The 57,671-nt window shown below is 51.0% G+C and carries 57 protein-coding genes (1 of these 57 running past the window's edge); 28 read left to right on the top strand and 29 right to left on the bottom strand.

The features are described 5' to 3' along the window. The 10 genes from yajC to HUU10_10210 form a co-directional block, all read left to right on the top strand. Positions 1-39, top strand: the 3' portion of a protein-coding gene (yajC, locus tag HUU10_10255; protein ID NUQ81981.1) for a preprotein translocase subunit YajC. It extends 309 nt beyond the left edge of the window; 39 of the gene's 348 nt are visible here — the last part of the coding sequence; its start codon lies off the left edge, out of view; it ends in the stop codon at positions 37-39. Further along, positions 39-1,310 (top strand): bifunctional 3,4-dihydroxy-2-butanone-4-phosphate synthase/GTP cyclohydrolase II, encoded by a 1,272-nt coding sequence (locus tag HUU10_10250; GenBank protein NUQ81980.1) that lies wholly within the window; start codon positions 39-41, stop codon positions 1,308-1,310. The genes yajC and HUU10_10250 overlap by 1 nt, the downstream gene beginning before the upstream one ends. After that, a complete protein-coding gene (locus HUU10_10245) occupies positions 1,303-2,562 on the top strand; it encodes a TldD/PmbA family protein (GenBank protein ID NUQ81979.1) in 1,260 nt (419 codons plus the stop codon). Before HUU10_10250 ends, HUU10_10245 begins: the two co-directional genes overlap by 8 nt. A gap of 182 nt (positions 2,563-2,744) precedes the next feature. Continuing rightward, positions 2,745-3,194 carry a ribose 5-phosphate isomerase B gene (rpiB, locus tag HUU10_10240; GenBank protein NUQ81978.1) on the top strand — a complete coding sequence of 150 codons (450 nt, stop codon included), beginning with the start codon at positions 2,745-2,747 and terminating at the stop codon, positions 3,192-3,194. Then, entirely contained in the window at positions 3,191-3,892 is a 702-nt protein-coding gene (locus HUU10_10235) for a hypothetical protein (protein NUQ81977.1), read from the top strand. The genes rpiB and HUU10_10235 overlap by 4 nt, the downstream gene beginning before the upstream one ends. A 92-nt stretch (positions 3,893-3,984) precedes the next feature. Then, positions 3,985-4,314 carry a hypothetical protein gene (locus tag HUU10_10230; protein ID NUQ81976.1) on the top strand — a complete coding sequence of 110 codons (330 nt, stop codon included), beginning with the start codon at positions 3,985-3,987 and terminating at the stop codon, positions 4,312-4,314. Continuing rightward, positions 4,311-5,450, top strand: coding sequence for a cysteine desulfurase (locus HUU10_10225; protein NUQ81975.1), 1,140 nt, complete (start codon positions 4,311-4,313; stop codon positions 5,448-5,450). Before HUU10_10230 ends, HUU10_10225 begins: the two co-directional genes overlap by 4 nt. Before the next feature lie 87 nt (positions 5,451-5,537). Continuing rightward, positions 5,538-5,864, top strand: a complete 327-nt coding sequence (erpA, locus tag HUU10_10220) for an iron-sulfur cluster insertion protein ErpA (GenBank protein NUQ81974.1) — start codon at positions 5,538-5,540, stop codon at positions 5,862-5,864. Continuing rightward, complete coding sequence (locus tag HUU10_10215; GenBank protein ID NUQ81973.1) at positions 5,842-6,189, top strand: hypothetical protein; 348 nt, start codon at positions 5,842-5,844, stop codon at positions 6,187-6,189. Before erpA ends, HUU10_10215 begins: the two co-directional genes overlap by 23 nt. Then, positions 6,189-6,500, top strand: a complete 312-nt coding sequence (locus HUU10_10210; GenBank protein NUQ81972.1) for a DUF2480 family protein — start codon at positions 6,189-6,191, stop codon at positions 6,498-6,500. The genes HUU10_10215 and HUU10_10210 overlap by 1 nt, the downstream gene beginning before the upstream one ends. Before the next feature lie 185 nt (positions 6,501-6,685). Here the strand turns inward: HUU10_10210 and HUU10_10205 are convergent, their stop codons facing one another. From HUU10_10205 to trpB, 3 genes are read right to left on the bottom strand one after another with little or no spacing between them, the layout of a single operon-like run. Next, entirely contained in the window at positions 6,686-7,093 is a 408-nt protein-coding gene (locus tag HUU10_10205; protein ID NUQ81971.1) for a YraN family protein, read from the bottom strand. After that, complete coding sequence (locus HUU10_10200) at positions 7,017-7,697, bottom strand: ribonuclease HII (protein ID NUQ81970.1); 681 nt, start codon at positions 7,695-7,697, stop codon at positions 7,017-7,019. Before HUU10_10200 ends, HUU10_10205 begins: the two co-directional genes overlap by 77 nt. 9 nt (positions 7,698-7,706) lie before the next feature. Next, entirely contained in the window at positions 7,707-8,909 is a 1,203-nt protein-coding gene (gene trpB, locus HUU10_10195; protein ID NUQ81969.1) for a tryptophan synthase subunit beta, read from the bottom strand. A 236-nt stretch (positions 8,910-9,145) separates the two neighbouring features. On the opposite strand from trpB, the gene HUU10_10190 reads away from it, so the two are divergent. Genes HUU10_10190 through HUU10_10180 form a run of 3 tightly spaced genes read left to right on the top strand, consistent with a single transcriptional unit; the run spans position 9,146 to position 11,986 of the window. Further along, positions 9,146-10,279, top strand: coding sequence for a Re/Si-specific NAD(P)(+) transhydrogenase subunit alpha (locus HUU10_10190; GenBank protein ID NUQ81968.1), 1,134 nt, complete (start codon positions 9,146-9,148; stop codon positions 10,277-10,279). A gap of 7 nt (positions 10,280-10,286) precedes the next feature. After that, positions 10,287-10,571 (top strand): NAD(P) transhydrogenase subunit alpha, encoded by a 285-nt coding sequence (locus tag HUU10_10185; GenBank protein NUQ81967.1) that lies wholly within the window; start codon positions 10,287-10,289, stop codon positions 10,569-10,571. Positions 10,572-10,579: 8 nt separating this feature from the next. After that, the gene (locus tag HUU10_10180) at positions 10,580-11,986 is read left to right on the top strand and encodes an NAD(P)(+) transhydrogenase (Re/Si-specific) subunit beta (GenBank protein NUQ81966.1); all 1,407 of its coding nucleotides are present in this window, start codon (positions 10,580-10,582) and stop codon (positions 11,984-11,986) included. On the opposite strand, the gene HUU10_10175 is transcribed toward HUU10_10180, so the two are convergent. Together HUU10_10175 and trpC are read right to left on the bottom strand one after the other, a co-directional pair. Continuing rightward, on the bottom strand, positions 11,983-12,591 hold the full coding sequence (locus HUU10_10175) for a phosphoribosylanthranilate isomerase (GenBank protein ID NUQ81965.1): 609 nt from the start codon (positions 12,589-12,591) through the stop codon (positions 11,983-11,985). The two genes, HUU10_10180 and HUU10_10175, sit on opposite strands and share 4 nt — an antisense overlap. Next, a complete protein-coding gene (gene trpC, locus HUU10_10170) occupies positions 12,578-13,354 on the bottom strand; it encodes an indole-3-glycerol phosphate synthase TrpC (protein NUQ81964.1) in 777 nt (258 codons plus the stop codon). The genes HUU10_10175 and trpC overlap by 14 nt, the downstream gene beginning before the upstream one ends. A 69-nt stretch (positions 13,355-13,423) precedes the next feature. Here trpC and HUU10_10165 point away from each other — a divergent pair, with 69 nt between their 5' ends. Further along, positions 13,424-14,197, top strand: a complete 774-nt coding sequence (locus tag HUU10_10165) for an ABC transporter permease (protein NUQ81963.1) — start codon at positions 13,424-13,426, stop codon at positions 14,195-14,197. On the opposite strand, the gene HUU10_10160 is transcribed toward HUU10_10165, so the two are convergent. After that, complete coding sequence (locus HUU10_10160; protein NUQ81962.1) at positions 14,170-15,225, bottom strand: quinone-dependent dihydroorotate dehydrogenase; 1,056 nt, start codon at positions 15,223-15,225, stop codon at positions 14,170-14,172. The two genes, HUU10_10165 and HUU10_10160, sit on opposite strands and share 28 nt — an antisense overlap. A 250-nt stretch (positions 15,226-15,475) precedes the next feature. Between HUU10_10160 and HUU10_10155 the strand changes: the two genes are divergently transcribed. Next, positions 15,476-16,834 carry a hypothetical protein gene (locus HUU10_10155; GenBank protein NUQ81961.1) on the top strand — a complete coding sequence of 453 codons (1,359 nt, stop codon included), beginning with the start codon at positions 15,476-15,478 and terminating at the stop codon, positions 16,832-16,834. A gap of 54 nt (positions 16,835-16,888) precedes the next feature. On the opposite strand, the gene galE is transcribed toward HUU10_10155, so the two are convergent. The 4 genes from galE to HUU10_10135 are packed head-to-tail and all read right to left on the bottom strand — an operon-like array spanning position 16,889 to position 19,892. After that, on the bottom strand, positions 16,889-17,911 hold the full coding sequence (galE, locus tag HUU10_10150; protein ID NUQ81960.1) for a UDP-glucose 4-epimerase GalE: 1,023 nt from the start codon (positions 17,909-17,911) through the stop codon (positions 16,889-16,891). 51 nt (positions 17,912-17,962) lie between these two features. After that, positions 17,963-18,742 carry a DUF4405 domain-containing protein gene (locus HUU10_10145; protein NUQ81959.1) on the bottom strand — a complete coding sequence of 260 codons (780 nt, stop codon included), beginning with the start codon at positions 18,740-18,742 and terminating at the stop codon, positions 17,963-17,965. 58 nt (positions 18,743-18,800) lie between these two features. Beyond that, complete coding sequence (locus HUU10_10140) at positions 18,801-19,007, bottom strand: Arc family DNA binding domain-containing protein (GenBank protein NUQ81958.1); 207 nt, start codon at positions 19,005-19,007, stop codon at positions 18,801-18,803. Positions 19,008-19,019: 12 nt separating this feature from the next. Next, positions 19,020-19,892: an SPFH domain-containing protein gene (locus HUU10_10135; GenBank protein NUQ81957.1), complete on the bottom strand. Its 873-nt coding sequence runs from the start codon at positions 19,890-19,892 to the stop codon at positions 19,020-19,022. Between the two features lie 145 nt (positions 19,893-20,037). Between HUU10_10135 and murA the strand changes: the two genes are divergently transcribed. From murA to HUU10_10120, 3 genes are read left to right on the top strand one after another with little or no spacing between them, the layout of a single operon-like run. Further along, complete coding sequence (gene murA / locus HUU10_10130; GenBank protein ID NUQ81956.1) at positions 20,038-21,333, top strand: UDP-N-acetylglucosamine 1-carboxyvinyltransferase; 1,296 nt, start codon at positions 20,038-20,040, stop codon at positions 21,331-21,333. Then, positions 21,330-21,674, top strand: a complete 345-nt coding sequence (locus HUU10_10125; GenBank protein NUQ81955.1) for a cation transporter — start codon at positions 21,330-21,332, stop codon at positions 21,672-21,674. Before murA ends, HUU10_10125 begins: the two co-directional genes overlap by 4 nt. Next, entirely contained in the window at positions 21,646-22,551 is a 906-nt protein-coding gene (locus HUU10_10120; GenBank protein ID NUQ81954.1) for a DUF1573 domain-containing protein, read from the top strand. Before HUU10_10125 ends, HUU10_10120 begins: the two co-directional genes overlap by 29 nt. 78 nt (positions 22,552-22,629) lie before the next feature. On the opposite strand, the gene HUU10_10115 is transcribed toward HUU10_10120, so the two are convergent. Continuing rightward, a complete protein-coding gene (locus HUU10_10115; GenBank protein ID NUQ81953.1) occupies positions 22,630-23,127 on the bottom strand; it encodes a hypothetical protein in 498 nt (165 codons plus the stop codon). Between the two features lie 264 nt (positions 23,128-23,391). On the opposite strand from HUU10_10115, the gene HUU10_10110 reads away from it, so the two are divergent. From HUU10_10110 to HUU10_10100, 3 genes are read left to right on the top strand one after another with little or no spacing between them, the layout of a single operon-like run. After that, positions 23,392-24,252 carry an SDR family oxidoreductase gene (locus tag HUU10_10110; protein NUQ81952.1) on the top strand — a complete coding sequence of 287 codons (861 nt, stop codon included), beginning with the start codon at positions 23,392-23,394 and terminating at the stop codon, positions 24,250-24,252. After that, the gene (locus HUU10_10105; GenBank protein NUQ81951.1) at positions 24,249-26,288 is read left to right on the top strand and encodes a hypothetical protein; all 2,040 of its coding nucleotides are present in this window, start codon (positions 24,249-24,251) and stop codon (positions 26,286-26,288) included. Before HUU10_10110 ends, HUU10_10105 begins: the two co-directional genes overlap by 4 nt. Continuing rightward, entirely contained in the window at positions 26,255-29,884 is a 3,630-nt protein-coding gene (locus HUU10_10100; protein NUQ81950.1) for a lamin tail domain-containing protein, read from the top strand. The genes HUU10_10105 and HUU10_10100 overlap by 34 nt, the downstream gene beginning before the upstream one ends. Before the next feature lie 6 nt (positions 29,885-29,890). Here the strand turns inward: HUU10_10100 and HUU10_10095 are convergent, their stop codons facing one another. From HUU10_10095 to HUU10_10010, 18 genes are all read right to left on the bottom strand, one after another. After that, positions 29,891-30,805 carry a sugar kinase gene (locus tag HUU10_10095; protein NUQ81949.1) on the bottom strand — a complete coding sequence of 305 codons (915 nt, stop codon included), beginning with the start codon at positions 30,803-30,805 and terminating at the stop codon, positions 29,891-29,893. An 18-nt stretch (positions 30,806-30,823) separates the two neighbouring features. After that, positions 30,824-31,456 (bottom strand): DedA family protein, encoded by a 633-nt coding sequence (locus tag HUU10_10090; GenBank protein ID NUQ81948.1) that lies wholly within the window; start codon positions 31,454-31,456, stop codon positions 30,824-30,826. 12 nt (positions 31,457-31,468) lie between these two features. Beyond that, on the bottom strand, positions 31,469-32,116 hold the full coding sequence (locus HUU10_10085; GenBank protein NUQ81947.1) for a protein-L-isoaspartate(D-aspartate) O-methyltransferase: 648 nt from the start codon (positions 32,114-32,116) through the stop codon (positions 31,469-31,471). Then, the gene (locus tag HUU10_10080) at positions 32,091-32,792 is read right to left on the bottom strand and encodes a glycosyltransferase family 2 protein (protein NUQ81946.1); all 702 of its coding nucleotides are present in this window, start codon (positions 32,790-32,792) and stop codon (positions 32,091-32,093) included. Before HUU10_10080 ends, HUU10_10085 begins: the two co-directional genes overlap by 26 nt. After that, the gene (folP, locus tag HUU10_10075) at positions 32,792-33,571 is read right to left on the bottom strand and encodes a dihydropteroate synthase (GenBank protein ID NUQ81945.1); all 780 of its coding nucleotides are present in this window, start codon (positions 33,569-33,571) and stop codon (positions 32,792-32,794) included. Before folP ends, HUU10_10080 begins: the two co-directional genes overlap by 1 nt. Before the next feature lie 61 nt (positions 33,572-33,632). Continuing rightward, a complete protein-coding gene (locus HUU10_10070) occupies positions 33,633-35,288 on the bottom strand; it encodes a hypothetical protein (protein ID NUQ81944.1) in 1,656 nt (551 codons plus the stop codon). A 77-nt stretch (positions 35,289-35,365) separates the two neighbouring features. Next, the gene (locus tag HUU10_10065) at positions 35,366-36,058 is read right to left on the bottom strand and encodes a hypothetical protein (GenBank protein ID NUQ81943.1); all 693 of its coding nucleotides are present in this window, start codon (positions 36,056-36,058) and stop codon (positions 35,366-35,368) included. An 8-nt stretch (positions 36,059-36,066) separates the two neighbouring features. Beyond that, positions 36,067-38,043: a hypothetical protein gene (locus HUU10_10060; GenBank protein ID NUQ81942.1), complete on the bottom strand. Its 1,977-nt coding sequence runs from the start codon at positions 38,041-38,043 to the stop codon at positions 36,067-36,069. Next, entirely contained in the window at positions 38,040-39,500 is a 1,461-nt protein-coding gene (locus HUU10_10055; GenBank protein ID NUQ81941.1) for a sigma-54-dependent Fis family transcriptional regulator, read from the bottom strand. The genes HUU10_10060 and HUU10_10055 overlap by 4 nt, the downstream gene beginning before the upstream one ends. A 740-nt stretch (positions 39,501-40,240) precedes the next feature. Beyond that, positions 40,241-41,092, bottom strand: coding sequence for a hypothetical protein (locus HUU10_10050; protein NUQ81940.1), 852 nt, complete (start codon positions 41,090-41,092; stop codon positions 40,241-40,243). A 71-nt stretch (positions 41,093-41,163) separates the two neighbouring features. Beyond that, on the bottom strand, positions 41,164-41,982 hold the full coding sequence (locus HUU10_10045; protein NUQ81939.1) for a hypothetical protein: 819 nt from the start codon (positions 41,980-41,982) through the stop codon (positions 41,164-41,166). A gap of 176 nt (positions 41,983-42,158) precedes the next feature. Further along, positions 42,159-42,326: a hypothetical protein gene (locus HUU10_10040; GenBank protein ID NUQ81938.1), complete on the bottom strand. Its 168-nt coding sequence runs from the start codon at positions 42,324-42,326 to the stop codon at positions 42,159-42,161. Next, a complete protein-coding gene (locus HUU10_10035; protein NUQ81937.1) occupies positions 42,323-42,991 on the bottom strand; it encodes a deoxynucleoside kinase in 669 nt (222 codons plus the stop codon). Before HUU10_10035 ends, HUU10_10040 begins: the two co-directional genes overlap by 4 nt. Further along, positions 42,988-43,485, bottom strand: coding sequence for a 2-amino-4-hydroxy-6-hydroxymethyldihydropteridine diphosphokinase (gene folK / locus HUU10_10030; protein ID NUQ81936.1), 498 nt, complete (start codon positions 43,483-43,485; stop codon positions 42,988-42,990). The genes HUU10_10035 and folK overlap by 4 nt, the downstream gene beginning before the upstream one ends. Further along, on the bottom strand, positions 43,482-43,847 hold the full coding sequence (folB, locus tag HUU10_10025) for a dihydroneopterin aldolase (GenBank protein ID NUQ81935.1): 366 nt from the start codon (positions 43,845-43,847) through the stop codon (positions 43,482-43,484). The genes folK and folB overlap by 4 nt, the downstream gene beginning before the upstream one ends. Beyond that, positions 43,844-44,368, bottom strand: a complete 525-nt coding sequence (locus HUU10_10020; GenBank protein NUQ81934.1) for a hypothetical protein — start codon at positions 44,366-44,368, stop codon at positions 43,844-43,846. Before HUU10_10020 ends, folB begins: the two co-directional genes overlap by 4 nt. 19 nt (positions 44,369-44,387) lie before the next feature. Next, positions 44,388-46,205, bottom strand: coding sequence for a DNA mismatch repair endonuclease MutL (mutL, locus tag HUU10_10015; protein NUQ81933.1), 1,818 nt, complete (start codon positions 46,203-46,205; stop codon positions 44,388-44,390). Positions 46,206-46,207: 2 nt separating this feature from the next. Then, entirely contained in the window at positions 46,208-46,408 is a 201-nt protein-coding gene (locus HUU10_10010) for a hypothetical protein (GenBank protein NUQ81932.1), read from the bottom strand. 170 nt (positions 46,409-46,578) lie between these two features. On the opposite strand from HUU10_10010, the gene mnmA reads away from it, so the two are divergent. The 7 genes from mnmA to HUU10_09975 form a co-directional block, all read left to right on the top strand. Further along, positions 46,579-47,691: a tRNA 2-thiouridine(34) synthase MnmA gene (gene mnmA, locus HUU10_10005; GenBank protein ID NUQ81931.1), complete on the top strand. Its 1,113-nt coding sequence runs from the start codon at positions 46,579-46,581 to the stop codon at positions 47,689-47,691. Next, the gene (locus HUU10_10000) at positions 47,688-47,894 is read left to right on the top strand and encodes a hypothetical protein (GenBank protein ID NUQ81930.1); all 207 of its coding nucleotides are present in this window, start codon (positions 47,688-47,690) and stop codon (positions 47,892-47,894) included. The genes mnmA and HUU10_10000 overlap by 4 nt, the downstream gene beginning before the upstream one ends. Before the next feature lie 369 nt (positions 47,895-48,263). Further along, positions 48,264-49,295 carry a LacI family DNA-binding transcriptional regulator gene (locus HUU10_09995; GenBank protein ID NUQ81929.1) on the top strand — a complete coding sequence of 344 codons (1,032 nt, stop codon included), beginning with the start codon at positions 48,264-48,266 and terminating at the stop codon, positions 49,293-49,295. Between the two features lie 30 nt (positions 49,296-49,325). Then, complete coding sequence (locus tag HUU10_09990; protein NUQ81928.1) at positions 49,326-52,121, top strand: TonB-dependent receptor; 2,796 nt, start codon at positions 49,326-49,328, stop codon at positions 52,119-52,121. Positions 52,122-52,139: 18 nt separating this feature from the next. Continuing rightward, complete coding sequence (locus tag HUU10_09985; protein ID NUQ81927.1) at positions 52,140-56,084, top strand: hypothetical protein; 3,945 nt, start codon at positions 52,140-52,142, stop codon at positions 56,082-56,084. 20 nt (positions 56,085-56,104) lie between these two features. Next, positions 56,105-57,115, top strand: coding sequence for a PorV/PorQ family protein (locus HUU10_09980; GenBank protein ID NUQ81926.1), 1,011 nt, complete (start codon positions 56,105-56,107; stop codon positions 57,113-57,115). Between the two features lie 358 nt (positions 57,116-57,473). Continuing rightward, positions 57,474-57,671: hypothetical protein (locus tag HUU10_09975; protein ID NUQ81925.1), on the top strand; the 198-nt coding region annotated here is incomplete at its 3' end.

Here is a 57,671-nt window from a genome sequence, read left to right as displayed (position 1 = left end):
AGTATTACCCGTCCGACCGGTTCAGCCGACAGTAAGTAATGCGTCTGACTTTCGATTCCATCGAATCGGCTATTGAGGATATCCGGGCCGGAAAAGTCATCGTCGTCGTTGATGATGAAGACCGGGAGAATGAAGGTGATTTCGTGGCAGCTGCTCAGTTTGCCACCCCGGATATGATCAATTTCATGGCCACTCACGGGCGGGGGCTGATTTGTGCCCCCATCACCCGCGAACGGGCTGCCGAATTGAATCTGGAATTGATGGTTCCCAAAAATGACAGCCGGTATGGGACTCCCTTTACCGTTTCTATCGATTACCGGCATGACGGCGTCACCACTGGTATTTCAGCACCGGACCGGTCTAAAACCATTCAGGCCATCGCCAATTCGGCAATAAAAGCCGACGATTTTACCAGACCAGGTCATATTTTCCCCCTGATCGCCGCAGAAGGTGGCGTTATCCGGCGTGCAGGTCACACCGAAGCCGGGGTTGATCTGGCCCGTCTTGCCGGATTAACACCTGCCGGTATTATCTGCGAAATCATGAACCCGGATGGAACCATGGCGCGGTTACCCGATCTGATGCAGGTCGCCGATCGGTTTGGATTGAAAATCGTCACGATTAAGGATCTGATTTCCTTCCGTCTTCAACGCACCAAATTGATACACCGGGCTGCCGAAGTAAAACTGCCAACCCGGTATGGTGAGTTTACCATTGCGGCGTATGAAAGTCTTGTGGATGGTAAAACCCATGTGGCCATGTCAATGGGGGATGTGGGCAATGGAGAACCGGTTCTGGTCAGGGTTCATTCTGAATGTCTTACCGGCGATGTGTTCGGCTCCTCCCGCTGCGATTGCGGCGATCAGCTCGATGCCGCTATGCGGAAGGTCGCTGAGGATGGACGTGGCGTCATTCTGTATATGCGGCAGGAAGGCCGTGGCATCGGACTCATTAATAAACTGAAAGCTTATGTGCTCCAGGATCAGGGACGTGACACGGTTGAAGCCAATCTGGAACTCGGGTTTAAACCCGATCTGCGCGATTATGGAATCGGTGCTCAGATTTTGCTTGATCTGGGAGTAAAATCCATGCGTCTGATGACGAACAACCCGAAAAAGATTGTCGGACTGAACGGATATGGACTCGACGTTACCGAGCGGGTTCCGCTGGAAATTTCACCCAATCTGGTGAATGAAAAATACCTGCGGACCAAGCGGGATAAAATGGCCCACGCCATTCTCGGTTCTCAACTGGCCGATAGTCACGATACATCCGTCTTTCAATCCCTCCTGAACGAACCCGATGAATGAGTATCCTGATCGGTTCCCGCTGCCGCCCGGTAATGACTGGTGGTCGGGTCTGATCAGAACTTCGAAGCGTACCGACCTTCGCATAGAACAGGAAACCTGGCTTCCGCCCCAGAGCCACACAACCCAATCGGCCGGTCTCCGTCTTGCCACACAGCAAGTCATTCCATGGCAGGTTGAACCAGAATCATTTCCCTTTATACCCGATCCATTTACTCAGGACCGCCTGGCCATGCTCGAAGAAGGCCTGTTCCGTGCGGCATCTGTATTGAGGACAGTGGCCGGCTACCGGTTATTTCATCTGACGGTTGAACAGGAAACCAGCCTGGTTTTTCTGCCTGACCAACCGGTAAAAAGAAAACAAACAGAGCTTTGGCGATTGCAGCTGGCTCTGGAAAACCGACCCAACCAGCTTCCCCCGCTGTGGAAACGATGGGGTGGGTATCGGGAACCTGCTCCTGGTGAGTTTGTAAAACTGGCAGTTTCCATGGTAAACGATCCGCTTTCCCGCCTTGGCTGGTCTCAGGTACCCACAGGTGACTGGCCGGTGATTCTGGGACCCGGCTGGCCCGGTCTGCTTTTTCACGAAGCGGTGGGACATGCACTCGAGGCAGATAATCTGATTCAGGGACGTTCCTGGCTTCGGCCTGATTCGCTTGGTTCGGCGATTGCAAATCCACTGTTAACCCTTTCTGACGACGGAACCCTTCCGGGTGGAAGGGGAACCGAAACGGTGGATGATGAAGGATCTCCCGTAACTCATACAGTATTGATTGAGAAGGGAATACTCAACGGATTTCTGACAAACCGCGACTCGGCCCGTCAGCTTGGATTGCCTCTGACCGGAAATGCACGATGTGAGAGAGGGGAGAATCCACCATTGGTCCGGATGCGGAATCTGATCATGAAAGCCGGCCAGGATAACCCGGAGGAAATGATCAGAAGTCTGAAAACCGGTCTTTTCATCACTGACTTAGAGGACGGTAAATGTGATCCGGGAACCGGTCACTTTTCTTTTCCTGCAGGCACTGCATGGCTGATCAGAAACGGAAAGATAACAGGTCGGGCAAAAGGGGCTGTTCTGACCGGAACGGGTCCTGAAACGCTGAAACGGATTGATGCAATCGGTCCGGATGGTTATCTTGACAGCTCGGCCGGATGGTGCATCCGGTCGGGTCAGGTGCGTCCGGTATCGATTGGTCAGCCGTCGGTACTGATTTCATCGCTGACAGTAACTTCTGAAGGTGGTCAATGAATAAAAAACGACTGGTTACCGGAAAAATGATCCTGGATGCCTCCAAAGCAGGAAAGGATTTTGAATTGCTCCCGGGCGATCTGATTACCGCTCTGGCCAGAGATCTGGCAAAGGAGAAGCACGTTCGCCTGGTTCAGGGCTCCGGTCAGAAAACGATACCTGAGACCAGGTCGGTTTCCGTTGTGAAGATTGCCATTGCGTCCGATCATGGAGGGTACGACCTGAAAAAGGATCTGATCCCGTTTCTGACTTCACTCGGATATCAGGTGTCGGATGAAGGTCCCTTTTCCACCGAGGCGGTGGATTATCCCGATTTTGCCTATGCCGTCGGAAGGCGTATACAGGACCGGACTTCTGAAATAGGAATCATGATTGATGGGGCCGGATTGGGGTCTGCCATGGCACTCAATAAAATGAAGGGAATTCTGGCTGCACCCTGTCATAATGAATTCACCGCCCGGAACGCCCGTCAGCACAATCACGCCAATGTTCTGACACTCGGATCGCGGGATATCGGACTTGAAACAGCAAAAAGCGTGGTCAAAGCCTTTCTGACGGCTGTTCCAGAACCCGGTCGTCATGAAGCGCGCGTGGAGAAAATCCGTCAGATCGAGGAGCGCTTTTTCCGGTGACTTTTCCGGTCGGTTATCTTCCTTCCGTTCTGCTGCTTTCCCCCGCTGATGCGCGGGCACTGGGAATCACAGCGATTACCAGTGAACAAATCGTACCCGGAGGTTGGGAAATCAGCCACGAACGGGTCCGGTTAACGGTTCGTGGTCAGACCCGGGAAATCCCCGTTGTTTCAGGGAATCTGCTGGTCACCGTTTTCCTCGATTGTGAAAGTGGTGATCCAGTCAGAAAGGGGAGAATCGATCTGCGGATTCAGGAATCTCCCATGACAATAAAAGGTCCGGCCGGTGAAATTTCCGGGGAATGGCCCATAAGAAACCCGGGTCCCGCTGTCTGGCTTCCCACACAGGAATCCTTTCCTGATGATCAGCCCGAGGTTGTATTGGAGGAGGGAACCATCCGGCTGTCGCTTGGTTCTCTTCCGGTGATTACCGGACCGGTTCATGAACCGGTTGTGTTAATTCCCGGTTCCCCCGTTTCATGGCTTCCGGCATTAAACCGTGCGACACTGCGGTGGAAAAAGCCGGAAATGCAATCAGATGGGCTTCTTGTAAAGGGAACCTGGATTACCGAAGGGATGATCAGGCAGGCTCGCTGGTCTGGAAAACCGATTAATCTGCTTCCGGGACAAAAACTGACACCCGCTGCTGCAGATCTTGTCCGATCATTGGGTTTGGAGATCAGGAAACTGTCTTCCTGAATTTGTGACCCCCTTCAACCCTTGATTTCTCATCCGTTTATATCTTTGACAGTGAAGGGCGAGTGGTCTCTTCAGGAGAAAAGGAGGATGTCATGGGACAATTCGTTGTGAACAAAACAAAGAGCAAAGTCGAAACCCGGAACAACACACTTCACCGGCGTTTGACACAGCAGCTGATGGAAAAAGGCGTGGACAGGGATCTCGCCATCAAGCATTCGAGCATTACCATCAGCATGGCTGCAGAATCCTTTGACCGTCATGGCAAAAGTGTTCCTCAGGTGGTTGAAAATACATTCAAAATGTTTCTTGAGGACTTACAGGATAAAAAACGCGGCCCTTATATTGATGTATACAACCGCCGGCATCGGTGGGAACCTCTTCCTCCCGGTATGATGAACCGTCGGAAAGTTATTTTCGGTTGATTCCGGTTTACCTCGATTATCTTTCCACCACACCACTGGCAGCCGAGGCCCTGGCTGCCATGTACCCTTATCTGACTGATCATTTTGCAAACCCTTCCAGCCGGATTTACCGTCAGGGATTGGAAGCCGGGGCAGCAGTTACCAAAGCAAGGCAGCAGGTAGCTTCACTGACCGGCGCTGATGCGTCCAGGGTGATTTTTACATCAGGCTCCACCGAATCGGCCAACTGGCTCATCAAGGGATTGGTTATGGCCGGTGATAAAGGTCCATGGCTCGTAAATCCGACCGAACACCGGGCTGTGCTGGAACCCATACTGGAGCTTGAAAAGGGCGGATTTCCGATTCACTGGATGCCGGTCCGGTCCGATGGATGTGTTGATGAAACAGTCTTTTCTGACACTGCTTTTCTTTCCTGCTCGTTGGTGGTTCTCATGACAGCCAACAATGAAACAGGCGTGATACAACCAGTGGAAAAAACAGCCGGGCTTTGTCGTCAGGCCGGTATTCCCCTTTTATCCGATGCGGCACAGGCGGCCGGTAAAATTCCACTGGATGCTTTGCAGACAATGCATGGTTACCTTTTCTTTTCCGCTCATAAATTCTACGGACCCAAAGGGGCCGGTGCAGTCATTCTTCCTTCACAGAAATCGGTCAGGCTGCCAAAAACCCTTCTCTCGGGTGGTGGCCAGGAGAGTGGTTACCGGTCGGGTACACTGAATGTTCCTGCCATTGCCGGATTCGGTGCAGCCGCACAATTGGCTTTATCCCAGATGAATCACGATGCAGACCGGCTGGGTGCTTTGCGGGATGGTTTCGAGAAAACCCTGGTTTCTCACATTCCCGATTTGCTGATCAATGGTTCAGGAACACGCCGCCTTCCGCATGTTTCCAGTTTTTCGGTCCCCGGAATACGTCCCCGAAAGCTTCTCACTTCTCTGAAAGGAATCGCGGTTTCAGCAGGATCGGCCTGTGCAACGGGTCAGCTTCAGCCCTCTCATGTTCTGATGGCAATGAAAGTACCTGACTCCCATATCCACAATACCATTCGCCTCTCCCTGGGACGTCCGACCACACCCTCCGATGTGGATCATGCTCTGGATATCCTGGTCAGCACCATCAGTAAATTGCGGTCCTGAACACCATCATATCCCCCTGACGGGAATTTTTCTTTTCATTCTTGACTTTTATGTATAAATTAGAGAAAGATTAGAGACGGAGACAATATGATCAGTGTGTCGGAAAAGGCAGCCAGGCAGGTTGCTACCATCATGAGCGAAAAAAATGTGCCTACCGACTATCACCTAAGAGTATCGGTGGTTGGCGGCGGATGTTCGGGCCTTTCCTACAATCTTGCTTTTGATAATGAGTTTAAAGAAGGTGATGAGAAAATCACCGAAAATGGTGTTGAACTGGTGGTGGATGGAAAGTCCCTGTTGTACCTCGCCGGAACGGTTCTGGATTATACCGATGGTCTGAATGGCCGGGGGTTTGTGTTTAACAATCCGAATGCGGCCCGGACTTGTGGCTGTGGCGAATCCTTCTCGGTCTGATACCATGACTCACCGGATCCGGGTCCGGGATGATCAGCATCTCTGGCTGCTGGAAAAAAACATTCCGGTTTTTGACATTCTTGAATGGTTTCCGGCTGGAACGGTGGACGATGCAAAATCGGGAACCGGTGAGCCGGTCTTATTCGAAACCAGTCTGGGTTGGTCGTTCCGGTCGGTCATTGAAAAAAGCGGATTTTTTATTTCGGAACGGTCATCCTCCAGACCAGGAACAACCAGATTTATCAGGGAATCGGGCCTGAAGCCCGGACAGACCCTGGTAATTCAGAAAACCGGACCACAGACCTTTTTATTATCAACAGAATAATGGATTTAATACAACCAAAAGAATCACCGCTCATCACGGTGGATATGCAGGACTTTATTGAAGGTGGCATTCTGCGCGAAAAGGCCTTCCGCCAGAAATTGCGCGAGCACGATTGGGAGCAATACCGGAATCAGAAGGTGTTGGTTAAGGGTTGTGGAGCGATTCCGGTACCCACGTGGTCGTATATGCTGATTTCGGCTTACCTGGTGCCTGTGGTTTCCCAGTTGATGTTTGGTGAAGGTTGTTCTGCCATTCCGATATACCGGCGCAGGGATGTCCCGGTTGGAATGGACGCCGACAACCAGCCGTAAGGAATTCTTCCGCTGAAGGTGATTCGTTGACTGCTTTCTGATCACTGATCACTTGTATTCTCTCGTCACGCGTCACTCGTCACTGGAAAAACTCTTGTCCCCTCGATAATATCTTCCCTTCGGTCAGATCACTCGGGGTCCGGGTTTTTCGAGAACCACAGGGTCCGGGTTTTTCCAATCACTACTCACAACCACTGGGTGATATTTTCGAAAGCTTCCACATCGGGATTGTCGAGATTTCCCGTCAGGCTCAGCACATCCATCCGGATATCCCGTCCTTTCCATTGCGGGTTTCTGATTAAATATCCCTCTGCTGCAAAAAACAGGTTCTGAATTTTCTTGCGGTTGACCTGCTGGAAGGGATGACCAAGGTGTGTGGAAGCCCGGTATTTGACCTCGGTGAAAACCAGCATGCCTTTATACTCGGTGATAATGTCAATTTCAGTGTGTCCGAATTGAAAATTCCGGTCGAGAATGCGATGTCCCTGTTTTTCGAGCCAGCCGGCTGCGAATTGTTCAGCTCTGGTCCCGGTGGTCCGGGTGGCTGGGGATCCGGAATGATCTCCGGTGATGGGGGGTAAGTCCGTGCTCATAAATAGCCCTGATATGGTTCGCTGTGGCGTAACCTGCATTGGATTGAAAGTGATACCCGGGAAACTGGTCGTGAAGGGTTTGCATATACCCATCTCGGGCCGTTTTAGCTAAAATTGAGGCTGCGGAAATTGAAAGGCAAACTGAATCGCCCGAAACCACAGGAGAAGAACCGGTTACACCGGCAATTTTGAGTTTTCCATCCACCAGAATGCTTTTTGGTCGGATGGTAAGCTGATCAAGTGCCCGTCTCATCGCCAGAAAGGTGGCCTGCAGAATATTAAACCGGTCGATTTCTTCGACTGATGCCCACCCGATGGCCCAGGAACGTGCATGATCCATCACCCATTGCTTCAACTGATCCCGTTCTCCGGCAGGTACCTTTTTGCTATCCCGCAAGGACCAATTGAGGTCATCCGGATTCAGGATCACCGCCGCAGCGGTAACCGGACCAGCCAGCGGACCTCTTCCGGCTTCATCAACTCCTGCAACCGGACCGAGACACAACTCATTCAGTTCCCATTCCTTCTGAAACCGGTCATCGGTGAAAGGGTAATTAACAAGAGCAGAAGGAAACAGAGAGGGAATTTTTTGTAGTGTCTTCACATCCGTCTGTCAGAGTTTAAGCTCGCGCATGTAGGTTCCCAGATCCTTATCGCCGCGGCCAGAGAGATTCACCACAATGTTGGAATCTGGTTTAAAGGCAGACGGATTGTCGAGCATCCACGCCAGGGCGTGTGCCGATTCCAGCGCAGGAATGATGCCTTCCCGGCGTGAAAGCTGCACAACTGCATCCAGGGCCTGCTGATCCGTTGCTGACACATAGGTAACCAATCCGCGATCTTTTAAGTAAGCATGTTCGGGTCCGACTCCCGGGTAATCGAGTCCGGCAGAAATGGAATGAGCGATCTGAACCTGACCGTCTTCATTCTGAAGCAGATAGGTCATGGCACCATGAATCACTCCGGGAATGCCTTTGGTCAGGGTGGCTGCATGGGCGTCGGTATTAAGTCCGTGTCCAGCCGCTTCGACTCCGATCAGTTTCACCCGGTCGGTGTAAGGAATCATCGGATGAAAAATTCCCATGGCGTTGCTTCCACCTCCCACGCAGGCGAGCACGTAGTCGGGTAACGAGCCGAATTGTTCAAAACTCTGGGAAAGAGTTTCTTTTCCGATCACTGATTGAAAATCCCGTACAATCATGGGGAAGGGATGCATTCCCACCACTGATCCGATAATGTAAAAAGTGTCATCCGGATTGGTCACCCAGTCGCGGATGGCTTCGTTGGTTGCATCCTTCAGGGTCTTGGATCCGCTGGAAACCGGAACAACCGTTGCCCCCAATAATTTCATACGGTACACGTTTGGAGCCTGACGCTCAATGTCTTCTTCACCCATGTAGACAATACAGGTCAGCCCATACAGTGCACAAACGGTGGCGGTGGCCACACCATGCTGTCCAGCACCGGTTTCAGCAATGATCCGCTTTTTGCCCATCCGGTTGGCCAGAAGAACCTGACCGACCGTGTTATTGATCTTGTGGGCACCGGTATGATTCAGATCCTCACGCTTCAGCCATACACGGCGGTTTTCGCCCATGAGGCTGCCAAGTCTTTTGGCTTCATAAAGCGGGGAAGGCCGTCCCACATAATCTTTGAGCAGGCTACGGAATTCGGCCCAGAAATTCTGATCCTCCCGGGCTTTCAGGTATTCCTGTTCAATTTCCATTGCAACAGGAATCAGGGTTTCAGGGATGAATCGGCCGCCATACGGACCGAAATGGCCGGTGGCATCGGGTATGTTGTGGTATGAAATCATGCTGACTTTCTAATAACCGGTTTCCGGAAATCCGGTCGGCCGGGTGACCAAATCTATTAAATCAATATCAGGGAATAAATTTACAAAATTCCGGTGACACGGTCGACTTTCGGAAAAAACTTGTATCACCATGGACCAAATTATCCGCATTTAAACCCTGCATGAGAAACACCGGTTCCGGTTTGCCGTTTTTTTTTGCTAAGTTTGTGCCGCCAAAGTTAAACTGGGGATTAAAAATGGTTATCGGAATTCCGAAAGAAACAGCAGCCGGTGAAAACCGGGTTGCCATGGTTCCCGAAGTGGCCGTCAAACTGATCAAAGCCGGCCATTCCATCCGTCTGGAAGCTGGTGCCGGTATGGCAGCTCACTTTCCGGATACAGAATATGAAAAAGCAGGTGTCACGCTGGTCAAATCTGCCGATGAGATTTATGGCGGATCCGATCTGGTTCTGAAAGTGCAGCGCCTTTCCGATGCGGAAGCAGCAAAAGTAAAGGCCGGGACTCTGGTCATTGCGCTTGGCTTTGCCATGGTCTGGCCTGCCCAAGCCAGGGTGGCTGCTGATAAAAAATTCAGTCTGCTCTGCATGGATATGATTCCGCGGACCACAAAGGCACAGCGCATGGATGCGCTCAGCTCACAGGCCAATCTGGCCGGCTACAAAGCTGTCCTCCTCGCCGCCAATGAATATGGCCGCATTTTCCCATTGCTGATGACAGCAGCCGGAACCATTACCCCGGCAAAAGTAGTGATCATGGGTGCCGGTGTGGCAGGTCTGCAGGCACTCGGGACCGCCAAACGGCTGGGTGCCGTTGTCGAGGTTTCTGATGTGCGACTGGCCGTGAAGGAAGAAGTTCAGTCACTTGGCGGACGGTTTATCGAAGTGGAAGGGATGGCCGACCTGCAGGATGAGCGCGGATATGCAAAAGAAGCATCACCTGAGTTTCTCGCCCGTCAGAAAGAAGTGATCTCACGGCATGTCAGTCATGCCGATATTGTCATTACCACTGCGCTGATTCCAGGTAAAAAAGCACCGGTACTGGTGACTGAATCCATGGTTCAGTCCATGAAACCCGGTAGTGTGGTGCTGGATATGGCTGTCGAATTCGGCGGCAACGTCGAAGGATCCGAGGCTGGTAAGATTGTGGTTAAACACGGTGTTAAAATCATCGGTTTTTCCAATCTTCCTGCTTTACTTCCCACCCAGTCGAGCGACCTGTACTCTAAGAACATTCTGGCCTTGTTGCAGCATATCACTACAAAAACCGGTGAGCTCAACCTGGATCTGAATGATGAAATTGTCAAAGGTGCACTGGTTGCTCATGACGGTCAGGTCATCAACGAACGAATCAATTCACTGTTAACCGCCTGAGGAATAAATGGAAACCTCTACCTTTCTGATGCTCATTTATGTCTTTGTTCTGGCCTCATTTGTGGGCTTTGAACTGATCAATAAAGTTCCGCCAACCCTTCACACTCCACTGATGTCCGGTTCGAACGCCATTTCGGGGATTACCATCGTTGGTGCTCTGGTCGCTGCCGGACAGGGTGACAGTTTTCTGAGCTCAATTTTGGGTTTTATAGCGGTCATTTTTGCCACCATCAACGTGGTGGGTGGCTATCTGGTCACCGACCGGATGCTTAAAATGTTTAAGAAGAAATGAGGTAAATCATGGAACTGATCCGCACTGTAGTTATTCCCGTTGTTTACCTCGTTGCTTCATTCCTGTTTATCATGGGAATCAAGTGGCTGAGTTCACCCGCCACTGCCCGGAAGGGGAATCTGTATTCCGCTCTGGGTATGTTTCTGGCCATTGTGGTCACCTTGTTCGACCAGCATATCCTCGAATTTCACTGGATCATGATTGGCTTGCTGATCGGGTCGCTGATCGGGGTGATTCTGGCTCTTAAAGTCGAAATGACGGCCATGCCTCAAATGGTTGGATTGCTGAATGGATTCGGTGGAGGTGCCTCTGCTCTGGTGGGAATGGCCGAGTACTACACCCATCTTCATCATGGATTTCCAGCCGATCCGATCAAACTGACCGTGGCCATCGGATTAAGTCTTCTGATCGGAGCAGTCACTTTTACCGGTTCGTTGATTGCTTTCGGTAAACTGCAGGGGCTCGTCACCGGAAAAGTGGTCAAGTTCCCATTTCAGAATCCGCTGAATGTGCTGCTGGTTCTTGCTGTCATCACCCTGATCGTGATGGGCATAATTGATCCGGTTAATCAATGGTTATATATCGGATTGGTGGGAATTTCGCTCTTATTGGGTGTCCTGTTGGTATTGCCCATCGGCGGAGCCGATATGCCTGTGGCCATTTCGCTGCTCAACTCCTATTCGGGACTGGCGGGGGCTGCCACCGGATTTGTCATTGACAACAACATGCTCATCATTGCCGGTGCGCTGGTGGGGGCTTCCGGAATTATCCTGACTCAGATCATGTGCAAGGCCATGAACCGCTCACTGATGAATGTATTGCTGGGTGGGTGGGCCAATGCCGGTTCAGCCGCTGCGGATACCGCTTCCGGAAAAGACCTGGTGGTGAAATCGATCGACTCAGAAGAACTGGCCATGCTCTTTTCGGGTGCATCCCGGGTCATTATTGTTCCCGGATACGGTATGGCTGTTGCACAAGCTCAGCACGCTGTGAAGGAACTGATGGATCTGCTTCAGAAAAATGGAACCGATGTCCGGTTTGCCATTCACCCGGTTGCAGGACGGATGCCCGGCCACATGAACATTCTTCTGGCAGAATCCAATGTGCCGTATGAAAGACTCTATGCGCTGGAAGATATCAATGATGATTTCAGAAACACCGATATCACCCTGGTGATCGGTGCCAATGATGTGGTCAATCCGGCAGCAAGAAGCAATGCATCTTCACCGATTTTCGGAATGCCGATCCTGAATGTGGATTATTCAAAAACCGTGATTGTGGTAAAACGTTCCATGAACACCGGATATGCGGGTATTGAGAACGAATTGTTCTACATGGATAACACGCTCATGTATTTTGGCGATGCAAAAGATGCCATCGGCCGCCTGAACAATGAATTGAAAGGAAAGGCCTAATAACGGCCTGCAATTTCGAAGACCTTCCTTAAACGCTCCGGGTCTTTCAGGCCCGGAGCCGTTTCTATCCCGCTGTTAATATCCAGAAAATCGATACCTGGCTGGTCCAGAAGAACTGCCATGGTTTCCGGGCGGATTCCACCTGCGATGATGCGGGGTTTGGGCAGCGACAGCTTTTTCAGTAAATCAGGATTGATGGCGACACCGGTTCCGCCGCGCTGAGTCCCGTTTCCCGAATCGATCAGATAATACTCGATTTTTTCCTGAACCGGGAATTCATCCGACAAGGCCTCTTCAATGGTAAGGGCTTTCCAGACAGGAACCGGCATCTGTCCGATGAGATCAGCAGTTTCCCGGCCATGCAACTGAATACGGTCCAGCCGGCAGGTTTTCACTGCCTGTATAATGAGGTCCGCCGGCTGATCCTGAAAAACACCGACCTTCAACGCCCGGCATGAAAGCGAAGAAATCCACTCACGGTTTCCGGGGGGATTAAACCGTTTGCTGACCGGGGTCAGGATGAAGCCAAGAGCGTATGCGCCCAAAGACTCTGAAAGCAAGGCATCTTCCGGGCGGGTAAGACCACAGATTTTAATCCTGACCAAGTAATTCCCTCAGTTTCTGCTGCGGATGGCCGCTGGTGACCAGACTTTCCCCGATCAGGGCTGCATGAAAACCAGCGTCTTCCATTCTGAGCATATCCTTACGTGTGAAAATGCCACTTTCTGTGACTTTGATCAGTTCAGCAGGAATCAGTGGTGCCATGTCGAGGGCCGTCTGCAAATCGACGTGGAAGGAATGAAGATTCCGGTTATTCACACCAATAATCGGATTGTCGAGATGAAGTACCCGCTTAAGCTCATCAACCGTGTGAACCTCGACCAGAACATCCAGCCTCAGGTTGGTGGCGATTTTGTAAAGGGAATGAAGTGCCGGGTCATCCAGAATAGCAGCAATCAGAAGAATGGCACTTGCTCCGGCCTGGTAGGCCTGCTCAATCTGGACCGGATCAATGATAAAGTCCTTACGGATTGCTGGTGCCAGTCCCAGCTGGGCGACATCATGTAAATGAGTCAAATGTCCCTTGAAATACGTTTCATCAGTCAGCACAGAAAAAGCCGCGGCCCCGCCAGCCTGATATGCTTTTGCCAGTTCTGCCGGATGAAAATCCTCAATTAATATCCCGCGGCTTGGGGAAGCCTTTTTGATTTCTGCTATGATCTGGATTCCGGACCTGCTGATGGCAGAACGAAAGGTCGGAACCGGATGAGCCGGACGGGTGAATGAAACCGGCTGATGACGGGCCACGATCACTTCTGTTTTTTTGGTCTCAACAATGGTATCTAATATGGTCTGTAATCGTGCCAATGGGGATTCTCCATGTTGATTGGGTGTCTGTCTGATTAACGAAAATAATTTTGTAAATTGCCCATTACAATGAAATCCATCGTCCTTGTCCCGTTGTATCAGCGCATCATCCGGTTTTTTCATGAATTCGGTTCGATGGCAACCCTTTCTGCCAGCATCTTCCTGCATCTTCCAAGGGTGCTCAGAGATCGCCGGTTACTGATTCAGCAGATGCATCATATCGGGGTTGGATCTCTCCCACTGGTCCTGGTGATTGGCCTGTCGACCGGAGCCATTTCTGCCTGGCAGGCAGCCTACCAGTTTAAAGGACTCATTTCCAATTTTCTGATCGGATCGGCTACCAGCCGTGCCATATTTCTGGAACTGGGACCGGTTTTAACCGGGATCATCATTGCCGGTCGGGTTGGAGCCAGTATTGCCGCAGAACTGGGTACCATGAAAGTGACCGAACAATTGGATGCTCTGCGGGTCATGTCCATTCCTCCTGAGCGTTTTCTGGCCTTGCCCAGAGTATTGGCATCGGTGATCATGATGCCTGTTCTGGTCATTTTTGCAAACTCGATCGCCCTGTTTGGATCGTTTGCAGTATCAAACGGATTTCTGGGGATCAGCGTGGAGGTTTTCTTTTATTCCGTTCAGAAGTTCTTTATACTCAGCGACCTGATTTATGGCATCAGCAAGTCGGTGGTGTTTGGATTTACAACCGCTATCATCGGGTGCCACATCGGATTTTCAACCGAAGGTGGTGCCGAAGGCGTTGGTAAATCAACCATCAAGGCGTTTGTTGTTTCTGCCGCTTCGATTCTGGTGGCCGATTATGTGCTCTGGAGTTTGTTTTTCTGATCGGTTCCCCGAACCAGCCGGCCGATTAACTGCGGTCCTTCATATATCATCCCGGTATACACCTGAACCAGTGAGGCGCCGGCTTCCAGTTTCTCCGCAGCATCTTCAACCGAGAAAATTCCGCCCGATCCGATGATGGGAACCGATCCGATCTGGCTGGCAAACTGACGAATGAGGGTTGTTGACCGCTCGCGAACCGGTGCTCCACTCAATCCGCCGGTCTGACTGACAAGTCTGGAAGAAGAACGCAGACCCTCCCTGGAAAGAGTGGTGTTTGATACCACCAATCCATCGACCTGGTCCCCGACCACCCACTGACAAATGGAACCAACCTGCCAGTCATTCAGATCCGGAGCGACCTTCAGCAGAATGGGTTTTTTGATGGACTGGCTGGCACGAAACGACCACAATTCATCAAAAATGGGGCGGAGAGAATCCAGTTCCTGCAACTGTCGCAGATTGGGGGTGTTGGGCGATGAGACATTCACAACAAAAAAGTCGCACAGGTCATAGAACCGTGCCAGCACATACCGGTAAGCATCAGGAGCTTCGTTGTTTGGTACCCATTTGTTTTTTCCAAGATTCATTCCAAGCGGAATTGGAGGTTTGCCTTCCCGTCTCAGCATGGATTCCAACCGGTGAGCAACCGAATCAGCTCCCTCATTATTAAACCCCATCCGGTTAATAATCGCATGGTCGGCTGGCAGTCTGAACACGCGGGGTTGGGGATTCCCGGGCTGAGGGTAACGGGTGACACCTCCCAACTCGGCATGACCAAAGCCCAACATCCACCAGATCCAGGGAGCCATTCCATTTTTATCATAACCGGCCGCAAGGCCAATCCGGTTTGGGAATTTTAGATTCCACAAGGTCACGGGATCAGTATCGGGACGCAGCCAGTTTCCAATTGGTTTCACCAGCCAGTCATGGGGCTGCAATGAGGAAGCCAGATGGACCGATACCTCGTGCATGGTTTCCGGCGGAAAGGAAAAGAGAAAGGGTCTGATGATTGAGCGATACACTGACACGGGGATCCTTATTCAATTTTGCTCAAAGGTCGTCAGACAGTCATTGGGATTCAACCAATGAAATGGGATGCCCGACCAGCATAAAAGTGCCCATTTTGGCGTTGTCAAGCGGCTTGGGAGTTAATTTATTTTAAAAAAGTCAAAATAGTGAATCTTATCCGGACCATTTCCGAAAAACGGTTCAGGAAAACACATAGGATTGGCCAATTCGGGTGGGTTCCATGGTACAACTGACGAAAGGACGGTCATCATGAAACTCTCTCTGCTTGCGGGCTCCGTGCTTGCACTACTACTGACGGCATCTGTTTCAGACGCCATGGTTTCCAACGGAAAACCAAAAAACCTTACTGCGCTGTCCACCGGAACGACCCATTCATCGGGTTCGATTTCCTGGCTGACCACCGAATCTGTTCCTGAAGAAGAACTTGAAATGTGGGTTCAGGCCCAGGCTGAACATCCCGAATTCAAAATGACAGGCGGAAGCCGGCAACTGTCTGCTTTTCTGGCCTCAGGTCTAAATTCTGATCCTGATCAGAATCTGAAGTCATTGAATAAGTACTTCGCCCAGATTGATCTGATTCAATCCGAAAAAGACATTGCCACAGCAGTTGGCATTCTTCACCGGATCGGAATTCCAGTGGTGTTCAGTATGACCCCAGCCGGCGATGATCACAATGCCATTGTTCTCAATCCGTTGCCCACACCTGCCTCTGAAAAACTATCACCTGCTGCGTATCTCGACTACCTCGACGAACTGAGTGGGATGACGATGGGTACTCTGATTATTACTCCAGAGGTTGCAAAGCAGATTGCGGCCATTGATGCCGCCATTCTTTCTGCCAGAAACGGAGAAATCAACGGACAGACGGTGGTTCCTGACCCATTCTTTAACTGGAACCAGTTCTGGACTCAGCTCCAGTTCGATCCATCCAGGTTTACCAGTGAAGCCCCGGCCAGTTTGTATAATCTGACCAACCGGATCAATTCCATTGCTGATCTTGATACATGGAAGGTCTATCTGAAATGGCGCCTCCTGGAAGCCATGGCGCCGGCCATCGGCGGCAATGTGGCGATGATCCATTACCAATATCTGGCACCGGGTGAGCGGACCCCAGCCCGCTGGCGGCAGGTGCTTGATGTGGCTGGTGAACTGTCGGGTGAAGGTATGTCGGGACATCTTTTTCCCAGACTGATCAGCAAGGAAGACAAATCACAGATCGTTTACCGGATTGAACTGGCCAAGGGCGAAGTGAAAAACCAGATTGCCCTCAGAACCGATCTGGATGAGTCCGAAAAAAACCGTCTGATCACCACACTGGATAATCTGACCATCCGCGTGGGGTCTCTTCCCGGAACCATTGCAGAAACCGATCTGTCGGCCAATGGCAACGATTGGATGAATAACATTCTACGGGCAGGTTCCTGCAAAACCAAACATTTGCTTTGCACAACCCATAGCCCTGATCAGGTACAATACGATGCCTTCCGCAATGAAGGGACTTTGTCCCGCGAACTCGTCGGTGACTTTCTGGCAACCGGATCTTATGATTCTTTTGAGCAGACTTTAACAGGAATGATTGGCGGCTGGATCGGATACGAGATCCTCTGAAAGTGATTCCATGAGATGGTGGTGGGGCTGTCTGGTGAACAGGCAGCCCTTTTTTTATTCTCTGAAACCGTTTGGATTCTGTTCCTGCCATCGCCAGGAATCGGCACACATTTCATCAAGGGACCTGGCGGCCTGCCATCCCAGTTCGATTCTGGCTTTTTCCGGATTGGCATAACAAGCCGGAACATCTCCCGGACGTCGTGAAACAATGCGGTAGGGGACTGGTTTTCCGCTGGCCTTTTCGAACGCCCGTATCACTTCCAGAACCGAATAACCTTCCCCTGTGCCCAGATTGTAAGTGACCAGACCGGGTGATGAAGACAGCTTATCAACCATCTTTACGTGCCCGATCGCCAGATCCACCACATGAATGTAATCCCGGATTCCGGTTCCATCGCGGGTGGGATAGTCGCCACCAAATACCTGGAGTTCCTGTCTGCGTCCGATGGCGACCTGTGTGACAAAGGGCATCAGATTGTTTGGAATTCCAGACGGATCCTCACCTATCAAACCACTTGGGTGGGCACCTACCGGATTGAAGTAGCGAAGCAAACCGATATTCCAGTCAGGATCAGAGGCATACAGGTCACGAAGAATATCCTCGGCCATCAGTTTGGTCCGTCCGTACGGATTGGTGACCGACAGCGGAAAGTCCTCGGTGATGGGAACCGTGGATGGATTTCCGTAAACAGTGGCTGAAGAACTGAAAACCAGGTTTTTTACACCTGCTTCCTTCATACCAGTCAACAGGTTCAGCGTGCCGGTCAGATTGTTGTTGAAATACATGAGCGGATTGGCTACCGATTCTCCCACTGCCTTGAAGGCAGCAAAATGAATGACTGCCTCAACGGGGACCATGGAGAACAGTTTTTTTACTTCTACGGGATCGGTCAGATCCATTTCAGAAAAACCGAATGAATGTCCGGAAATCTGTCTGATCCGATCCAGACAAACAGGATGACTATTTGAAAAATTGTCGGCGATGTGGACCTGATAGCCGGCTTTCAGCAATTCTACGACCGTGTGGCTGCCAATGTAACCGGCCCCGCCGGTGACCAGGATGTGACGAAGGGTCATGAGCTCTCTCAGAAATGGTGGTACTGTAAAGTTAACCGCCCGACAGACCGATCAGAAATCGTGGCGACGGCGATTTTTCCCTCCACCATAAGGCTCACCCATCAGGTCTTTGGCCAATTGACCGGGACGGATTCCCACCTGATCAGCCAATTCCCGCAGAGTGTCCGATTCCCGTGCTTTGATTCCCCGCCGGTTCAGTTCCTCAATGGCCGATTCAAGGTTGATGGATTCCGATTTGCAGAACTGTCTGAGGGTCATTTCTCCCCAGCCGCCACCAGTCCCGGATCCCTGTGAAACCGTTTGGTCTGGGCGTGGAGAGGGAACGATTTGCCGGGGCTCGCCAGCCGCCTTTTCCTGGTGTCCATAACGGTGATCGGTTGAATCGGAAATCACGGTATCGGTTGTGTCACTGCCGGTAACAGGCGTCTGGTGTCGGAAACTGTCGCGGGTTTCCTGCAGCCAGCCAGCGGGTCCCCAGTAGGAAACTGCCATCCAGCAGCAGATCAGAATCAACAGAAGCGCTGCCAGCAATTCACGCCAATGGGTCCGGGTCATCTGGTACTGATCGTAGCAGTAGTTTTTCAGTGCTCTCCAGTTCAGAACCGTATGAATCAGACTGGCGAGAATAAACAAAACCGATAACCAGTTGTGCAGACTCTGCCACTGAGATTTGGTTAACCAGAGAAACTCCCAGTTAACCGTCCGGACAATCCGGTTAGATGGGGAAATAAATAGGACCAGTCCGGTCAGAACCAGAATCAGGAATCCGGTAAAAAGAGTCTGGCTGATAAAGGGACGTAATTGCCAGTTGGAGTGAGGGTAAGTGTTCATGGATGGCTCCGTTTTTTTCTTTAGAGCCACCCATGAAATAAAAAGTTAAAAACGTCTTTTATGGTTCTGCTTCTTTTGTCGGTTCCGGAGGGGAAGGCGGATGTGTTTTCCGGTGCCCTTTCCATTGCCTGACTGATTCCCGGAGAAGGTATTCAATCTGTCCGTTCAGGCTTCTGAGTTCATCAGAAGCCATCCGGTTCAGGTCTTCCCACAGCCGGGGATCAATCCGAAGGACCAGTGATTTTTTCTCGGATTTTTCCGACATAGCCAGTCCGGATCAGTACAATGAACCTGTATTCACTACCGGAGTGGTTGCGCGTTCACTGCACAGAACCACCAGCAGGTTGCTGACCATACTGGCTTTCCGTTCTTCATCCAACTCCACAATACCATCTGCCCGCAGCTTCTGTAAGGCCATCTGAACCATCCCAACGGCCCCATCAACAATTTTCTGACGGGCCGCAATAATAGCCTCAGCCTGTTGGCGCTGAAGCATGGCTCCGGCAATTTCCGGGGAATAAGCCAGGTGGTTGATCCGAGACTCAAGAATCTCGACACCGGCCGATTGAACCCGTTCCTGTATTTCATGCTGCAGCCGGTCACACACCTCGTCAATACTCGACCGAAGACTTTGCTCCTCGCCTTCATAATTGTCGTAATTATATGAAGTGGCCACATGCCTGATGGCTGACTCGGCCTGAACGTGAACAAATTCAAGGTAATTGTCCACATCAAAAATGGCCTGAGCTGTTTCACGGATCCGCCAGACCACCACCGCAGAAATTTCGATTGGATTCCCCTTCTTGTCGTTCACCTTAAGCTTCTGACTGTCGAAGTTTCTGGCTCTGAGTGACAATTTCTTGCGTTCAAAAAGCGGATTGGTCCACCGCAGACCGGTATCGCGGGTGGTACCGGCATAGCTTCCGAAAAAGACGAGAACGGCAGCCTCATTGGGTTCGAGGGTAAACAGGCCGGCAAAGCAAACCAGCGTGATGATTGCAGCCAGAATCAGGATTCCCAAAAGCCAGGGATTGGGAGAACCCGCCTGGATTAATTGTACGATCAGAACGCCTTCTGCAACCAGAAGGGCAATCAGGATTGCCAGAATGGTCCATCCGTTGGCAGTCCGGTTCAGTTTTTCAGTGGTCATGGTTTTCTCCTTTGAAGTGATACTAAATTGATATCACCGTGATACGAATGTCATGAATCGGAGGTTTCATGTCAAGAAGAAGAAACAGAAAAAGGTCCGATTTGAATTCATGTCCGAAAATGAAGACATTCGGGCAGAGGTCTATATGGATAAATTTGTCATTGAAGGAGGAAAAAACCTCCGCGGAACCATTGCAGCATCGGGTTCGAAAAATGCATCACTTCCTCTGATGGCCGCCTCATTGCTGGCCAGAGGAACATTCACCATTCATCACACTCCCGATCTTCAGGATGTTCACACCCTTTCTAACTTGCTTCGGATTATCGGGTGCCGTGTTCAGTTTACCCGTGAAACCCAGGATCTGCTCATCAACACCGAGCATGTTCATCATTACGAGGCTCCGTACGAGTTGGTGAAAAAAATGCGGGCCAGTATCTACGTGCTCGGTCCGCTGCTTGCCAGGTATGGTTATGCACGGGTGAGTTTACCGGGAGGATGTGCCTGGGGTCCACGGCCGGTGGATCTGCATATTGAAGGAATGAAACAACTGGGTGCCGAGGTTGATCTTGATGGTGGTTACATCATCGCGAAAAAAGATCGACTGGTGGGAAATCGCATCAAATTCCCGATCAGCTCGGTGGGTGCCACCGGAAATGTCCTGATGGCAGCGGTGCTGGCAAAAGGCGAATCTCTGATTGAAAATGCAGCCATTGAACCAGAAATCGTGGCACTTGAAGAATTTCTGGTTGCCATGGGAGCAAAAATTCAGGGCGTAGGCACACGCACCCTGACCGTTCAGGGAGTGGATTCATTGTATCCGACCCATTTTAATAACATTCCTGACCGTATCGAAATCGGTACTTTCATGGTTGCGGCCGGACTGACCCGGGGAGATGTGACCATTACCAATGTTATCCCCGATCATATCCGGTCTGTTGCTGATCATCTGGAACAATCCGGATGCAGGATTGAATGGGGAACCTCACAGGTACGCGTGACGGGTGGCGAACAGATTCGTCCTGTCAATGTCATTACAGATGTCTTTCCCGGATTTCCGACCGATATGCAGGCGCAGTGGATTGCCTATATGACGCAGGCCAATGGCCCGAGTACGCTGGTCGATCAGATCTACTTTGACCGGTGGAAACACGTTCCCGAACTGGAGCGGCTGAATGCCCGTCTGAAAACCGATGGAAATGCATGCAAGATCGAAGCGCCTGCTGTGCTGAAAGGCGCGACCGTCATGTCCACCGACCTTCGTGCTTCCGCAACCCTTATTCTGGCTGGTTTGGTTGCAAAGGGAACCACCGAGGTTCTTCGGGTGTACCATCTGGACCGGGGATATGAGTCACTTGAAAAGAAACTGGCCGCGCTGGGTGCCGGCATCCGGCGTGAGCACTATGAAGAGTTTTCAAAATCTGATGTTCAGGAGGAATCATGAAACGCTGGCAAATATGGCCGGGCTTACTTGTTTTATTGTTGTTCACCGGTCTGGCCTGCAGCAAATCTGATACTGCAGGTTCCGATTTACTGGTAGATGAAATTTCCACACCAGGTGTTCAGTGCAGCATGTGCGAGGCAACCATCAGCGCTGCGTTGAAAAAGATCGATGGGGTCAAAAAGGTGGATGTGGATCTGAAAAAGAAAATGGTGCTGGTGGCACATACAGAAGGGGTCACCCGAGAAATGATTCTGAACGTTGTCTCTGCCAGCGGTTATGATGCTGATCATGTGAAGAAGGATGAAAAAAGCTATGAAAATCTCCCTGAATGTTGTAAGTAAGGCTTTACTGGCCGGTCTTCTGGCAGTTGCTCCCTCCATTGCATCAGGGCAGTATAAAGTCGAGCCTTCCGAAGTGGTCGATCTTGGAGAAATCGAAGAGGGTAAGGTGGTCACGGTCGATTTTAAAATTACCAATCAGTCTGCAGCCACCCACACGGTCGGTCCGGTTAAAACAAGTTGCGGTTGTACCACGGCTGAGCCTTCACTGAAGGAAATCAAACCTGGTGAGACCACAGTGGTAACGGCCAGTTATGATTCCAAAAACCGTCCTGGTCCGTTCAACCGCGAGATAACTGTATTTATGAATGGATCCGGGTCGAAACCGGTTACTGTTTTCATGAAGGGTGAAGTAGTCTCTCCGTCAGGCCCCCGGCTAGTTCTTGATGCCAACCGGATCAATCTGGGTGTTCAGGCCTTCCGACAGCGGGTGACCGTATCGGTCCCGATCAGAAACAAGGGAACCGAACCATTGGTGGTGCAAACGGCCGAACTCGACAAGAAAAACATCCTGAAAGAACCCCTCTCTGTTCCGCCTGGCTCATCCTATACATTGGCCGTTGACGTCCCCTCGCCTGAAACAGAGGGTATGTACTCGGGCGTTCTTACCCTGACAAGTAACGATCCTTCACGCCGGCGTGCAGTGATATCGGTTCTCGGCTGGTACGAACAGCGTCAGGGAGTGGTGGTGGTCCCCGAACGGGAAGTGAACGATCAGGTCATTGTGCGGGTGACCAGTTATATCAGCAAACCGGTTATGATCAGTGAACTGATGCCTGCCGGCAGCTATCAGATTCTGGCGGGTAAAGAAGTGCTGCAGCAGGGAGAAGGCGCGCTTCTTCAGGTTAAAAAGGGAACCGAGGTCCGGTACCGGCTATAAAAAGAAAAAGTCCGGCTCAAACGAACCGGACTTTTTCTGTGGAAGGGTCACCCAGCTTAAAACCGGATGAAGATTACATCACTTGATCTCACTTGCTTTGACAATGTATCCCTCACGACGGCCCAGCCATTTGCTGACCTCGTAACTGAAGGAAAGAATATCGGCTGACCGGGCATACCGCTTGTTCATGGTATCACGGACGACCAAAGGAATAATGGCATAGACGGTATCACCGTAACTGTACTCAGCCTCGAAATTGTGGGGACGAAGCATATCACGCGAAAGAGCCAATGTCCAGCCATCCACGGTTGAGCCCGAGGCTGTGGTAAATGGCGTGTCATCGGTCTGTCCCTCGACGGGATTGTAAGAAGTAAACGTCACTGTATCCATGGAGCCCCGCAATTTTAACCGGTTGGCTTCAAGACTTTGACGCGTGAGAATCAGAGAATCCTGCAGGGCACTGATCCGTTCACGATATTGACTGGTTGATTGGAAATGACCAAAACCGAAGGAAGATACCATCAGAGCGCCAAACAGCAGAACCACGGTCGAGCGCTGAATCGTTTTTCTCGGCATGTGTCTCTCAGATTAGTTGAACATACGACGACCGTACCACTTACAAATGCCGTGCCAAATGGAAGCGCTTTTATTAAGATATGTTTATCTGGATGCCAAATTGAGGCATCCGGGAGGGCTCACGTGGACCCGGGTTCTGTTTTTTGTGTAACTGGTCACGCCGGAGGTCAATTATCACCTTCCTTTCATCGCCGGGGTGTATACTATTCTGGACGCAAAGCCGCCTGACAAGGGAAAAACAGGAAAAACGGCAGGAGAAAGCAGATGTTTCAGCCTACTTTATTAGACAACCGGGTTATCCTGATTACCGGGGGCGGCACCGGACTTGGACTCAGCATGGCCCGGGCCATGGCGGGCTATGGGGCCAGAATCGTGATTTCAAGCCGCAAAAGAGAGGTTCTGGAGGCTTCTGCTGAAGCATTGGCCTCGGAAGGACTCAACATCGGATTCCGGGTTTGTGATGTCAGAAATTCTGACCAGGTGGCAGAAATGATCGCGTCGGTTGTAGAGGAATATGGACAACTGGATGGATTGATCAATAACGCGGCGGGTAATTTTATCTCACCAACTCAGCTTTTATCCCCGAAAGGGTTCGATGTGGTGGTTGATATTGTACTCAGAGGAACGTTCTATTGCACCCATGCCGCTGGCCGGTACTGGCTCGAAAACCGGCTACCGGGTGTCGTTTTAAATATTTCGACCACTTATGCCGATTCCGGGAGTGGATTTGTGGTTCCCTCTGCCTGTGCAAAAGCAGGTGTCAATGCCCTGACCCGGTCTCTGGCAGCGGAATGGGGTGGCAACGGAATCAGGGTAAACGCCATTGCCCCCGGCCCCATCCCGACAAAAGGCGCGTTTTCCCGGCTGCTTCCCGATGAATCTTGGGAACAGGTGATGAAGAACCGCATTCCGGGCGGAACATTTGGTACCCATGAAGACCTGACCAATCTGGCTGTCTTTCTCATGTCCCCGCTCAGCCGTTTTATCAACGGAGAGGTGATCCGGTTAGATGGCGGAGAACAATTAAACGGGGCCGGTCAGTTTAATCCGCTCCGGGCCATCCCCGAAGACCAATGGCCCGAACTGGCCAGAAAAATGCGCCAGGGAGGCGGCTCGCGATCATGACCGACAAGTGGCTGGAACTCTCTCCTGACTGGTTCTCATGGTATCTTTTGGTCCTGACCATTGTTTCCTGCTGGCTGTCCATCTGGTCCTACCGCAGGGTAAGGCCGGAATTGCCTCCTTCCTTCCGCCTCCTGCTCATTTCACTCAGGTCAGTGGTTCTGATTCTTATTGGATCGCTGGCGGTTCACCCGGTGATCCGAAGTTCCGTTTCAATGAATGCCTATCCATCGGTGACGGTCTGGATTGACCAGAGCCGCAGTATGAACAACTGGTGGACCGATGCCACTCGCACTGATGTGATTTCACGCATTCAGGACCTTGCCAGTGATTCGGTGAATCTGTCCGTCCGTTTTTTTGGTTCATCGGTTTCAGAGTTACCTGATACGACTGCATCCATGACCTCGCAGACCCGGTTCAGTCCGGTTGTAAAATCGGCAGGGAACGGATTGAATCTGGTGGTCACCGATGGTCGGTTTGATGACCAGGAGTGGTTTTTTACCGAACCGGTGGGGCACTGGGATGCCTGGATGGTGGGAGACACCACCCAGCCAGCTGGATTTATGCTTCAGCCTCTGTCGCGTGAACAGATGACCGGATTTACCGGCGATACCCTACGCCTGCCATTGAATGTAACCTGGCGTTCGGTTCCTTCCGATTCAGTCAGGGTGATGTGGACAGGTGGAGCCACAGGAGCCAGTGATTGGATCGTATCTGAATCGGGGGCAGGCAATCAGCTGATCCGGATTCCGGTGGTCAGTCAGAACCCCGGAACCGTTGTGGTTCAGGTCAGGCTGGAAGGCTCTTCCGCCATCAGAAGTCAAGGTGAGACCATCCGCATCCGGATCAGAGAACGTTACCGTGATGTCTGGATACTGGCGCATGAACCACAGCCGTTCATCGGGTTTATTCACCGTCAGGCCCTTGCAGCCGGCGCAAAAAATGCCGGTATTTTTTATGATACCAGGGAGTTAACTCCTTCACGGTTTTCCTCTGCACCACCAGCCGGATTTACCGGTTTGATCATTGCAGTCAACTATCCTTCCGTTGAAACCAGGACTATCTCAGGATTCAGGTCCCTGACCGAAAAAAATCCGGTCTTGCTCGTCTCCTCGGTTCCTCTAATTTCTGGTGCGTTACCCGACTGGGTTCCTCCTTTCAGAATTATCCCCGAACCCTTTAACAGGAAACCCTGGATGCCAGCACCGGTTGAAGGACGAACCGGACTCCTGTCGGGTTGGACTCCCGAAGAAATTGGCCGGATGCCACCACATCAGACGGCTCTGATGGCCGTTCCGGGGGTTCGTGGTGAGTCGGCACAACTCAATATTGCAGGAACCATTCTGGATTTTCCGGTGGCATGGTCGGGTACCGGGCTTCCCAAACGTGCATGGGTTGCTGCCGGGGCCTGGGATGATTGGGACCGGCTGGAAGCACTGAATGGGAGATCTCCTTCCGGTATGGCATCCGGGTTCCGTTTGCTCATTCGCGATTTGCTGACTCCGGCCGATGAAGATCCTTTCTCTGTTTCCTTCCAGCCTTCGGGAAGCGGTACCGATCTGAAGGCCACCGTGGTTCTGAATCCGGATCGGATTTCCTGGCCAGCGGATTCTCTGGTTGCCTGGCTAACACCAGGTGATCTGCCCGAGGTGCGATTGCAGCCCGAGACAAAAACCTCCTTTGGCGCTTTGTTCCGGCCACCGGGCTCGGGATTTTTTAACTGGAAAGCAAGGCTGGTTCAACCGGATGGCCGGACAGAGATCATGACAGGCACTTACCAGCCTGGAAAATTGGACTCTGAAACCTCTGTAGACTATGCATCCACAGAACCTTTCAGAACGTGGGCTTCTGGCACCGGCGGTCAGACTTACACGGGGTTACCCGATCTACAAACAATTAAAGAACGATTAAATTCCCTGGCAAAACCAGAAATCCGTTCACGTGTGTTGGATAGCTGGGATCAGGTCGGTATTTTTCTGCTGATCCTGATTCTATTGACAACCGAATGGATAATCCGAAAACGGCTGGGAGCCTTGTAGGCCGCTGGCTCTTTTTTATTTGTCTGGCATCCGGCAGTTCTCTGCAGGCCCAACCGGTCATTACCGAGGTCATGTTCCGTCCATTGGATGCTGACAGCGAATATGCAGAGTTTTTCAATCCGGGTGCCGATTCTCTCGATCCGGCCGCAATCCGGTTCCGGGACGGATACAGCACAACGTCCCTGATTCATGTGGCGGGCCCACCAAAAATTCCTCCCCGTTCACATGCGCTTCTGATTGATAAGGATTATTTCCTGGCCGGAAATCCTCGTCATTATGAACAGGTGATTCCGCCCGGGACACCGGTTTTCAAAACCAGTAATGCCAGTATCGGCAATGGTCTGGGCAATACCTCTGACTTCCTTTGCATTCTCTCGGCCTCAACGGGCGATACACTTTCATCGATCAGTTGGCAAGTAACGGTTCCGGCGGGATTTTCCATTGAGCGGCGGCATCCTGCAGGCCCTCCGGGACAGTTTTTCCCGGGAGCAAACTGGATTCAATCCGTCCTGACTCATGGTACCCCAGGGCAGCCGTATGCAGGAGACATCCCGGTTCTCACCGATGCCTCACTGGTTTCGGTCCATCAGTCAGGCGATACAGCGGGCCATGTCATCCTCACAAACATCGGAATCCTCCCAGCCACACCAGTGACCATTTCACTTTCAGATCCATCAGGTGAGCTGCTTTTTATTTCAAACCCGTTCACCGTCCCTGCTGGCGGAGAGAGTCATCAACCGTTTTCAATCCGGCGCCTGCCCCAGGGATTATACCCGATTGTTGCACGGATCAGTGGAGATACCGGCGATAAAAACAATGACTCACTCCTGATAAACTGGAAGGTGGAAGCCACCGCCGCACGGGATATCCGGATGGACTCCGTTTCGTTTGACGGATGGGTACAGGTTGGTCGTCCGGTTAATGTGAAGGTCACCCTGAAAAGTGCCGGGTGGTTGCCGACCGGTGCCGGAACGGTTCGTTTCAAACCCGGAAATGAATTCCTGGCTCCCCTTGGTGTCGAAAATATCGGGCCGGGTCAGAGCCAGACAATCACATTCCGTTGGATACCTGCTCAGTCCGGACCGATTCAATACTCTGCTGAGTGGGAAGGGTCGGATGATGTACCCGAAAACAACCGGTCAGAAGGGTGGGTCACCGTTGAAAAGGCCTGGCCTCTGAACGACCTGCGGTTGACTGAAGTGATGGCCAATCCGGATGGATCCGACTACGGAAATGAATTTATCGAACTCACGAATCTGCATCCGACAGATAGTTTGCCTGTCAGCATCATCACTTTCCGGAATGGATCAGCCACCTTTCAGATCGAACCGGTTTCCCAACCAGGTAAAAGACTTGGGCCCGGACAAACGCTGGTAGTATTCTGTGAAAGCTGGTTCAGCCTTCCCGATCGGCTGTACACAGATCTGGAAGGAAAAACAGGTTGTGTGATTGCAAAATCGGAGCCTGCCTTTTCCTTGACCAACCGGAATGGTTCATTGGAGGTTTTTGCCGATTCGGTCGCCTCGGATTCCTTTACCTGGGGACGGGATGCCGGCGATGGACGGTCCTGGGAACGGGTGGCGGTCCCTCAGGCGCATGTGAACCGTTTCTGGCAACCTTCGCCCGACCTGAATGGGAATCCGGGAAAGTGGGCACCGCCGCCGTTACAGAAAATCAGCAGCCGGTGGATCAGGAGACTGTCAGCCACGGTGGGAGTAAACGGGTTTTCTGTTACAGGGAAGATCCAATTCACCGGTTCGGATACCCTCAGGCACACCACCCTGGAAGGGAAACTGGTTTACCGGAATCTGTCTGGTTCACGGCCCGTGGAAGTGTATATCTCTGATCTTAACCAGCTCATTTGTTTTGGTGATTCCGTCGAAACCGGTTTTTCGGATATCAATGCCTCTCCGGGCTCTTACCAATTTATCATGTCGATTCAGACAACCGGTGTAACCGTTGCCAGAGATACTGTGGATGTAACCCTTCCCTTCACCCCGGGAACCCTGAAAATGACCGAAATATCGTCGGGAGCAACGGGTGTTCCGTCCTTTGTGGAATTGGTTAATGACTCGGAGTACCCGGTCTATCCCGATGAGATTAAGATCGGGTGGAAGACCGGGCCCCGCTCATCCGTGTCTCCATCCAACTCCCCGATATGGCCGGGTGGAAGGTGCATTCTGTTGAAAAAGGATGAACCGGTTCCATCGGGCGCAACCGGAAAAGTGATCTGGTGTGCCTCTTTCCCGGACCTTCTTTCCGGATCGGGAACCCTGACACTGACCAGTCCGCAAGGTTCTGTGATCGATTCGGTCTTTCTGCCGCCCGGATGGCTTCAGCCCGGATATAGTTATGAACGGGTCGATTCTTTGGGACTGGTGGACTGGCGAACGTCCCGCTGGCCCGGGGGATCACCGGCACAACCCAACACCTGGCCGGTCCGGTTTCTGGATGTGGCTTTGGCGGGAATGGAAAAGGCTGATGCATTTCCCGATGAACCCTTGAATCTGTCCCTGACGATCAGGAATACAGGCCTTGCCCCCGCAGAAAGACTTCAGGTGAGAGGCTGGTTCCTCTCTGATGCCGGTACAGTCGATTCGCTTGGGATTTGGAATGCTCTGGAATACCTCAATCCGGGTGATTCGGTGGTGGTTCCCTTTTCACTCCGGGCAGACCAGTCGGGTCGTTGCCGGTTTGTAGCTGACTTTCCGCCCGATGAACGTCCATCATCCAATGTAATTGAAATTCCGGTTCATTTTCATGAGGGGATTGGCGTGGTGGTGAATGAATTTCTTTCTGATCCGGGCAAAGGGTCCGATGGCAGAGTGGGTCCGGACTGGATTGAATTGCTGAATACAGGAAGTCGCCCGGTCGCCCTCAAAGCGTGGGCTGTTCGCGATGGGGCCGGGAATCAGGTGTGGCTTGACGAAGAGTTGAACCTCCTTCCCGGTGAGTACCTGGTTGTGGCAGATGACAGCACCTTTTTTTCACGCTGGAAAACCGATACTCTGACCAGTCGGGTGGTGATTCTGTCTGATCGGCTGGATCTGAATGCCGGAGAAGATTCAATTCTGATTAAGGATGAATGGGGATACCGGATTGAGTCGGTGGGTTACCGCCCGGATTGGCACCATCCCGATCTAGAATCCACGACCGGGATATCGTTGGAGCGTAGACGATCGGATCTGCCAGCGGAAATGGCAGGAAACTGGAATAGTTCGGGAGATCAGTCCGGAGGAACACCCGGCAGAAAAAATTCAGTGGCGGCCGATATGCAAAAGCCGGGATCCGGGCGGTTAACCGCCACCCCCAATCCCTTTTTTCCCGATGAAGGTGAAGCATGTGAGATCAGCTGGCGGTTACCGGCTGGTATCTATACTGCTGATTTGCGGGTTTTTGATATCATCGGCAGGGAACTGGATCCGGTCATGCCGGTTGGTCCGGTGGCCGAGAACGGGGTGGTCTTCTGGATGGGCAGGCATCAGGGCCGGCGGGTACCGGCCGGCCCTTACATCATCCTTCAGTCATTCAGAAACCAGCTGACCGGTGAGCAGACCACCAGAAAACTGGTGGTGGTGGTTGGTTGCCGTTTGTAAGCCGGTTTAATCCGGATCGAACCGGCAGAGATTGTTGAACTGGCGGTACCGGTGATTGATATCCTGCATGGTCAGATCCTGCAACCGCTCCAGGCTGAATTTTTCAACCGAGAAAGATGCCAGCGTTGAACCATAAACCACCGCGCGGCGAAGGTTGGCATTGTCCAGTTTTCCCTGTTTGGCAATGTAACCAGCAAAGCCTCCCATAAAGGTATCACCGGCGCCGGTCGGGTCGAAAATATCTTCAAGCGGAAAGGCGGGTGCACTGAAAACTTCATCCTGCGTAAACAGCAGGGCTCCGTGTTCACCCTTTTTGATAATAAGCGTGTGTGGGCCCATGGCCATGATTTTCCGGGCGGCTCTGATCAGGTTATACTCCCCGGCCAGTTCACGCGCTTCGGAATCGTTAATGCTGAGCAGATCGACCCGGGCCAGTGTTTTTACTAGCTCATCATAAGCCCCGGTGATCCAGAAATTCATGGTATCAGCAATGACCAGCTTTGGGTTAATCACCTGATCGAGAACCTGTCTTTGCAGGATGGGGTGTATATTACCCAGACAAACAATATCGGCCTGACGGGCTGCTTCAGGAATAATCGGATTGAAAGATTCAAACACATTCAGCTGAGTGTCGAGTGTATCGCGGGTATTCAGGTCAAAATGATACCGGCCGTGCCAGCGGAAGGTTTTTCCTTCCTCGATGATCTGCAATCCGTTCAGATTGATTCCCCGGTCTTTGAGAAAATCTATATGAACTTTTGGGAAGTCACCGCCAACCACACCAACCAGATGGATATCCTGATAAAAAAACGAGGCAGCAGCGGTGATAAAGGTTGCCGATCCGCCCAGGGCGTCATCAGCTTTTCCAAACGGTGTTTCAATGGTATCGAGGGCAACTGACCCGACGACAAGCAGACTCACAGACGATCCTTTCCAGACTTATAAAAGTTTCAGAGCAGCAAAACCAAGAATCAGCAGGGCTGTTCCGGCTAACAGAATTTTATCGAAGTAATTATCAATAAATGATTTGATTTTCGGTCCGATAAAGTAGATGAACGTGGCGACCAGGTAAAACCGGCCTGCGCGTCCGATGACCGATGCAAATACAAAGGCCGGCAGGGCCATCCCGAAGAATCCCGCCGCAATGGTAAACACCTTGTAGGGAATTGGGGTGAATCCGGCAATAATCACTGCCCAGACCCCATATTCAAGGAAATAATTTCGTGCAGTTTCCAGCATGACATCACCCGGTTTTCCGGCAATCCACCCGATGAATTCCATGATGTAAATTCCGATCAGGTCATAGGCCCACAGCCCGATGAAGTAACCAGCCACGCCACCCAGTACGGAGAAAACTGTGGAAATAAAGGCGAACATATACGATTTCTTCGGTTGCAAAACCGCAAGAGGAATCATGAGAAAATCGGGGGGAATCGGAAAGAAACTGCTTTCGATAAACGAGATAAAGGCAAGCCACCAGCGACTGTGAGCATGATTGGCCTTTTCTTCGACCCAATGTTTCAGGCGGTAGGACCAGCCGGTAAATGAGGACGCAATGGCTTTAATTGGCATACGCTTTTCCAGTCAGGATTTCCAGCCGTGAACACCGATCAGCGGCACAAATTTGAACCCTTCGATGGTGTCGGTGTGGGTTCGGTTGTCATCGAGCAGCCTGATTACTTTCAGGTTCTGAATCCGTTCATCACCGACCGGAATGACCAGCCGTCCGCCGGGTTTCAGTTGCTTAATCAGTGAATCAGGTACAACAGGAGCCCCGGCCGTCACCACAATGCCATTATACGGGGCATAGTTTGACCATCCAAGAGTCCCGTCGGCACACCTGAACACCACACGGTATCCAAGGGTTTCAAGCAGGGTTCTGGCCTGGTTCATCAGTTCCAGATGACGTTCGATGGTAAAGACCTGACACCCCATGGTTGCAAGAATGGCTGCCTGGTAACCCGACCCCGTCCCGATTTCAAGAATACGGTCTCCGGGCTGAACGCCCAGTGCCTGTGTCATCACGGCCACTGTGTAAGGCTGTGAAATGGTCTGATTCAGTCCGATGGGGAGGGCCACGTCTTCATAGGCCCGGTGAATCAGTGCTGACTGAACAAACCGGTGTCTGTGAACAGAGGCGATGGCCGCCAGCACACGGTCGTCTGAAATCCCCTTTTTTCTGAGGATGTCTGCCAGTTCCTGTCGTTCACGATTGAAGGCGTGGTCGGCCATTCCGTTCCCAGCTAAAAGACAAAAGCCACAAAGTTACAAATTTCCGGATGGTCTCCCAAGGACGAATGTGGCTATGGCTGGAATTGTAAATGGTTGAAACGGGAATCCAGTCAACTTTACAACCATTCAGGAGGGCTTTCATGATCATTTCCGTTTCGAACAGATAACCGGTGTCATTCCAGTTGAAGCGGGGAAGTGATTCCAGGCGGAAGGCACGGAATCCACACTGAACATCCGGAACAGGATGGCGGCATCGAAGGGCTGTCAGAAAGGAACTGAGCCGGTTGCTCAAACGCCTCTGAACAGGCATGGGCGGGTCGAAACGACGTTTTCCGACAATCAGATCGGTGTCGGGGTACCGGTTCAAATGGGCGATGAAAAGGGGTAAATCATCCGGGTCATGCTGCAGGTCGGCATCCATGCAAAGGACCCATCCTCCCCTGATGTGCTTCAGTCCGGTCTGGATGGCAGCCCCTTTCCCCTCATTTTTCTCCTTACTCAGAAGCAGACAGTTCGGGGGGAATAATAGTTGGCCGGTGCCGTCGTTGCTGCCATCATCCACAATGATCACGGAAATATCCGGGGCCACTTTTCCGATTTTTTCCATCAGATCGGGCAAATACGAGGCAGCCTGAAAGGCTGGAATCAGGATGGTCATCGGCTGGTTGACAGGCATCAGGACACCTTTTCCATGAAGGAAAGCAGTTTCAGCATATCAACAGTTTCGGCCACATCATGGACACGGAGCAGCCGGGCACCGCCCAGACAGGCCTGAAACTCAAGAATTTTAGAGCCAATCACCCGTTCACCGGCCGGTTTGCCGGTTACCAGGCCAATCATACTTTTTCTGGAAAGTCCGACAACAAGCGGCTGACCGGAATGGCACAGGCGAGGCAGGTTTTTTAAGAGTTGATAGTTGTGTTCCAGCGTTTTTCCGAAACCGAAACCGGGATCCCTGAAAACGGCAGGGACACCTGCTTCAAGCGCCAACCGGCACTGCGTGTTCAGAAAACCAGCCACCTCGGCTACCACATCCTGATACACCGGGTTGGCCTGCATGGTTTTTGGGGTTCCCTGTATGTGCATGACAATGTAACCAGCACCCGAGCGGGCCACCACTTGGATCATTCCCGGATCAAAAGTACCACCCGATATGTCATTGATCACGGCAGCGCCTTGCTCCAGACAACGGGCTGCCACTGCTGATTTGGTGGTATCAATGGATAAAACGGCATCAGGACGGTGCTTCAGAATTCCTTCTATCACCGGGAGCAGCCGGTCCGATTCCAGTGATTCAGGAACAGGTGCGGCTCCCGGACGGGTGGATTCTGCACCCAGATCCAGCCAGTCGGCACCCTCGGAGAGTAATTTCAGACCATGTTCAATGGCGGCGTCTGCCATCAGATACCGGCCGCCATCCGAGAAGGAGTCGGGGGTGATATTGACGATCCCCATAATCAGCCGGCTGGTTTCCAGTTTTTTCAGGCTGGTGATGAGAGCGGGATTTTTTAAACGGTCAGTCTTCAAGGATGACCGGAGGAATCTTTTTATTGACTTCCCGCCAGGCGGCGATATCCAGTTCACGTAACCGCTTGTAAGCACTGGTCGCAATGGCGTCTGTCTCATTCTCCCTGTTCAGAATCCGGATGGTGTAATGTTCAACTGCCTTTGCCGTATCACCCATGTTCTCATAGGTGGCCGCCAGGTACATATGAGCATTGGCATTGGGTTTCATTGACAGGTTTTTGTTGAAATAATAAATGGTTGAATCGAAAAGGAACTGATAGTAAAAATTCATGCCCATGAAAAAGACAGCATCCGGATTGCCGGGTGACAATTCCAGCATGCGGTTATAATACTGTCTGGAGTTGATAAACTGACCTTTCAGAACGCTCAGCCGAAAGGTGTTTGAGAGGGCTTCGAGGTAGTTCGGATTCAGTTCCAGTGCTTTAGCGTAGTTTTCGAAAGAGCGGCCACCTTGTAAATCCTCCAGTTTTCTTTCTCCTTCGAGCAGATAGCCCACAAAGTAAAAGGCTTCAGCAGAGAACGGATTCAGCTCGGTCGCCTTTCTGACCAGTGCATTTTGTGTCGGGAACTTTTCATCATTTGGAAACGGAAAGCCCGACCAGCGGCTGATGTGCATTCTACCGAATTGCAGATAGCCCTTGTAATGGTACGGATCAAGAACAAAAGCGGCCTTAACGACGTCTTCCGCATCGGCAAACAGACTCATTTGCAGATAGTAATCGGCCAGTTCATGTAAAAATTCGACCGAGGTCTGGTCCCTTTTTACGGCCTCGAGCAGATAGTAATTGGCGCGGTTGAGGAAATATTTCCGTTTGAGAGAATCAACCACTTCCCGTCTCGATTGGCCCAGACAGGCCTTGCCCAGATAGTGATAATTCCAGGCAGAGCCGGTATCCGCTTTAATCCAGCTTTCCAGTTTGGGAATGGCAGCCAGAAAGTCACCACCGGTGATCAGGGTGCGGGCTTCCATAAACCGGTTTAACTCGTTTTCGTCAGAGGGAAGGGACCGGCTGATTTCTTCAATTAACCGGCTTTTTGAGACTTTCAGATCGGGGTACATGGCCGAAACGATGACATTGCCTGCCTCGACCAATTGGTCAGTGAGCGACAGTCCTGATGGAATATCCCAGCTTCCGTACGTATTTGACTCACCATATCGGGTATCGGTCAGGGTAATGGTCAGGGACTGATCCTGATTTTCGACCAGAGTCACCACAAAGTGGATGTGATTGAAACGGGCAAACTGAATGAGTGAATCGGGATGGGTCCACTGATGGGAATTCACAACCGTCAGGACCGATTCATCCGGAATGGTGTTGATTTTGGTGGGATAGGATTTTCTGAGGACCTGAGTGAGAAAATAGGGAAGCGCCCTGACCCCTGGTTCCTTATCTTTTGAAAATACCGGACTGATAACCACGTTGGGAATCAGCCGCACCGGAGGAAATGCCAACAATAGCAGACTGTAAACGAAAACGCTGCCAAAGACCGAAACCAGCAGGGACCGGATGTAGGTTTTGGTTTTCATCAGTTCACTGCTGAGATACATGTAAGTGATGATTCCCAGCGAAACCACCACCAGAAAAACCAGCACCCATATTCCACCGGGAATGGTGCCGTTGATAATCATTCTGAAGTCGAGCATACTACCCTTATTTCAAATACCGGCAAGCCGGAAAAAATGCAAAGTTACAGGAGAACCCGACCCGATGAAAAAAATGGTTACCTTGGCTGTGCGCTGCGAGTCAGTTTCTGACGGGCCCGCTCATTCCACTGACGAAGCAGCGGATCGGTATCACCACGTGTTTGCCTGAGCATCAGCCGGGAGGTTTCATCGTAGAGATAACCATCCAGTCCAAGCTGATCGTAGAGCGTAAACAACCGTTCGGCCAGATCGGCCCGTTCCAACAGATCCGGGTAACGGGTGACCAGGCGTTTCAGGCTGAGCAGGGCTCCCCCCGGCTGTCCATGTGCTGCAAACCAATCGATGGCGGTCAGGCGTTCCAGATAAAATGGAATCGCCGGGGCTTCTGCCTGTTTTTTCAGTTCCCCGTACGTTATACCCGGCTTAGGGGGTGTTTGTTCCTGAGTGGCCGGTGCGGCAGGAAGCTGGGACAGTTCGATGTGGGTCAGGGTCCTGACCAGATCGGGTGTGGTTTTCGGTAAGACATCTCCCAGAATGAAATAGGCATTGGCAGGGGCCTCGCTGGTTTCGGTCCCCTCGTAAACATACAACCGGGTCCCCGGTTTGGTCAGGATAATCGATTGAGCCGGCAGCTGTTCCCGTTCCTTTAATGGAATCCATTCCGACTTTACCGGGTTCAGAGTGAAGGCCTGACCCGATTCGAGCCGGGTCCAGACCAACGGGTCGGGAAGATTGAGCAACAGAATCAGCAGTGAAAAATAAGCAGTCATTTCACACCTCAGAAATCATAGATATAGACCGAGCCGTTGCCGACTCCGTCATTGATAATCACATGGTCATAGTATTGCTGGACTCCAGAACTGAATGCCGCATCAAATCCGTTGGGAAGCAAGGTGACTTCTACCGGAATCCAGATGGTTGGCTCCCCAAAGGCATTCTTCCTGATAACGGCCTGGTAGTCATTCAGCCCGGTCAATGATTGGGACCTCGGAGTCAGTCCGGTATCCACCAGCAAAAAAACATGGCCGGCTGTACCATTTTGTGCGGTTGGCAGCGACACACCAGGTTGTGTTCCCGGACGCAGATCGACCACAGCACAATCCATTCCCACCGCCATCAGGAAACTGGCGGTCAGAACCACCAGGTCCTCGCAATCCCCACCCGATTTTTCAAGGGTTTCGGCCGGATATTGAACACGGTCGGTCAGAAAAGAAGTGGAGGGATCCGGAACGTATCTCATGGAAGTTCCCAGCAGGGACAAAAACCGTCTGAGACCGGAAAACCGGATTGAGTCACCCACCTGAGCACCGGCCAGACCTGCCTCAATAAACCGTGACTTGCTGAATGATAAAATATCGGGCGATTGGGGTGTCAGGAAAAAGCGAAGCCCCCAGGTATCACCATCCCAGGCATTCCGGTCGTGGATTTCAAGGGCCAGGCTGGTCAGCCTTTCCTCCTTGCCATCACGGACCAGAAAAATATCCAGCTGATCACTCACAGAACCTGTAGGAAAAGAGGTTTCTCCCAGATAGAGATAAACCGGGACCTGCCTGATTTCGCCCGGTTGCAGAACCAGCTGACCCGATTGAAAACTGATGGGTGCTTTGGCCGTTCTGGCAGAAATCTGAACCGCCTCGGCATCTGGAGAGGTATTGAAAAGATCGAGGGTGGCGGCCGGATTGTAAGCGTAATAAGACCGTTTGGCCGAGTAAACCGATGACAGATACGTTTTCTGACTGGTTAACCGCACCGGGTTGCTCCGGAAAGTCGGATCCAGTTTAAACCGGATTCCGACACCAATGCTCTGATTCGGGGTCATGGGATCGGTCGTGTGGGCCTGGTTGGTCAGCAGGGCATTCAGATCATCGGGTGAAAAACGGTCCTTTTTCCAGGCTGCCATCCGGCCGGCAATCACCAGATCGAGAAAGGGGTACACAGGGAAGACCGATTGAATCTGAAAATCAGTGATCTCGTAGGCAGACACTGGTTTTCTTACCCGCAGACCCGATTTCACCGGTTGGGAAAGTCCGGGAAAACCAGTCGAGGCGGTCAGTCCGGTGAACCAGGCATTTTGCATAAATCCACCTTCAATCTGAATCTCCGGCCATTGATACCGGATCCGGAAATCGGGTCGGATGGTGGAAGTGACGCCACTGAGTGATCCGGGGTCCCCTGATTCAAGCACACTCAGTCCAGACCAGCCACCAGTGAGGGTCAGAGATTCAGAAATCCAGGAAAGCCCGCCCTGAAGCACCACCCGGTGAGCAGTGGTGACCGGTGTCTTCCAATCGATGTAATAAAGTCCCGGAGAAGCTGTTTTTAGGATGGGTTCAGGTTCAGAAGCCTCCTGAATGAGCCAATGGGCCGCTGTTTCAAAACGAAATGCACCTGTTTGCCATTGTCCGACCAATGACACAGGCCATGAGTAGCGCAGGACGGACGGGTTGTTTGAAACGGCCTCGGGATCGGTCAGTTCGGTGCTGTCGGGCAGTAAAATCACCTGCTCGGTGACCGGAATCGAAAAGGCCTGTTCATCGTTAAATCTCAGAATCAGTCCGGATTCCCAATTTCCTCCCCGTATTTTTCCATAAAGTGAAGACTGAAACACAGGAACACCAGTCAGGGTGTTTCTGAACCACCAGCCATCAACGCCCAGTTGGTAGGTCGCGGAAGGAACGAGTGAGAAGGGTTCAACCGGCTGAGCAGGCAGCAAACGGGTGTACAGAATCAGACAGGGAACCAGCCACCATTTCATGGTTTGATTCTCCTGTCTATCAGTGTTTGCAGATCGGGAAGGAAAAAGGATGGCAGATTCTTGAACCGGCCTTTTATCAGTTGCTCTACAGTCTCTCCGGCAGCCAGACCTTCATCAATTCTCGAGAAAATTCCTTCCTGATATTCCCGGACCCTCTCTTGCAGTTTTTCCATGCTTTCGGGTTCGGTCACACCAGCCAGCAACGCAGAAACCGTCCTGAAATCCGGATTCTGACAGGTATACCTGATCACCCAACCCCTGAAATAATCGGTGATGGTCACCCGGTGAAGATTCAGAGAGGTGGCGGCGGCAGTAAAGCTCCTGTGCCGGAACCGGTCGTCACGCAGGGCGGCAAGAACCGAGTCGGCCATCTGGTCCGTGGAGGGAGTCTGTCCGGTGAGTCCAAGTTCGAAATCATCGGGCAGTAGAAAGGTCCGGTTCATGATTCTGGCATTCAGAATGGCACGGTCCGTTGCAGCCAGCAATTGCCGAATATTTCCCGGCCAGGGTTGTTGTTGCAAATAGTCCACCAGAGCAGGGGAAAAACGGGTTTCGGGTGATGTTAAAGCCAGCCGGTTGTTGAAAATCAGACCGATATCCGATTTCCGTTCGCGAAGGGGAGGGATGGTCAGTTGTAAGCCGTTCAGCCGGAAGTACAGATCCTCCCTGAAGGTCTTCTGACTGATCAGGGTAGGCAGATGCTGATGGGTGGCCGTTATGATCCGTACCGATACCCGTATGGGACTGACACCACCTACCCGTTCAAAAAGGCCTTCCTGTAATACCCTGAGCAAACGGACCTGAAAGGCGGGAGGTGTTTCACCAATTTCATCGAGAAACAGCGTTCCTCCATCGGCGAGTTCAAACCGTCCCGGTTTGGTCTGAATGGCTCCGGTAAAGGCCCCTTTTTCATATCCGAACAGTTCAGACTCAATCAGATTTTCATTGAAAGAGGCGCAGTTGACGGCAATGAATGGTTTTTTTGCACGGGCCGACCGATCGTGAATAAACCGGGCCAATCGTTCTTTCCCGGTTCCGCTTTCCCCCAGAATCATGACCGAAATATCCGAGGAAGCCACCACAGCCGCCCGGCCAATGAGGTCGGCAAAGGACCCTTTGGGATCGTACCACAACCCATCAGGACCTTCTGTGGGAGCTGGTGGCTGATTGGAAGACATGTCTTCGTAGAAGCGCAATTTGTACTTCAGATCGGTGAGTTCTCTGTGAACCGATGGATCGGGCCCGGCAGGAACCGGATCAGATGAGGGGGCCTTATCCTGATGAGCACCCCGCAGTGCCACATAGAGCCGGTGAAACAGAAACGGAATCAGGGGAAGCAGTGGAAATAACCAGATCAGGGCCGGTACATGATACCCGGTCCATCTGGCAAGAACAGGGACCAGGATACTGCCTGCAACCAGAAGGGTCAGAAACAACCTGTGCTGCCGGTTGGGCATGAAGACGATCAGAGAGGCCAGTGCGATCAGACCCAAGGACGACAGGATCCACACCCAGTCAGGGAGGAACCAGGCCCAGCGCCCGTCACGGACCGATTGAATACTCCAGGCATAGAGCCGTCCGGTGGCCCATGATTCCTGCGTTCCCGGATGAACAACATACGAAGTCAGACCCGGAAGGTCCGCAAAAATAAAATAATCAGCGCTGTCAGGCCGGATTTGTCCGGTGATCAGACCAGTGAAGGAAGGTCCGGTGACAGCCGATTCAGGCCATGGAATCCAAAGATCCCGATTGGCAAGTGACGGATCCGTTCCCGGCAGATTCCGGCAAACCAGACCCCGGTCAGTAACTTTTATCACATCAGGAAATGGAGGAAAAAAAAGCTGGCGGGGTGCGGGAAACTGTCCCATCAGCAGACTATCGGGTGCGGCCGGGGCCAGAACATGCACGTTCTGGTATTGCGTCAGAACAGTATACCAGTACAGATCCGATTCAGGATGAAGAAAATCCCGGGCCGGAAAAGCCAGATCAAAGTAGACCGAACCTCCGCTGACTGATTTAATCTGATCGGTCAGAAGTCCGTAAAACCGCCGGTTTATCGGCCAGGATGAATCCAGCGCTTTCAGGTCGGTTTGTGTGATGGAAACCGGAATGAACGTCAATGGCCGTCTTTCTTCCCCGGTTTGACCCGTGGAATCCGACAGAAAAAACAGAAGGAGAAAACCGGTGGTCCACATGTTCATTTTCCGCTCAGAATAACCGGAATCTCATACCGGTTCCGGTAATAAACAGGAAGCTGAAGGGTCGGTCCCCCAGCCTTTGGTTGAACCGAGAGCGTATCAATCTGGCGGAATTTGCCATTGGCCACCATCAGGTAGTAATTGACCTGCTGGGGCCGGAACCGGGCCGCCAGTTGTTTCAGATAGGGTTTCGGAATGACAATGACCTTGGTCGGCCGGCTCACCCGGATGGTTAAAAATTTCTTTCCTGCTGGCAGTTCTTCACCTGGACCATATTTTTTGTCGGGGACCAGGTGCAGGAAAAAGCTTGCCGGGCTGACCGGTTCTGAAAAAACAAGACGAAGCTTTTCACTGACCGGAATGACCTGGTTGTTGGTCAGATTGGTTATCCGGTACATGGCTGGCAGGCTGATGGTGGTTGAATAGTCTTCGATGGCAGAGGATCCGGTTGCAGTGAGTGTATACACCTGGCCGGTTGGATTGGATGAATCCCAGATACTTAATAAATAGCCAACACCGGGATGGTTTAAAGTAACCGATCCGAACTTAACCGTCCCATAATTGAGGAAGTTGTTTCCATGAAGACGATGCCTCAGAGAGATACCCGTGAAAAACCGTTTGGTTGGAATCAGGTTCGGATATCCCAGGACGGAAATGATCATGGATGAATCGAGACGGGGAAGGTCCTCGGCCTCATCATCCACCAGCACATCTGTGTTTGAAAGGATCAACGGATTGGTTTCTTCCGGATCGTCCGGATCCACATCCACAGGAGTGGAGGACTGACAGGCACTCAGCAGCCAGAGGGCAGTCAGCAGGGGCAGCAAAAGAAGAGTCCGGTTCGTTTTCATGGGTTTTGGTTGTTTCCTGAAACACCACAAGCCGGTTTGATCCGGCCTGTGGTTGCAGGGTTGCCAGTCTGTTACTTTTTGGTGACTTCGCCGTCCTTGAGACCAATTTTAAATTTCTCGCCATTCACGGTCACATCCGGTGTTTCGGTTCCGTTATAGGTGATGGTGATGGTGCGCGTAAAGGTTCTTTCACCTGACTTGTCAGCGCGGCTTTTGGTTTTTGTGATGGTCAGGGTGTAAACCGCTGTTCCGCTTTCCGGCCAGTTGTTACCGTCATTCTTGTTAATCACGATGTTGGTACGGGTACTTGATCCGCTCAGAGAGAAAGTTTCGGTCACTGACTGATTGCGAATGGTCCGTTTCATTTCATGGAAATTGGAACGGGTACCGGTGCCATTCAGGGTGATGGCTGTTTCTGTGGGAAGAAGGCCGGTCACTGTGTGAGCATTATACCGGTTGATTTCTTTATAACGGGTGTTGCGGGTCATGCCTTCGGGTGTGGAAAACACACCTGTCATGCTGCGTTTAAATACCAGTGCGGTCGAAGAACCCTCGACATAATTGTCGGTGGAATCGCCGCTGACGCTTGCAAACTTCCGGTACAGACTGATGGTCATGTTCGGGCGGGTGATCACAGTATCAATGGCCGGTTTGCCGAATTTGCCAACGGAACCTGATTCATAGGCGGCGATGGTTTCCAGTTCACTGAATTCGCCATCGGTATCAGAGGCAATGTCACCGGCAATCAGTTGCACGGCTGTCAGGTTGTCTTCAGATGTGCTGGCATCGTCTTCAGATTTGGTTGAAGAATCGCATCCGGTCAGCCAGATGGCGGTTCCTGCGATGGCCAGGTAGGTGAAGGCAGTCAGAAGAGAAGATTGCGTTTTCATGGGTAACTCCTTTTTGGTTTGGGTACCGGCTGAGTACCGGTGCTGGCCAACCCCATTGAAAGAACCGTGCCAAAGTCTTTATATCATTGAATATCAATAATATAACAATTTAAGATCTTTGCGGGAACTGAAAGGTTACCCGTAAGAAAAGTGTAAGGAAAGGGCAGCCTTACACTTTATTCCTCGGTAAAATCGGCATCCTCCACCTGTTTCCGGTCTTTTTTCCGGAAACCGCTGTTATAGGTCTGATTGGTTTTTCCGGAACGATTTTTCCTGATCATGCTGGCAACAATCAGAACAATGATCAGAAACAGGACGAGTAGAATAGCGACTCGGATCATCATGGTTGCTTTCCGCTGGGTAAATAATATTCCAGACCGCTGTGGGTCCGGTGTAAAATCTGTTCAATCAATTCTTCAAAGTGTGTCTGGTCATTCACAAAATCAATTTCAGTGGTATTGATAATCAATACCGGGCATCGCTGATACCTGAAAAAAAAGTGTGTGTACGCTTCAGAGAGGCTTTCCAGATATGGTCGGGTAATCCGGTGCTCGTTGCCTCTTGCCCGTTTCTTTATGTTCAGCATCAGCCGGTCCACCGAAGATTGCAGATAGATTACCAGATCGGGGCTGGCCACAAAACTCTCCATGACCGAAGCAATGCGGTCATACAGATCCAGTTCCTCCGATTTCAGGGTGGTCATTGCAAAAATCCGGTCTTTTTCGAAAATATAATCACTGACGACATATTCATGAAAAAGATCCAGTTCGGTGATCTTCTGTTGTTGCTGAACTCTCGATATCAGAAACTGAACCTGTGTCTGGAAGGCATACCGGTTGGGATCTTCATAGAATTTTTCGAGAAACGGGTTGTCTTCAAAGGATTCAAGAACCAGCCGTGCATTGATCCGGTTGGCCAGTATATGGGCCAGACTGGTCTTGCCCACACCAATAACTCCTTCAACGGCAATAAAATGCAGGTCTTTCGGATGTTTAACCGGTGGTATCATGTGTATATCGGTTGATAGGGCATCAGTTGGGATTTCATGGATTGGGCAAGAAGACCGATCCGTTCTCCTGTTACGGGATGGACCAGTGAAGCATTCAGATCGGCCAGCGGGACCAGCACAAACGGTCTCTGAGACACTCCGGGATGCGGAATGGTCAGGTCGGCGGTATCAACCACCTCGGTGCCGGCAAAAAGAATATCGATGTCAAGCGTCCGCGGCTCCCATTGCAGACCGGGGGTTCGTTGCCTGCCGGCTTCTGCCTCCAGACGCCGGCAGAAATCGAGCAGTTCCCACGGGTCAAGGTCACTCAGCAGTTCCAGAACCGCATTCAGGTAATCGGGCTGACCTGATCCATCGAATGGGGCCGATTCATACAGGGGACTCAGCCGGTAACTGATCGTGGAAGGGTTTGCGGCTACCTTGGAGGCGGCCTCGTTCAGAAATCGTTCCCGGTCTCCCAGGTTAGAACCAAGTCCGAGGTAGTACCGGATCATGAGCGGCTTTTCCGGTATTCAATCTCGGCGTAGTCACAGACCCCTCCCACCGGTGGATTCATTTTCCTTACCCTGATCAGAACCGAATGGATTTTCAGAAACCGACCGAGTAATTCCACTGCCATCTGATGGGCGAGTGCTTCAATCAGGTACTTTTTCTGCGACAGTATCAGGTGCCGAAGGGTTGAATAAACCGATTCATAATCGACCGTAGCAGTGATGTCATCTGTCATCGCTGCTTCCTCGGCATCCAGAGTCATCTCCACATCGACCTGGTAGCGGCCGCCAATCCGGTGTTCTTCCTGCATCACCCCGTGGTGTGCGTAAAAATCACAATTAATCAGCTTAATGGTGGTCGTCATTGATGATCCTGCTGGTCGTTTAGTGTTTTTCCTGTGGAATGCCACCATTTCTCGAATGTGCCGGTGATCATTCCCCGGTCCAGATTCCGGCTGGTGCTGTCGGTATAGGCCAACTCAACATCCCACCGGAACAGCTTTCCCTGCTCCTGGTCAATGGTGGCAGGAATATATTGAAAGTCTTTTGTTTTTCCATTCAGAAACGCAGGGGTTGAAAAGGCAAACAGAAAGGGATCGCCCGAAAACAGGTCTTCGAAAAAATGGACCGTTTCTTCGCTGGTATAATCGATGGTTTTGGTTTTTCTGAGCCGGATCCCCCCGCCGGGGCTGAAATCAACGTGGCACAGTACCATGGGCACCTCACCCGAATCGGTCCGTTCGGTGGATAGTTGAACGGACAATCCATCCAGGGTGACCAATCCGGGATAGTCCTGGTCCAGGACAAGATTCACCACCGGAAACAATTCGCGTTTTCCGCCGATGAGAAGGTGGGTTCTGAAAAATGTCAGGGTTTCTATTTTCATGGCAGGCTCTGAAGTCTGGTTACCAGGGATGTTTACGTCCGAACCGGGTGTCGAGATCATCTATTGTCATCTTGATGATCACCGGACGCCCGTGCGGACAGGTGTACGGGTTCTCACAGGCAAAAAGCTGATCGATCAGGGCATTCATTTCGGCCAGCGTGAGCGGATCACCGGCTTTGATCGAGGACCGGCAGGCGTAAGAAGCCGCCAGGTTGTGACGCCCCTTCCATTGAAATTCCTGCTCGTAATCCCGGTACTGTGTCAGAATATCCTGAAGAATACGCTGCTCGGTTCCGGGTTTCACATCGGCCGGAACGCCTTCAATCACAACGGTTCGTCCGCTGTAAAATTTAAAATCAAATCCCAGCCGGATCAGGTCATCTTTTACAGCCCGGATGAGTTCAAAATCGGCCGGTGTCAGGTCCAGTGTATGCGGAAACAGCAATTGCTGGGTAAACGCCGAACTGCTTTCCATCATCCTGAGAGCCCGTTCAAACAGGATCCGCTCATGGGCCACATGCTGATCAATAATCATCAGACCGGTCACAATCTGACTGAATATATACTTGTTGTGAACCTGCCAGATCCGCCGGTCCCCGATGGCTGAATTGTCCACTTCAGACGCAAAGGATTTCAGAATATCCAATGGCCTCTGAACCGTGTCTGTCACAGGCAATGGGTCGGGAACGGGAGTCCGGAAGGGAAGGGTGACCACCCGTTCCAGCGGATCCCGGTAGGGAAAATTCGAGATGGGTGATGAAGGCCGGATGCTGTCCGTGGCAGGTCGGTTTGTGAAATCATGCCCGGGAGGTAAATGGGTCAGGCCTGATTCCACCGGAGTCAGATCACGGGTTCCCAGGGCTTTCCTCACCACCGCCATGGTAATAGCGTAAACCGATCGTTCATCATCAAATTTTACTTCCTGCTTGGCCGGATGAACGTTGATATCGACCCGGTGTGGATCCAGATTCAGAAACAGAACATAAAAAGGGAAGGTACCAGCCGCCAGAGCCGGTCCGTAGGCATTGAAAACGGCATGCTGGATCGATTTGTGGATAATCGACCGCCCATTGATGAACAGGTACTGATCGCCCCTTGTTTTCCGGGCGATGGTCGGATGGGAAAGAAAACCGGTTACCGAGACCAGGTCGGTTTGCTCCTCCACCCGGATAAGGTTTTCCATGACTTTGCGACCAAACAATTGCCCGATCCGCTCATTGGCATCGGCAGGTTCCACCGAAAAGACTTCGGCTCCATCACTGATAAGGGTCCAGTGGATCTGATGATAAAAAAGTGCGTATTTCTGAACGGTATCCAGTATATGCCGGAATTCCACCTGGTCCGATTTTAGGAAGTTCCTGCGGCCCGGTGTGTTGAAAAACAGATTCTTGACCGTAATGGAAGTGCCGGGTGCACAGGCCTCCGGTTCAAAGGCCTGAATGAGTCCGCCGCTCATCCGGACCACAGTACCGGTTTTTGAACCAGCCTGCCGGGTTTTCAGTTCAGCTTGTGAGACCGAGGCAATCGAGGCAAGGGCCTCACCCCGGAAACCGAGGGTCCGTATGGCCTGCAGATCGTCGGCCGTGATGATCTTGCTGGTGGCATGGCGTTCAAAGGCCAGTCGTGCATCGTCGGAGGACATGCCCGCCCCGTTATCTACCACCTGAATGCGGGTTTTCCCCGATTCTTCTATGACAACGGTGATCGAAGTGGATTCGGCATCAATGGCATTTTCAATCAGTTCCTTCACGACCGATTCGGGACGCTGAACGACTTCACCCGCCGCAATCTGATTGGCGATGGCATCCGGCAGGATCCGGATCCGGTTAACAGCCATAATTAACTGCGCCCGAGCAGGTAAAGGAACATCCAGACGGCTGCTATGAACAGGACCAGGTTGCGGATAAGACCGGGTGGTCTTCCTCCATCCCGGAGGCTGGTAAAGCGGATCCGGTGCTCCTTCTGAGAGTCATCTTTGGACGGATCATAATACCGCAGCGGCAAATCGAACCGGCGAACCGGGGGGCGTTTAAAAAGCATGTTGAATACTGTTCCTGACTGATTCAAATCTACTGAAATTATTGACAGTTAACAACTCAGAATGGCCCGTTGGTTCTCTTCCTGGCATCCGGGTTCGCAGGAAAGGGGAATTTAACAGAAAGGGTTTCGGTTATCACGCTGGCGTATCTTTGCAAAAATTCTGGAAATCAATGAGTAAACTCGGTACAGTGGTCGTGGGAATGAGCGGCGGGGTCGACAGCAGCGTGGCGGCGGTCCTGCTTAAGGAACAGGGGTATCAGGTGATTGGGATGACCATGAAAACCTGGGATTATCAGCTGTCGGGAGGAAACACCGGCAAGGAAACCGGGTGCTGTTCCCTGGAGTCCATAAACGACGCCCGCAGCATTGCAGTCCATCATGGCTTTCCTCATTATATAGTGGATTTCCGTGGTGATTTCGGCGACGAGGTGATTGATAACTTTGTTGGTGAGTACATGGCCGGCCGGACACCCAACCCCTGCGTTCTCTGCAACACAAAGGTGAAATGGAATTCCATGCTCAGAAAGGCCATGGCTCTCGGCGCTGATTACATTGCAACCGGACATTACGCCCGGATCCGTCATGACGACGACCGAAACCGTTGGATGCTGTCCCGCGGCCGCGATTCGAACAAGGACCAGACCTATGTGTTGTGGGGAATTTCTCAGGAAGCCCTGTCGAAGACCTTGTTGCCGCTTTCCGGTCTGACCAAACCTGAGGTCCGTCAGCTGGCCCGTGAGTTCGGTCTTAAAACGGCCGATAAATCAGAATCCTATGAAATCTGCTTCATTCCAGACAACGACTATGGACGTTTTCTGCGTGAGAAAGTCCCCGGACTCGGAGACCGGCTTTCCGGCGGACCGGTTAAAACGGAAGGCGGAGACGTGGTGGGTCATCATGACGGGTACCCGTTTTATACCATAGGTCAGCGGCGGGGATTAAACATCGCTGTTGGAAAACCGGTTTATGTAACCCGTATCGAACCCGACACCAATACCGTGGTGGTGGGGGAGGATCAGTCTCTGCTATGCAGCCGGCTCATTGCCGGTCAGATCAATACCATTGCCTGGGATCAGATACCCGATGGGGGAATCCGGGTCGAGGCTAAAATCCGGTACAAGGATTCACAGGAACCGGCCACTCTGACTCCATTACCCGGGGGAGGGGCGGAAATCCGGTTCGATCAGCCAAAGCGTGCAGTAACCCCCGGTCAATCCGTGGTGTTTTATTCAGGAGACGATCTCCTGGGTGGTGGAATAATAGAAAGGGCCTTTATTCAATGAATATCCGCGAAAATCCGTTCATCCTCTTCATGCTGGGCTGGCAGGCATACCTGTTTATTGTGCTTCTTGCCGTGCTGGGCATTCTCGGGGCTGGCAAGTTTGTCACCTTTCTCCCGGAAAGCCTCTCGGCAGCCATGCTTGGTGCAGCCGCCGTTCTGATGATATTCCGCATCATTGTCCGGTTGCTCTGGTTCCGTTCCTGACCGACACAAACTTGTTGCCATCCTTCTTCTTGCAGGTTAATCGGTTTTTACGCTTTATTATCTTAGGTGATAAAGAATTATCAGTTTGATAAATACAGTGGAAGCGGTTGATGGTCTTGTTCCAGTGACAAGTGTGACGACCGGATACCTGATGTTAATAAATGGTCAGGTATGGTCATTTTCATTGACAAAAAGCGTGCAAATCAGGCTCAAAACCTTCTCATGTCACAAATTTGGCCGGATTAAAAGATGATTTAATTGACTTTTTCCTGACCTTTTTCAGCTGGAACGGGTTGACACTCCGTAAAAATTTTCACAATATTGTGGAAGCCTTTCCAAGAAAAGTTCCATTTTTGGGGTGTAGACGGTATGGGAGTGACAATTTATGACATCGCACGTGAAGCCAATGTTGGGATTGGCACGGTATCACGTGCACTGAACAACCATCCGAAAATCGCCGCTAAAACCAAAAACCGAATCCTCGAAATCTCCCGCAAGCTCAATTACCAGCCACACGTCTATGCTCAGGGGCTGGCCAAACGCCGCACCAACACCATCGCCATCATCATGCCGTTCTTCACCAATTATTTCCAGGTGGAAATGCTGCAGGGCGTTCAGGACAAAATGGCCGAGCTGGGATATGATATAATGTTGTATGGTGTTAATCAGATCAGTCAGGTAGATGAATACCTGCGCCGGGCCATGCAAAAAGGGAAAGTGGATGGGATTCTGTACCACTCCATGAAAATGGCCCCGGGATTTGAGGAAAAACTCCGCGAACTGAACATGCCGACCGTTTTGGTGGATACCTACCATCCCGAATTCGATTCGATCACCGTTCAGAATGAAGACGGTGCCTATGTGGCCACCAAACATCTGATCAAGGCCGGGTATCGCAAAATCGGCATGCTGAATGCCTCGATGGAATCCGAACCGGCCCGGATGCGGTACAACGGATACCGCAAGGCCCTAGATGAAGCCCGCCTGACCTTCAATGACCGCTACTTTAAAGTCAGTAAGAATCTTAAAAATGACGGATTCAACCGCGAAGCGGGCTATCAGTCCATGATGGAACTGATTGACCGGAACCGCGAGGATCTGCCGGATGCCGTATTTATTTCTTCGGATATTCAGGCCATCGGAGCCCTGAATGCCCTTCGTGACCGGAAGCTGTCTGCTCCGGAAGACATCGCCATCATCGGATATGATGACATTGAACTGGCCAAACACCTCGGACTCACCACCATGCGTCAGCCCATGTATCAGATGGGGGTATTGGCCGTCGAGAAAATTTTCCATCGTATCCAGAATAACGACTTTCCACCTTCCCACACAACCTTCTCACCAACCCTGGTGGTCAGGGAAACGTGCGGAATGGAAAAACAATCTGTTCATGCCTAACTGTTTAATTAACCGTGGAGTAAGTGTCCAATGATTACCAAGCGATTGGGACAATTCATCCTGGCTGCTTTAATAGCAGCCATTTCATCCCCGGTGTTTGCTCAGACCGGAAAAATTGCTGGAAAGATTACTGACCAGCAATCCGGCGAGGAACTCATCGGAGCCAGCGTACTCGTTGTCGGAACCAGCCTCGGTGCTGCCACCGACTTTGAGGGGAATTACAATATCCTTAACGTTCCCCCGGGTGTCTATACCCTCCGGGTTTCCTACGTGGGATACTCCAGCAAGACCATCAGCAACGTGCGGGTCTCCATCGGACTCACCGCCCGAATTGATGTGCAGCTCAGTGCCGAGGTTCTGGCACTGGAGGGGGAAATTCTCATCACTGCCGAACGCCCGCTGGTTCAGAAGGACTTAACTGCATCCACCGCCATCGTGTCGGGAGATCAGATTTCGGCCCTTCCGGTAACCGAGTTGGCTCAGGTCGTGTCGCTTCAGGCTGGTAACGTCAACGGACACTTCCGCGGCGGTCGTACCGGTGAAGTGGCCTATATGATTGATGGGGTACCCGTAACCGATAAATTTGACGGATCCGCAGTCGTTGATGTGAACAAAAACATCGTCAGTGAGCTTCAGGTGATCTCTGGTGCATTTAACGCTGAGTACGGACAGGCCATGTCTGCGGTGATCAACGTGGCTACCAAGGATGGTACTAATAAATATGAGGGATCGGCTACGGTTTATTATGGTGACTACATCACCGGTAATGATGACATCTTCCCGAAAGAAGATTATTTCAATCCCTTCAATATTCAGAATTATGAGGGAACGTTCAGCGGCCCGGTTCCTTACACCAACAACAACCTCTATTTCTTTGCGGTTGGACGGTTTGTCAATTTCGGCGGCCATCTGTATGGAAAACGGAAATTCAATCCCGACAATTTCTTGGCACAGGACTCCCTTGGACGGGATGCAGGTTTTCAGTCTCTTGGTGACAACAAATATGTTGCCATGAATAACTCCAGCCGGATTTCCGGGCAAATGAAACTGACCTGGCCCGTTTCAACCAGTATCAAAACCTCGGTTAACTACATGTATGAGGATCGGCAATGGAAAGATTATAACCGCTTCTATGTTTATAATCCCGATGCCATCCGGACCAATTACCAGACTTCTCATACCATGATTTCCACATTGACCCATACACTCACTGCCAGCACTTTCTATACAGTGTCTGTGAGCGGATTCAACAAGTTTTTTGAAAATTATGTGTATGATGGCCTCAGCTCAAAATACGTTCATCCTTCACTGAATAATCAGGTTGCCCCTTTCACTTTCTCGGTGGGTGGTGTCGATATGGGCCAGTTCCAGCGTGAAAGCCGCAGCTTCTCCTTCAAATCTGATTTGTGGAGTCAGGTGAACAATGAGCACCAGATCAAAGCTGGTTTCGAGTATAAGTACCACATGATCGATTTCCTATCACGGACGGTTCTGCCTGTTTCTTCGCAGGAAAATTTTGCACCTACCGTGGGGAACAGCCCTTACATTCAAACCCGGTATGATGGCAATAACACATTCAATACCGATTTGTATGAGCGCTCCCCGCAGGAATTTTCGGCCTACATTCAGGACAAAGTGGAGCTTGATAATTTTATCCTGAATATCGGAATCCGGTTCGACTGGTTCGATGCAGCAGGAAAGGTTCTGAATGATCCGACCGATCCAAGTATTTACAACCCGCTGAAACCCATCAATATCTATAATGATCTGAATTCGGATGGAAAGATTGACGACAGCGAGTTCAGTGATGGAAATAAAAAATCAGTGGAAGCCCGTGAGAAATACTGGTGGAAGGATACTGAAGCCAAATATCAGATCAGTCCACGGATCGGTGCCGCCTTCCCGATTACCGATCAGGGTAAGATTTATTTCTCCTACGGTCATTTCTACCAGTTCCCGAATTTTGACCTTTTATACCGCAATGCCAATTACAAATTCGGACTTGGCAGCGGAAACCAGGGTGTGGCTGGAAACTCCGACCTGAAACCGGAACGTAACGTGTCGATGGAAGTGGGTCTGAACCAGCAACTGACTTCAGACATGGCCCTCGATGCCACGGTCTATTTCCGCGACTATCGTGATCTTTCTGGTACCCGTGCCGATGAAATCATCATGTTTGGCGGTACCCGTCAGTATTCTCAGCTGGTCAACTCTGACTTCGCTTTCATCCGCGGTTTCATCCTGACCCTCAACCAACGGATGACCGATGGACTGGGAGTGACCCTTGATTATACCTACCAGATTGCCAAAGGAACGGCTTCCAACCCCGATGCCGCCCGGAATGCCATTGCCGGTGGTCTTGAGCCAGAAGTGAAACTGGTTGCCCTTGATTGGGACCAGACCCATACTGTCAATGCTACCGTGAATTACAGCCAGAAAGACTGGGGTGTTTCCACCATCATGACTTTTGGCAGCGGTCAACCCTATACCCCGCGCACCAGCCAGGATGCTGCAACCATTCTGACCAACAGTGAAATCAAGCCCTCCAACGTCAACGTGGATGTACGTGGGTATTATAATTTGGGAATGCCTGAAGGGTACGGAAGCATGACCATATTTGCACGGGTCTATAACCTGTTCGATACCCTGAATGAATATGGTGTCTTTGATGACTCCGGTCGCTCAGGCTTTACTGTAGATCAGCTGAATGCAGAACGGTTGAATCCAGATCTGAAGGGTGTGAATACATTGGATGAATGGTTCACCAATCCTCAGAATTACTCAGCACCCCGCCTGATCGAATTTGGCGTGACTTATAATTTCTAACATCTCCGGAGTTTCTACATGAAGAAATTAATTCAACTTTCACTTTTCCTGGTTGCAGGTCTGGTGATTCCCTTTACCGGGATGGCTCAGACAAGCGGATATGGAAATGCAACCAACCAGAAAACCGGAGTTCACTCAGGTAATCTGGTGAAAACCGTTTTCAGTAATGCCGGTGTCATTGGTCAGCCTTCTTCCGGCGGACCTCGGGGCGCCTGGATTTATGATAACAACGGATACATTGGTGATATCTCCCTCATGATTGGTGTCGAAGCCAGAATGAAGAACGTCACACCCAATGATCCGCTGATCAACAGTCTGATTGCCTCTAATAAGGACAGTATCTATCACTCTGTGGTCATTTCAAACGTTGCACGCCCTGCAAAGGCACAGGAACAAAGCCCTGAGGGATTGCCCTGGACCTTCCAACCCAAGCCTGGCTATGCTAACCGTGATCAGGGAGCCATTGCAACCAGCATCAATCCAAGCACCTGGCCGGCAACCTGGCCCGATCGTGATGCTTCCTACAACCGCAAATGGAATGGCTATTTCGGGCCTTTTGCTGGTGCTGATCAGGAATCTTATTTTGTCATGGATGATCATTCTGATGATGAATTTAATCGGGCTCCCTTCAATCACGTTCCCAATTCTGCAGAACCTGCCCGCAAGGGAATGGGACTGGATGTGAAGGTTCGTGGTTTGCAATGGGCTCAATTCCTGGCTCAGGATTGCATCTTCTGGTTATACGAAATTAACAACACTTCCACCATGGACTATGAAAAGGCCATTTTCGGTCTGATCTGCGGTACCTATGTGGGAGTAACCGGAACCGATGATGCACCTCGTGAATATGATGACGATGCCTCTTTTTTCGATGTAAAAAACAACCTGGTTTATTCCTGGGACTACCCGAATGATAACAGACGTAATCCGAATTGGGTGGGTCGTAAAGTCGGCTATGTTGGCTACGCCTTTCTCGAATCACCGGGCAACCCCTTCGACGGAATTGATAATGACCGCGATGCCAGCAAAGCATCACCGCAGTTTACTCCATCCGATTTTGACACAACCAAAATTATTCAAAGCGGTGATGTGCTGATCACCATCAGCCGCGACTCGGTGTTTGTAGCTGCCTACAATAAAAAAATCCCGGTATTTAAACGGACTCAGGTCACAGTACCTTCCACCCCGTTTTCTCTCACCACCCTTGGTATGAAAACCCCGGTGAATATTGTTCCCGGTATCACACGCCTTTCAGAAGGTCATCTGGTTAAGAAGACCGTTCCTCGCCCGGGTGGTGTTGGAACCTATGTGACCGAAGTGATTGCAGAAAATGCCTTTGACGGGGTGGATAACGATTTCGATGGTCTCATTGATGAGAACTATTTTGTTCATTATCGTCAGTTTAAAAAGGATCAGAATGACAACGTGCTGTTCGATGAAATTGTACCAACAGCCTATGTCAATTATAAAACCGGTGCCGGTGGCGCAGATCTGCTGATCGATGAACGTCGGGATGACGGAATAGACAACGATCGGGATTGGTCTTCTCTTTGGGATGATGTTGGAGCTGATGGTGATGCTGAAAATATTGATAACGGTCAGAATGACGGAATTCCAACACCAGGAGAACCCAATTTTGATGCGTTGGATGTGAGTGAGTCCGATCAGATTGGACTGACCTCCTTTGAATATTTTTCCCCTGCCAACGACATTGACTTGAAGAATGACGAAACCTTGTGGAATCGCCTGCGTCCCGGATTTTTCTCCGTTCCAGAAATATTTGTGAACGGAAAAGCCATTCGGGGTGAAGATGGTGACTTTACCTTTGGGTCTGGCGTATTTCCGCTTCTATCCAAACAAACCGAACGGTTCTCTTTTGCACTTTTGTATGGAAGCGATCTGAAAGATTTTTATAAAAACAGGAAGGTCGTCCAGATCATCTATGACGCCAACTACCAATTTCCTACAGCTCCCCGGAGACCCCTTGTAAAAGCAGTGGTTGGTGATAAAAAGGTTACCCTTCATTGGGGACGTGAATCCGAGGCTACGATTGACCCGGTATTGAGAATAAGGGATTTTGAAGGGTATCGGGTCTACCGTTCCCTAGATCCTAACTTTGAAGATATCCGCACTATAACCGATGCAAGCGGCGAGGCAGTTGGCTATCAGCCGCTCGCACAGTTTGATATCCCAAAAAATGGTGTTTCTGGCTACTTTATTCCGTCCAATGATGATTTCCAGAGTGCATCTGGTTATTCTTACTATTTGGGGGATGATGAAGTTGGTTTAGCTCACTCCTTCGTGGATGAAAGTGTGGTCAATGGTGAAACTTATTTCTATGCAGTCGTGGCCTATGACCGCGGTGTTGACACTGCAGGGATTTATCCGTCGGAAAACACCAAATTTATCCGCCAACTCTCAAGCGGGGAATATATCACGGATATCAACACTGTTGTTGCAGTACCAAACCATCGGGTCGCTGGTTTTGATTCTGAATCAACCTTTCCGGTTACCAATATTGGACGTCCCACCAATTCAACTGTAACGGTTAAAGTGGTCGATGATAGTCGGCTGATTGATAATGCAACCTATCAAATCACTTTTAAAGACATTTCAAATGATGGAGTGTCTAACGATGCCGATACTTTAATCGATTCCAATGATCCATCTGAATTGATTCCCCTTACCACTTCTTATACTGTAAGAAAAGAAACGGAAGAATCTGAATCGATTCAGTATGACGGTTCGGGACTGATTGCCCTTTCTCGCACCGGTCAGCGACTGGATACCACTACTCTGGTTGTGAAGGATCCTTCAGGTGTAATACTCCCACGCAATACCTTCCGGGCTGATCCAAGGACAGGTCGGATCATTGCCATAAAAGGGGTAGACTTCCCATTCGTAGCCGACAAGGTTTATAATTTCACTTACAAAGCCTTCCCTGTTTACGAAAGCCCCTATATGGCCAATAATCCGGCCTTTGATGAAACCAACTTCCGGTCTAATGCAGATGATGTCACCTTCGATGGTGTAACACTTGCGTTTAAAAATGACTGGCGCAGGTATGACTCAATCAAAAACGTTCCGATAGATTCAGTGCGCATTGGTTCTGAAACCGGATTCTTTGGTGATACCACTTCGCTGAAATTGTCATTCTCGAAGGATGTGGTAAAAGCAGGTGCCAATTTTGTGTATTACACATTCCTGCCGAATACCTACGAAATTTCCTTCAGTGATACGGATATCAGTAACAGCACCGCAGGCCGTCTGGTAACGACCAACGTTCCATCGAGACCTACAAAATTCAAAGTGGTCAATACCATCACTGGTCAGGATGCACCATTCCTGTATCTCCCTCGTTCAGGAAATACAACTGGTGCCCTTTCGAGAGGGGATCAGGTTGTTCTGCTTGATTTGCTGCCACAAAAACGTGGTTACAATTCGCCCAACAACTATTATACCCTCAATGATTCTCTGCACCTGTTGGTGGCATCCTTTCTGATGACAGGTTCTTACAACACCACCATCACAAGTTCTGCCATGAAACTGAAGATCACCTTCTCGAAACCGTTGTATTCAGCAAACGTGTTCGAGTTTACAACCAAGGCGCCCAAACTGGATGCCGAATCAGTGGTCAAACAGGAAATGATGAAGATCAAGGTGGTTCCGAATCCGTATGTGGCCATGTCGAGCATTGAAAATCCGCTGCCGCCCAACGTAACAAGCGGTCGGGGTGAACGCCGGATCGAGTTTCGTCATGTTCCGAATGATGCCAAAATCTACATTTTCACCACGGCCGGTGATTTGGTCCGTACACTGTATGCTGACGGATCCATCTTCAACGGGTCGGTGTACTGGGATCTCCGTACGAAGGAGAACCTGGATGTGGCAGCCGGTATTTACTTCTACGTGGTAGAATCTAAATACGGCAAAAAAGAAGGCAAAATCGGGGTCATTAAATAACCAGGAAGGTTGATTAAACTATGAAAACACGTTTCTCTTTCATTGGACTTGCCCTGATACTGGTCACCTCGGTGGCCATGGGCCAGTCAAAAGTCGGGACCAGCACCGCCACCTTCCTGGGTATCGGTATCGGTCCGGATGCCATCGGGATGGGAAGTGCCGTTGTGGCTTCCAAAACCGGTGCTTCATCGCTGTACTGGAATCCGGGAGCTGCCGGTTCCAAGCCCAGAAATGAGGTTTATTTCACAAAAACAAACTGGCTGGTCGGTTCAAAGTATGACTGGCTGGGTGCCACCATTGCGGTAACCGATGCCAGCGTGATCGGTCTGCAGTTTGGCCGTCTCAGCTATGGCGAGGAAGAAGTGGTGACTGAACTGGATGAGGATGGAACCGGTGAACGGTGGGATGCCTCTGATCTGTTCGTCGGGGTGACTTACTCTCATGCACTTACCGAGCAGTTCACACTGGGTGGTACAGCCAAGTACATTCGCAGCCAGATCTGGCACGAAACGGCCAGTGCCTTTGCTCTGGATCTCGGACTTCTCTACAATTTCCAGTGGAATGGTCTGAAACTCGGAATGTCGGTATCAAACTTCGGCCAGGACATGCGCTATGAAGGCAAGGATCTTTTCAAATCTTACGATGATGATCCATCATCCTCAGGAAACAATGGAAAGATTTCCACCGCTCTGAAAACCGAATACTGGCCATTGCCGATCTTTTTCAGGGTCGGACTCGCCATGGATGTGTACCGGGATGACATGAACAGCCTGATTATTGCGGCGGATGCTCAACGCCCGAGTAACCACAATGAGTCCGTCAACATTGGTACCGAATATGGTTTCAATGACAACGTCTTTCTGCGTGTGGGTATGAAGAATCTGTTCCGTGGTGAGTCCCAGGAAGGACTTGCATTCGGAGTCGGAATCGCCTATCCGATCTTTGGGTATAACCTGAAGTTCGATGTTTCTCACTCACAGATGGAACTGTTTGATGGTATCACAGTCTACGGTCTCAGTCTTCAGTTCTGACCCCTGAATACGATTAATTATGAAAAGGGCTGCCAACCGGCAGCCCTTTTTTTTTACCTGTCAGGTATCTGGATGAACTTGTACCACCATTCCTTTTAGAGGCGAAAAAGCGGACCTGACTGTGGACGGACTGTTCTGTAAAGGAGCGTCCGTTCTATTAATGAAAGATGACCTCCGTCACAATCTGACCGTCATTTTAAGGTAAAAGTGACACAATCTGACAGGGTGCACAAAAAAGTAACCCGACAAAAAAGCTAAATATGTATTGATTTTATTCAGTGGAACCGCTATAATTACTTTCATAGCAGATGTTGCTGCTATACCATCACAACCATCTCATAACTTTAGGAGGAAGTTTATGAAAAAAACTTTACTGCTCGGAACAGCTCTTCTCGTTTCTGTTGCCGCCCTTGCCGGTAACGACGGGACGAAGGCTGTTGCAATTGCAGATAAAGGTATCTCCGAAAGCGCTTACCGGAAACCAGTTTTCCAGAAGCCGACGGAATCCATCTACGTGGGAAATTCGGCCAACGCCTACTTTGCCCAGTCTGCCGGT

The sequence above is a fragment of the Bacteroidota bacterium genome, from assembly GCA_013360915.1.
Classification (GTDB): Bacteria; Bacteroidota; JABWAT01; order JABWAT01; family JABWAT01; genus JABWAT01.
This window is presented reverse-complemented; position numbering and strand designations above follow the sequence as displayed.

What these genes read in the sequence shown, in the direction of transcription:
- HUU10_10250 (NUQ81980.1), top strand. Translation starts at nt 39, where the DNA reads ATGCGTCTGACTTTCGATTCCATCGAATCGGCTATTGAGGATATCCGG.
- HUU10_10155 (NUQ81961.1), top strand. Translation starts at nt 15,476, where the DNA reads ATGAAACTCTCTCTGCTTGCGGGCTCCGTGCTTGCACTACTACTGACG.
- HUU10_10180 (NUQ81966.1), top strand. Translation starts at nt 10,580, where the DNA reads ATGGAACTGATCCGCACTGTAGTTATTCCCGTTGTTTACCTCGTTGCT.
- HUU10_10080 (NUQ81946.1), bottom strand. Translation starts at nt 32,792, where the DNA reads ATGCCTGTCAACCAGCCGATGACCATCCTGATTCCAGCCTTTCAGGCT.
- HUU10_10165 (NUQ81963.1), top strand. Translation starts at nt 13,424, where the DNA reads ATGAAATCCATCGTCCTTGTCCCGTTGTATCAGCGCATCATCCGGTTT.
- HUU10_10140 (NUQ81958.1), bottom strand. Translation starts at nt 19,007, where the DNA reads ATGTCGGAAAAATCCGAGAAAAAATCACTGGTCCTTCGGATTGATCCC.
- HUU10_10115 (NUQ81953.1), bottom strand. Translation starts at nt 23,127, where the DNA reads ATGCCGAGAAAAACGATTCAGCGCTCGACCGTGGTTCTGCTGTTTGGC.
- HUU10_10125 (NUQ81955.1), top strand. Translation starts at nt 21,330, where the DNA reads ATGAAACGCTGGCAAATATGGCCGGGCTTACTTGTTTTATTGTTGTTC.
- HUU10_10090 (NUQ81948.1), bottom strand. Translation starts at nt 31,456, where the DNA reads ATGCCAATTAAAGCCATTGCGTCCTCATTTACCGGCTGGTCCTACCGC.
- mutL (NUQ81933.1), bottom strand. Translation starts at nt 46,205, where the DNA reads ATGGCTGTTAACCGGATCCGGATCCTGCCGGATGCCATCGCCAATCAG.
- HUU10_09990 (NUQ81928.1), top strand. Translation starts at nt 49,326, where the DNA reads ATGATTACCAAGCGATTGGGACAATTCATCCTGGCTGCTTTAATAGCA.
- erpA (NUQ81974.1), top strand. Translation starts at nt 5,538, where the DNA reads ATGATCAGTGTGTCGGAAAAGGCAGCCAGGCAGGTTGCTACCATCATG.
- folB (NUQ81935.1), bottom strand. Translation starts at nt 43,847, where the DNA reads ATGACGACCACCATTAAGCTGATTAATTGTGATTTTTACGCACACCAC.
- HUU10_10145 (NUQ81959.1), bottom strand. Translation starts at nt 18,742, where the DNA reads ATGAACACTTACCCTCACTCCAACTGGCAATTACGTCCCTTTATCAGC.
- mnmA (NUQ81931.1), top strand. Translation starts at nt 46,579, where the DNA reads ATGAGTAAACTCGGTACAGTGGTCGTGGGAATGAGCGGCGGGGTCGAC.
- HUU10_10020 (NUQ81934.1), bottom strand. Translation starts at nt 44,368, where the DNA reads ATGAAAATAGAAACCCTGACATTTTTCAGAACCCACCTTCTCATCGGC.
- folP (NUQ81945.1), bottom strand. Translation starts at nt 33,571, where the DNA reads ATGGGGATCGTCAATATCACCCCCGACTCCTTCTCGGATGGCGGCCGG.
- HUU10_10105 (NUQ81951.1), top strand. Translation starts at nt 24,249, where the DNA reads ATGACCGACAAGTGGCTGGAACTCTCTCCTGACTGGTTCTCATGGTAT.
- folK (NUQ81936.1), bottom strand. Translation starts at nt 43,485, where the DNA reads ATGATCCGGTACTACCTCGGACTTGGTTCTAACCTGGGAGACCGGGAA.
- HUU10_10065 (NUQ81943.1), bottom strand. Translation starts at nt 36,058, where the DNA reads ATGACTGCTTATTTTTCACTGCTGATTCTGTTGCTCAATCTTCCCGAC.
- HUU10_09995 (NUQ81929.1), top strand. Translation starts at nt 48,264, where the DNA reads ATGGGAGTGACAATTTATGACATCGCACGTGAAGCCAATGTTGGGATT.
- HUU10_10070 (NUQ81944.1), bottom strand. Translation starts at nt 35,288, where the DNA reads ATGCTCGACTTCAGAATGATTATCAACGGCACCATTCCCGGTGGAATA.
- HUU10_10245 (NUQ81979.1), top strand. Translation starts at nt 1,303, where the DNA reads ATGAATGAGTATCCTGATCGGTTCCCGCTGCCGCCCGGTAATGACTGG.
- HUU10_10110 (NUQ81952.1), top strand. Translation starts at nt 23,392, where the DNA reads ATGTTTCAGCCTACTTTATTAGACAACCGGGTTATCCTGATTACCGGG.
- HUU10_10205 (NUQ81971.1), bottom strand. Translation starts at nt 7,093, where the DNA reads ATGAGCACGGACTTACCCCCCATCACCGGAGATCATTCCGGATCCCCA.
- HUU10_10050 (NUQ81940.1), bottom strand. Translation starts at nt 41,092, where the DNA reads ATGAAAACGAACCGGACTCTTCTTTTGCTGCCCCTGCTGACTGCCCTC.
- HUU10_10210 (NUQ81972.1), top strand. Translation starts at nt 6,189, where the DNA reads ATGGATTTAATACAACCAAAAGAATCACCGCTCATCACGGTGGATATG.
- HUU10_10010 (NUQ81932.1), bottom strand. Translation starts at nt 46,408, where the DNA reads ATGCTTTTTAAACGCCCCCCGGTTCGCCGGTTCGATTTGCCGCTGCGG.
- HUU10_10040 (NUQ81938.1), bottom strand. Translation starts at nt 42,326, where the DNA reads ATGATGATCCGAGTCGCTATTCTACTCGTCCTGTTTCTGATCATTGTT.
- HUU10_10045 (NUQ81939.1), bottom strand. Translation starts at nt 41,982, where the DNA reads ATGAAAACGCAATCTTCTCTTCTGACTGCCTTCACCTACCTGGCCATC.
- HUU10_10100 (NUQ81950.1), top strand. Translation starts at nt 26,255, where the DNA reads ATGGATAATCCGAAAACGGCTGGGAGCCTTGTAGGCCGCTGGCTCTTT.
- HUU10_10185 (NUQ81967.1), top strand. Translation starts at nt 10,287, where the DNA reads ATGGAAACCTCTACCTTTCTGATGCTCATTTATGTCTTTGTTCTGGCC.
- HUU10_10190 (NUQ81968.1), top strand. Translation starts at nt 9,146, where the DNA reads ATGGTTATCGGAATTCCGAAAGAAACAGCAGCCGGTGAAAACCGGGTT.
- HUU10_10085 (NUQ81947.1), bottom strand. Translation starts at nt 32,116, where the DNA reads ATGGCCGACCACGCCTTCAATCGTGAACGACAGGAACTGGCAGACATC.
- HUU10_10230 (NUQ81976.1), top strand. Translation starts at nt 3,985, where the DNA reads ATGGGACAATTCGTTGTGAACAAAACAAAGAGCAAAGTCGAAACCCGG.
- HUU10_10120 (NUQ81954.1), top strand. Translation starts at nt 21,646, where the DNA reads ATGAAAATCTCCCTGAATGTTGTAAGTAAGGCTTTACTGGCCGGTCTT.
- murA (NUQ81956.1), top strand. Translation starts at nt 20,038, where the DNA reads ATGGATAAATTTGTCATTGAAGGAGGAAAAAACCTCCGCGGAACCATT.
- HUU10_09985 (NUQ81927.1), top strand. Translation starts at nt 52,140, where the DNA reads ATGAAGAAATTAATTCAACTTTCACTTTTCCTGGTTGCAGGTCTGGTG.
- HUU10_10035 (NUQ81937.1), bottom strand. Translation starts at nt 42,991, where the DNA reads ATGATACCACCGGTTAAACATCCGAAAGACCTGCATTTTATTGCCGTT.
- HUU10_09980 (NUQ81926.1), top strand. Translation starts at nt 56,105, where the DNA reads ATGAAAACACGTTTCTCTTTCATTGGACTTGCCCTGATACTGGTCACC.
- HUU10_10060 (NUQ81942.1), bottom strand. Translation starts at nt 38,043, where the DNA reads ATGAAATGGTGGCTGGTTCCCTGTCTGATTCTGTACACCCGTTTGCTG.
- trpB (NUQ81969.1), bottom strand. Translation starts at nt 8,909, where the DNA reads ATGATTTCATACCACAACATACCCGATGCCACCGGCCATTTCGGTCCG.
- HUU10_10135 (NUQ81957.1), bottom strand. Translation starts at nt 19,892, where the DNA reads ATGACCACTGAAAAACTGAACCGGACTGCCAACGGATGGACCATTCTG.
- HUU10_10055 (NUQ81941.1), bottom strand. Translation starts at nt 39,500, where the DNA reads ATGCCCAACCGGCAGCACAGGTTGTTTCTGACCCTTCTGGTTGCAGGC.
- galE (NUQ81960.1), bottom strand. Translation starts at nt 17,911, where the DNA reads ATGACCCTTCGTCACATCCTGGTCACCGGCGGGGCCGGTTACATTGGC.
- HUU10_10000 (NUQ81930.1), top strand. Translation starts at nt 47,688, where the DNA reads ATGAATATCCGCGAAAATCCGTTCATCCTCTTCATGCTGGGCTGGCAG.